Below are 57177 nucleotides of genomic sequence, written 5' to 3' on the forward strand. Positions count from 1 at the left end.
CGTTGCGCAGCACGGGCAGCAGGTGGTCCAGATTGTGGCCGTCGATCGGGCCCAGGTAGTAGAAGCCCAGTTCCTCGAACAGCGTGCCGCCGGTGAGGATGCCGCGGGCATATTCCTCGGCCCGCTTGGCGGTCTTGGCCATGCTGGACGGGAAGCGCTTGGCCATGCGGGCGGCCAGGTCGCGCAGGTTCAGGAACGAGTTGGAGCTGAGCAGCCGGGTCAGATAGGCGCTCATGGCGCCGACGGGCGGGGCGATCGACATCTCGTTGTCGTTCAGCACCACGACCAAGCGGGCCTTCATGGCGCCGGCGTTGTTCATCGCCTCGTAGGCCATGCCGGCGCTCATCGCGCCGTCGCCGATGACGGCGATGACGTTGCGGGGGGCGCCCATCATGTCGGACGCCACCGCCATGCCCAACCCGGCGGAGATCGAGGTGGAGGAGTGGGCGGCGCCGAACGGGTCGTACTCGCTCTCGGACCGGCGGGTGAAGCCGGACAGGCCGCCGGGCTGGCGCAGGGTGCGAATGCGGTCGCGGCGCCCGGTGATGATCTTATGCGGGTAGCATTGGTGCCCGACGTCCCAGATCACGCGATCCTTGGGCGTGTCGAACACGGCGTGCAGGGCGACGGTGAGTTCGACCACGCCTAGGCTGGCGCCGAGATGGCCGCCGGTGGTGCTAACGGCGTCGATCGTCTCGGCCCGCAACTCATCCGCCAGTTGGCGAAGCTGCTCGGCAGAGAAATTGCGCAAATCCGCAGGCACACGCACGCGATCCAACAATGGGGTCGACAGGCGCGGCGGGAGAATCGGGGCGTTCAACTCAATATCCCCGGGAGACGACATAGGCGGCAAGATCCTTCAATCGCGCGGCCCGCGCCCCGAACATATCCAGATGGGAAATCGCTTCGTCGCTGAGTGCCCGGGCCCGCGCCGTGGCGCCCTCCAAGCCCAGCAGCGCAACCAAAGTTGCTTTCCCGGCAGCGGCATCCTTGCCGGCGGTCTTGCCGATCGCCGCGGTGTCGCCCGCGGCGTCCAATACGTCATCGGCGATCTGGAATGCAGTGCCCAAATCCCGCCCATACGCTGCAATCTTGGACCGAGCCGACGGGCTGGCGCGACCCAGGATCGCCCCGGCCTCTGCGCTATATTGGATCAACCGACCGGTCTTCAGCGCCTGCAGACGCTCGACCTCGGCCTCGCTCAGTGTCCGGCCTTCAGCCGCCATATCGATCATTTGACCCCCTGCCATTCCGCGGGCGCCACTGGCGGCGCCCAGCGCCGCGACCAGCTCGCAGCGCGCCAGCGGGTCGGGGTGCGTACCCTCCGCCGCCAGCACTTCGAACGCGCGGGCCTGCAGAGCGTCGCCTGCCAAAATAGCGGTGGCTTCGTCGAACGCCATGTGTGTGCTTGGCTTGCCACGACGCAGATCGTCGTCGTCCATCGCCGGAAGGTCGTCGTGCACCAGCGAGTAGGCGTGCAGCATTTCCACCGACGCGGCGACGCGGGCAGCCCTGGGACGCGGCACGTCGAACAGGCTGGCGATTTCCAGCACCAGGAAGCCGCGCAGGCGCTTGCCGCCGTTCAGGCTCGCATAGCGCATGGATTCGATGAGCCTGCCTTCCGCACCCTCCGGCTGGCCGAGCAATTCGTCGAGCGCTGCTTCGGTAACGATGACGGCGTCCGCCATCGCGGCCCCAAGTGCATCGGCGTTGTCACGCAAGAGCGAATCAGCCGACATTCATGACCCTGAACACAGACACGCCCTTCCGGAAAGCTTTGCTGGCACCCCGCCAAATTGGCGAGGTCGCGGAGGCATAATCCCTCCAAACAAACACTGCCGACCCGCCCGTTGCAAGATGCAGAGGCTGTTGGGGGCAATTTCGCGACTTTTTGGCAACAGGTTGGACTGCGGATGATGCAGTCGCGCCACGAAGCCGCATTGTAACCTATTGTAGCCCGGTAGGGCCAGTGGCACGATGCGAGGTTGTGGCCGAACAGCACGCTGTCGCAGCGATCATGAAACCTGGCGGTTGTAATCGGCTTACTGGCCTTCAACATGCCAGGCTTGCAGTGCACAATGCCGGGATCGGCGCGTGCAGGCCTTTGCGTTCATAGGCCACCGGCGTGTATGTCGCCGTCCACGATCCGCTGGGGCTCCCGCCCCGGCATAGGAGAATGAGGTAGATGTCGATTCCCGTGCAGCAGGTTCTCCGGGTCGGAGCCTATGTGGTGAAGCAGCATTTGACCGGGCGCAAACGCTACCCGTTGGTCCTGATGCTGGAGCCGTTGTTCCGCTGCAACCTGGCCTGCTCCGGCTGCGGCAAGATCGATTATCCGAACGAGATCCTGAACCAGCGCCTGTCGGTCGCCGACGCGCTGGAGGCTGTGGATGAGTGCGGCGCCCCCGTCGTTGCCATCGCTGGCGGTGAGCCGCTGCTGCATCGTGAGATGCCGGAGATCGTCGCCAAGATCCTGGAGCGGAAGAAGTTCGTCTATCTCTGCACGAACGCCCTGTTGCTCGAGAAGAAGATGGACGACTACAAGCCGAACCCGTTTTTCTCCTGGGACGTCCATTTGGATGGTGACAAGGAGATGCACGACAAGGCCGTGAGCCAGGACGGCGTTTACGAACGTGCCATCTCCGCCATCAAGAAGGCGAAGGAGCGTGGCTTCCGCCTGTCCATCAACTGCACCCTGTTCGACGGCGCACAGGCCGATCGCGTGGCCAAATTTTTTGACGACGTGATGGCGATGGGTATCGACGGGATCATGACGTCCCCTGGTTATGCCTACGAGCGTGCGCCCGACCAGGCCCATTTCCTGTCCCGCCAGAAGACCAAGCAGCTCTTCCGCGACATCCTGACCCGCGGCAAGGGCAAGGGCTGGAAGTTCACCCAGTCCCCGCTCTTCATGAACTTCCTGGCTGGCAACGAGAGCTATCATTGCACGCCATGGGGCAAGCCGACCCGCAACGTATTCGGCTGGCAGCGCCCCTGCTACCTGCTGGGTGAGGGTTACGCCAAGACCTATACCGAGTTGATGGAGACCACGGACTGGGACAAGTACGGCACCGGCAATTACGAGAAATGCGCCGACTGCATGGTCCATTCCGGCTACGAGAGCACCGCCGTGGTCGACGCCGTCAAAAGCCCGATCAAGACCATGATGGTCGCCCTGCGCGGCCCGCGCACCACCGGGCCGATGGCGCCGGAGATCCCATTGGATAAGCAGCGCCCGGCCGAATACACGTTCAGCAAGCACGTGCAGCAGAAGATGGAGCAGATCCGCCACAAGCCGAAGGCGGCCGAGATGTCCGACGCGGACTAGCCGCGCCGTCGTGAGATAGAATAGGGCGGAGGGCGCGGGCTCTCTGCCCTATTTTTTTGCCCGTTGCTTCCGGGCAGCGGCCAGCACGCACAGGATTTCGAACAGCATCGCCGCGCCGTGCATGGCAGTGATGCCGCCGACATCGAACGGGGGTGACACCTCCACCACGTCGCCGCCGACGAAGTTCAGCCCGGTCAGCCCGCGCACCATGCGCAGCGCCTCCAGCATGGTGATGCCGCCGGGTTCGGGCGTGCCGGTGCCGGGGGCGTAGATCGGGTCCAGGCTGTCGATGTCGAACGACAGATATGTCGCGCCGTCGCCCACGACCCGGCGTGCCTCCTCCACCGCCCAGCGCCAGCCGCGATCGGCCAGTTCCTCGATCGGCATGACGCGCATGCCGCTGGATTCGCTGAAGCTCCACAGCCCACCCGCCACATTGCTGTGGCCGCGAATACCGATCTGGATCACCCGCTTCGGGTCCAGCAATCCCTCGTCCACCGCGCGGCGGAACGGCGTGCCGTGGTGGTAGCGGGAGCCCATGTACTCGTCGCCGGTGTCGGCATGCGCGTCGATGTGGACCATTCCGACCGGGCCATTCGCCCCGACCGCGCGCAGGATCGGCAGCGTCATCGAGTGATCGCCCCCGGCCGAGAGCGGCACCACGCCAGCGGAGACAACCTTGCGGTAGAACGCCTCGATCTCGCCCAAGGCGGGTTCGAGGTTGTAGGGCTGCTCGATCCAGGCATCGCCCAAATCGCGCACGCGCAATCCGTCGAAGGGCTGCACGCCGGTGGCGGTGTTGATCCGGCGGGAGAGGCTGGACTGGTTGCGGATCTCGCGCGGGCCGTGCCGGGTGCCTGGCCGATTGGTGACGCCGCCATCGAATGGCACGCCGATCACGCCGATATCGACTTGGGTGAGATCCTGCTCGTAGGGCGCGCGGAAGAATGTCGGGATGCCAGAAAAGCGCGGCTGCACCTGCGGATCCGCCATCTCGTGATAGCGGGTTGTCTGCTTGATCGGTTCCATGGCGGCCTCCCCGAGTGTGCCGACCTAACGTCACGGGGTTGCCCGGTGGTCAACTCACCTTGGGTGACATCACGCAAGTGGCCCGATGGCCGCGACCCGCGCCAGCAACGCCGTGCGGGCGGAGGCGGCTTCCCGCCCGAGCGCGATGAGGCCGGAGATCTGGCCGGGGTGCCGGGCGAGCGAACGCAGCAGCGCGGCCGGCCGGATGCGGCCGTTCGCATCCAGTGCCGTCATCGCGGCGGGCGGCAGGTCGCGATCCGCCGGGTCGCAGATGGCGCGCAGCACGGCGAAGGGCAAGCCGTGTTCCGCCGCGACCCGGGCCACTGCGCCGCTTTCCAGATCGGCGGCCGATGCACCCGTGCGCCGCCAGGCTGCGAATTTATCCTGTCGGGTGCCGATGATCGCGCTGGCCGCCAGCAGCAATCCGCCGGCCACACCCAAGCGCGCTGCCAGTGCCGGGTTGGCGCGCCACAATGTGCCATCCTCCGCCACGACGCCCTCGGGCACGATTACTAGACCGGCGGCCAGTTCGGGCGACAATCCGCCGGCCAGGCCGAAGCTGATGAGACCGGTGACGCCCGACTCGGCCAAGCGGTTTGCTGCCACCGCAGCCCCGGCGGCATCGCCACCGCCGACCGCGACCTCGATCCCAAGGCCGCGGGCTATCCGCGCCTCCGCCACCAGGCCGACGACGACGCCCAGCACGGGCTAGAAGCCGAACGCGACCCGGCGGTCGTTTCCACTGAGCAGGTTCCGATACCGCGCCATCGCCATCAGCGGGAAGAACAGGCGATAACCGTGGTAGCGCAGGTAGAACACGCGCGGGAAACCCACGGCGGTATAGGGCAGTTCGTCCCACTCGCCATCGGTGCGTTGCGTGCGCTGCAGGTATTCGATGCCCTGGGCCACGGCGGGGTGATTGACCTCGCCAGCCGCCATCAGCCCCAGCAGCGCCCATGCGGTTTGCGACGGGGTGCTCTGCTTATACTGCCCGGCGGGGGCGTTGGCGTAGCTCTCCTCGTCTTCGCCCCAGCCGCCATCGCTGCGTTGGCGCGACATCAGCCAGGATGCGGCGCGACGGATCGCCGGGTCGTCATGCGACAGCCCGATCGCGTTCAGCGCGCAGAGTGTGGACCAGGTGCCATAGATGTAATTGGTGCCCCAGCGCCCGAACCAACTGCCATCCGGCTCCTGCTCCCGCCGGATGTAGGCGAGGCCTCGCGCCATGGCCGGGTCCTGCATGGTGTGGCCCAACTGGGCCAGGAACGACATGCAGCGCGCCGTCACGTCGACCGTTGGCGGGTCCAGCAGCGCGCCGTGATCGGCGAACGGGATGTGGTTCAGGAACTGGTAGTCGTTATCGACGTCGAACGCGCCCCAGCCGCCATTACGGCTCTGCATGCCCAAGATCCAGGTGCGTGCCCGCTCGATCGCCGGGGCGTGGCCCGGCTCGCGGCTGCGGTGGAGCAGCATGGCGACCACGGCAGTGTCGTCCACATCCGGGTAATGCGCGTTTTCGTACTGGAACGCCCAGCCGCCCGGTGCCACGTCTGGGACCTTCAGTGCCCAGTCGCCCTTCAGCGTGGTGATCTGCCGGCTTACCAGCCAGTCGCTGGCGGCTTCGACAGATTCGGCATCGCCAGCCTCGGCCAGCGCATGGGCTGCCAGCCCAGTGTCCCAGATCGGCGACAGGCAGGGTTGGCAATAGGCGCGGTCCGGCTTCACCACCAGCAGCTTGCGCACTGCGCCCCAGGCGGTGACGGCGTCGGGATGATCCGCCGGGTAGCCGAGCGCGTCGAACATCATCACGCTGTTGGCCATTGCCGGGTAGATCGCGCCCAGCCCGTCCTCGCCATTCAGTCGCTCGACCGTGAATTGCACCGCAGCTTCGACGGCGCTGCGGCGGGACCGGAGGGGAAAGAACGGCATGATCGGCCGCAGCACCGAATCCAACCTGCGGAATACCGGCCCCCAGGCGGAGCGATACGGGCCGCGGAACCAGTCCTTCACCTGCTCGGGCGGGGTGCAGAACAGTTCCTGCACCGAGATGCCGCGCGGGTTGCGGGCTTGCGGGCGCAGCGCCATCAGCACCAGGAGCGGCACCATCACCGTGCGGGACCAGTATGACACCTTCGACAGGTGGAAGAAGAACCACCGCGGCAGGTGCATGATCTCGACCGGCATCACCGGGGTCGCGCGCCACGGCACCTGGCCGAATAGCGCCAATTGCACCCGGCAGAACACGTTGCTCCGCTCGGCCCCGCCCATGCGCAGGATGCACTCGCGCGCCCGCACCATGTGCGGCGCGTCCGCGGAGTCACCGATCGCCTTAAGGGCGAAGTAAGCCTTGACCGTTACGGATAGGTCGGGCGCGCCATCGTAGAACAGCGGCCAACCGCCTTCGCGGCCCTGGATGCCCCGGAGGTAGACGCCGATCTTGGCTTCCAACTCGGGCTCGATGCGGTCGAGATAGTGCTCCAACAGCACGTATTCGGCCGGGATCGTCGCATCCGCCTCCAACTCGAACAGCCAATGCCCGTCCGCGGCCTGCCGGGAGAGCAGGGCGGCCTTGGCGGCGTCGATCGAGGTCTGGAGAGTGTCGGTTTCGGGGCGGGTAAGCGTTTCGCTTGGCATCATCCATCCGGGCTCAAACGACGGACTCAAGAGCCGCCGCGGCAGTTTGACCTGACCTGATCGCACCCTCAATGGTGGCAGGCAGGCCGGTGTCGGTCCAATCTCCGGCCAGCGCAAGATTTGCAAGGCCGATTCTCGCGCCTGGCCGCTTGCGGTTCTCCGCTGGAGTCGCCGCAAACGTCGCACGCTTCTCCTTTACGACACGCCAGGCCGGCATTGGTTTCGCAATGCCGAGAGCGGCGCACAGTTCCGGCCACACTGTTGCAGCTAAGTCACTAGCTGGACGGTCTATCAGCCTATTCGCCGCGCTGATGGTGACGGAAACCACACCCGGTTTCACAAAAACCCACTCCGCCGTGGTGCCGAGCAGCCCTACGAAGCCGACCGGGCCTGGCGCCATGTCGTGGCGGTAGTGCAAATTAACGATCGACTCGAACGCCTCCGGTGCGGTCAGGCCCGGCAGGAGCGATTGCGCCACCGCCGCCGGCACCGCCAGGACGATGCCGTCGCCGACATCGAGCGTCACTGGCCCGTGGGGCGCGGCGAGAGTGGCGACGCGGCCACCCTCCACCGCCAGGGCCGAGATCCGGCGACCGACATGGATGGTGGCGCCGGCATCACGCAGCACGGCGAGTGCCGGGTCGATGAAGGTGGCGGACAGGCCGTCCTTGGGGAAGGCGGGGATGCAGGCGCTGCCGCCGCGCATCAGGGTCTCGCGCATGACCGCCGCCATCAGCGCGGCGCTGCCGGTGGCGGGCGCGGTGTTCAGCGCGGCGATCACCAGTGGCTCGATCAACCGGTCGTTCAGCGCGCCATGCGGCATGACGTCGGCGACGGTGGCGTCTGGACCAGCCCGCAGCAGGGCCAGCAACCCGGCATATTCGCGCAATCGTGCCCCCGGCACGCGACGCCGGGGCGCCAGCACCCACCAGGGAATCGGTCCGGCATTGGGCTCCACCGTCCAGTGCTCGCCCGTCGCCGCGTCGTAGAACGGGAACATCGAGCGTGCCGGCCCGGCCAGCGTCCCCTCCGACCCGACGCGGCGCAGGAAGCCCGCGATGGCCCGGTTGCCGGACAGCCAGAGGTGGTTGCCGTTATCGATGCGGCAGTCCAGTTCCTTGTCGTGGTAGGACCGGCATCGTCCGCCGGCGGCCGGACCTGCCTCGTACACGATCACGTCGTGTCCGGCGTCCACCAGCGCCAGCGCGGCGGCCAGCCCGGCCATGCCGGCGCCAATCACATGAACCCGGCTCATAGCAAATGGCGTGCAACGATCGCCAGTTTACGCCATTTCGGCACCTTTACGGGCTGGTCCAGCGCCGCCCAGCCGCGCTTCTCCACCATATCCAGAATTGCCGAGTAAGTCGCCCCCATCAGCCGCGCCGGCCGCATCGCCTTCTGGTCGCACTGCGCCATTGCTGTATGCGCCAGCCCAAAACGCCGCCGCGCCTCCGCCAGCATGCGGTCGCACACCACCGGCAAGTGGGGCGAGGCGAGGGCCGCCCGCGGTTCGTGCGGCACGCCCGCATCGTCCAGCCACTCGCGCGGCAGATACAGCCGGTCGCGCCCCGCATCCTCGTCCAGGTCGCGCAGAATGTTGGTCAGTTGCAAGGCGCGGCCGAGCGAGAACGCCACCTCGTCCGCCCGGGCGGACCCGTCGCCGAAGGCGCGCACAGACAGGCGGCCGACCGCGGCGGCCACCCGATCGCAATACAGATCCAGCGTGGCGAAATCCGGCGCGGCGATGACGGTATCGGCGTCCATCTGCATGCCATCGATCACGGCCAGGAAATCCTCCTGCCGTAGCCCGAACGCCTTCACCGCCGCCACCAGCACGCGCGTTACCGCGTCGTGGCCGTGGCCGGCATAGACGTCAGAAATTGCCTGCCGCCATTGCTGCAGCCCGGCGTGTTTCGCCTCGATCGGGGCTTCCTCGTCGGCCACGTCGTCCACCAGGCGGCAGAATGCGTAGATCGCGTACATTGCCATCCGCCGGTCCGGCGGGAGGATGCGCATGCCGCGGTAGAACGACGTGCCGGCGGCCTTCACGATCGCCTCGACCGCGGCCAGATCCTCGGGCGGCGCGCCCAACGGGTTCACCGCAGCCATGGTAATGCCAGCAACACGCTGCCCACCACATCGCCCCGCCGCAGCTTTACCCGGCCGGCCAGCGGGTCTTCCCGGTGTAGCCGTCCAGTCAGCCGCTTCGCCAGCCCGGCGATGACGGCGGTTTCCACGCGCAGCCGCCGGTCCTTCACGCGCCGGGGCAGGGCGGCGCCGGCACGGTTCAGGCCTTGGGTCAGTTCCACCATCTGGTTCAACACCTGCCGAAACCCGGGCGAGGCGGCACTCGCCGTGACGGCGTCGGTGGTCAGCCCCGCCGCCGCCAGCATGTCCTGCGGGATGTAGCAGCGATCCAGTTCCGCCAGATCCCCGGCGCAATCCTGCATGTGGTTCAGCACCTGCAGCGAGGCACACAGCGCGTCCGATGGCTCATAGGTGTCGGTAGACTCCCCGTGCAGGTCCAGCACGTGCCGCCCCACCGGCATGGCGGAGTAGCGGCAGTACTCGATCAACTCGTCCCATGACGCATAACGCAGCTTCGTCGCGTCCTGCCGGAACGCGCGGAGCAGGTCCAGCGAGTGCTGTGCCGTGACGCCGGTTTCGGCCAGGCTGGCGCGTAGCCGGGTGGCGCTGGGCGAGCCATCCGGCTTGTCGCCCACTAGCACTGCGCCCATCACGTCCAGCCGGGCGACCTTGTCCTCGGAACTCAGCGTCGCACTGTCGGCGATGTCGTCGGCTTGCCGGGCGAAATCGTAAAACGCATGCACGTGCGGGCGCAGCGAGGCACGGATCAGCCGCGAACCAACCGGGAAGTTCTCGTCGCTTTTGCCCTTGCCGGACGGGGCCTCGACAGACGTGCTCATGTTCCGGCCTCGCCATAGGCCCGGTTCTTCCACACCACGCCGCGGCCGCGATGGTGGTCGATCGCCGAGCCGATCGTCGCCGCCATGTAGAAAGCCGCGACGAGCGGCAGCGCCAACGCCCACAGCACCGATTGGCGGAACCGCAGCAGCGTCGGCACGTAGCTGGCGGCCGAGCCGACCCATGCCGCAAGCCCGGCCCAGCGTGTCGGGCCGTGGCCGAAGATCGCCAGCAACGGCGGCGCCAGCCACACCAGTGCCAGGCCCACGATGGTGCCCAGCAGGATCAGCGGCGAGAAACGCAATTGCACATACGCCGTGCGCGCCACCATGCGCCATACATCGACGGCTTCCGGGTAGGGGCGGATGGAGCGTGCCAGTTGGCTATGCCCCAGCCAGATGTGGCCGCCCTGCTTCACCGCGGTTGCCAGCGCCACGTCGTCGATCAATTTGCCCCGCACTGCTTCGATTCCACCGATCCGCTCCAGCGCCGCCCGGCGGATCAGGATCGTGCCCCCGGCCGCGGCAGCCGTGCTGTTCGCCGGGTCGTTCACGCGCGCGAAGGGATACAGCAATTGGAAGAAGAACACGAAGGCGGGCACCAAAGCCCGCTCGGCGAAGCTCGTGCAGTTCAGCTCCACCATCTCCGACACCTGGTCCAGCTTGGCGCTCTCCAGCTTGGCGACCAGGGTGGCAACGTGCGCCGGGTCATGCACGATGTCGGCGTCGCATAGCAGCACGACCGGAGCGTCGCCGCGCCGCACGCCCTGCGCCACGGCCCAAAGCTTGCCGCTCCACCCGTCGGGGCGGGGGGCGCCGTCGATCACCACCAGGCGCGGATCGGCCAGGCTGCGCGCGATGGCGCCGGTGCCGTCGCTGCTGCGGTCGTCGACCAGGAAGATGCGCAGCGTGCCCGGATACGCCTGCCCCAGCAGGGAACGGAGGCAGCGTTCGATGCTCTCTGCCTCGTCCCGCGCCGGCACCACGATATCCAGGGCCGGCGCGTCGGTGGGAATGGCGGGCGCCAGTATCGGGCCGGCGGACCAGAATCGGCCGTGCCAGGCCAGCAGATACACCCAGGTGGCCAGGGCCAGCAGGGCGATCGCGATCATGCCGGCAACCGCCCAGCGTCGCGGAACCAGGCGATCGCGTCGGCCACCGCCTCGCGTGCCGGGCGGTAGGTGTAGCCCAGTTCGGCCTGCGCCTTGGCGGACGAGAAGAACATCTTCTTCTTCGCCATCGCCAGAATGTCGCGGGTCACGATCGGCTCGATCCCTGCGACTTTCGCCAGGCCCTCGCTGGCCAGCGCCAACGGATACAGCGCGGCGACCGGCAGCTTCACCCGCGGCGGCTTGCGCCCGACGATGTCGGCCACCATGGCCAGCAGGCTCTGCATGCCCATATCCTCGCCGCCGAGGATGTAGCATTCGCCGACCCGACCCCGCTCCAGCGCCAGCACGTGGCCCTGCGCCACATCGTCCACATGCACGACGTTCAGCCCGGTATCGACATAGGCCGGCATGCGCCCGGCGGCGGTGTCGGTGATCATCTTGCCGGTGGGCGTCGGCTTGATGTCGCGCGGGCCGATCGGGGCGCTGGGGTTCACGATGACGACCGGCACGCCATCCCGCGCCAGCGCCAGCACGGCCTGTTCGGCCAGGTATTTGGACTTCTTGTAGACGCCGATGACCTTTTCCAGCGAGTTCGGCGTCGTCTCGGTCCCTGGCGTGCCGTCGCCGACCAGGCCCAGCGCCGCGACGCTGCTGCAATACACCATGCGCTGCGCCCCGGCCGCCTGCGCCGCCAAAAACAGTGCCCGGCTGCCATCGACGTTGGCGCGGTTCATCGCCTCCGGATCCGGGACCCATAGCCGGTAATCCGCCGCCACGTGCACCACGTAGCGGCAGCCCACCGCCGCTCGCTCCAGCGATGCCGGCTCCTTCAGGTCGCCCACGGCCAGTTCGGCGGGCAGCCCGGCGATGTTGCTGCGGTCGCTCCCCTCCCGCACCAGCAGGCGAATGGCGTGGCCACGCGCCAGTAGCGCACGCGCCACGGCCGAGCCGACAAACCCGGTAGAGCCGGTGACGAGGGTAAGACCTGTATCAAGCACGCGCGCTGGCTACAGCAGGCGGGCGCGCCGGTCCAGATCGGGGGCTTGGACCAGCGCGCGGCGGCTCAGGCCTTTTGCAGGTTCCAGAACACCGGGACGGGCGCCTTGAGCTGCCCGGTGATCCGCTTGTTCCAGGCCGTGCTCTGGAAATACTGGCCCATCGGCGCATACAGCGCTTCCTCGAACACGGCCGCCTGCATCTCCGTCGCCAGGCGCTTGCGCTCCCCGACGTCGTTGCTCTCCAGCCAGGCGTCGCGGGCGGACTCCACCTTGGCGGCGGTGGGCCAGCCATACCAGGCGCCGGCGCCATTGCCGCGCAACGCCGGGGCGCCCAGCGGGTCCACGTAGTCCAGCGCCGGGAAGGAGGACGAGAACATCGACCAACCGCCCTTGTCCAACGGCTCCTTGCTGGCGCGGCGTTGCACGACGGTGCCGAAATCCATCGCCGCATCCGTGACCGCGATGCCAACCCGTTTGCAGGTCGCCAGCGTCACCTGGGCCATCGCGTCGTAATAGGGCTGGTCGGTCGGGTGCAGCAGGATGACCGGCGAGCCGTCGTATTTCGCGTCATCCAGCATCTTCTTGATCTCCGCCACCGTGCGTTTGCCGCCCAGCCGGTCCATGCCGGCGTCGTTGGCGGACTCGGTGCCGGGCAGGAAGCAGCCGATCGGGGCGTGGTAGGCGGAGGCATCGTCGCCCATCACCGCCTGCATCACTTCGATCGGGTTCAGCGCGGCCAGCAGCGCCTGGCGCACACCCTTATTGGCGGTCGGGCCCTGTAGGCTGTTGAACCGCAGCACCGGGTACAGGCCGAATGGGTCCAGCCGGTCCACCCGCAGCGAGGCGTCGTTGCGCAGTTGCGGGATCAGGTCGGTCAGCGGCTGCTCCACCCAATCGACCTCGCCAGCGCGCAACGCGGCAGCAGCGGTCGCGGCTTCTGGGATGATCCGCCACTCGACCCGGTCCACCAGCGGGCGCTTGGCCCCGGCGGTGGCACTCGGCGCCTCGTCGCGGGGCACGTAGCCATCGAACTTGGCGAAGATGGCGCGGCTGCCCGAGATGTATTCGTTCGTCACGAAGCGGAACGGGCCGCTGCCCACGACCTCCGTCACGGCCTTGAACGCGTCCGTGTTGGCCAGCCGCTCCGGCATGATGACCGGCGGGCTCGGCTGGGACTTGCCCAGCGCCCAGGCCAGCGAGGCGAACGGCTTGTTCAGGCGGAACACCAGCGTGGTGTCATTCGGCGTCTCGATCGCGTCCAGACGGCTGGCGACGGTCTGGCCCAGCGAATCGCGCTTCATCCAGCGCTTGATCGACGCGGCGCAGTCGACCGCGCGGACCGGGCTGCCATCGTGGAATTTCAAGTTCGGCCGCAGCGTGATCGTCCAACGCTTGCCGTCATCCTCGATCGTGTGGCCCTGCGCCATTTGCGGCTGCGGCTGCAGTTTTTCGTCCACGCCGTAGAGTGTGTCGTAGACCAGATAGGCGAAATTGCGCGTCACCGTTGCGGTGGTCCACACCGGGTCCAGGCTGGTTAGATTGGCTTGCGGCACGAAAATCAGCGTGCGCGACCCGGCAGACTGCGCCAGGGAGGGACGCGGCAAAGCAGCGGCGGCACTCGCCATCGTTAATGCGGTAATAAACCCTCGTCTTTGCATCGTTTCACTCCCGTATATTGTTGTGACCGACCATAAGTTGGGCGGATTGACCTGCAAAGCCCCTTGGCAGGGTTAAGGGTTAGGTTACCGTTCCCTAACACGTCCGCAATGGTCCCGGATCCAATGGCACGCATTAATGGCACGCAGTGATCCGCAGTCTCCGCTGACGATGGTTCCTGGAGACCAGGCGGAGCAAGATAGGCTGAGCCTAATTCAGAAGTCCGGCTTGTTTGAGGGAGAGTGGTTTCTCGCGCGCAACCCGGATCTGGGCGATAACGGCCCACGCGCGATGGTCCACTGGCATCGCTATGGCTGGCGGGAGAATCGCTGGCCCAATCAATACTTCGATCCGGATTATTATCGCGCCCGCAACCCGGATTGCATGGCCGATCCGCTGCTGCACTACATCCAGGTCGGCGAGGCGGCTGGCCGGCGGCCGGTGCCGTATTTCGACCCGGTTTGGTATCGCGCCCAACACGCGGTGCCCGCTGATGAGTTGTGCCTGACGCATTTCCTGCGCCACCGCCAGAGCGGCAATTTCAGCCCGATCGCCGAGTTCGATAGCGCGCATTACCTGAAGAACAACGAGGACGTCGCCTCCGCCGGGATGGACCCGATGGAGCATTATCTGGTGCGCGGGTTCAGCGAGGGCCGCTCACCGTCCCCGGGTTTCGATCCGCGCCGCTGGCCCGGCGCGGCGCTGGATCCCAACCCGCTGCTGGGCCTGCTGCGCTGGCGCGAACAATCGCGGCTGGACGCCAGCGTGCCCAACATCGCCGACGAGGTGCGCAAGAACACCCGCCCGAATGCCGGGTTCGAGGAAGTGGCGCCCTTGCCGCCCGGTCTTCCGGCGCAGGCCAAGCTGCTGGCGTATTACCTGCCGCAATATCATCCGGTGCCGGAAAACGAGGCCTGGTGGGGCAAGGGCTTTACCGAATGGACCAATCTGGGCCGCGCCCTGCCGCGTTTCGCCGGGCATTATCAGCCGCGCATCCCGCGCGATCTAGGCCATTACCGCCTGGACAGCACCGACACGCTGCACCGCCAGATCGCGATGGCGAAGGGCGCCGGGCTGCACGGCTTCGTCGTCTATTTCTACTGGTTCAACGGTCGCCGCCTGCTGGAGGGGCCGCTGGAGGCCTTGCTTGCCGATCCAACCCTGGACATGCCGTTCTGCCTGATGTGGGCGAATGAGAATTGGACGCGGCGTTGGGATGGCTCGGAACACGAGATCCTGCTGAGCCAGGATTACCATTCCCGCGACGAGCGCGCCTTGGTGGACGAGTTCGCCCGGCATTTCGCCGACCCGCGATATATCCGCATCGGTGGCCGGCCGGTGCTGATGGTGTATCGCCCGCGGTTGATCCCCGACACCGCCGCCACGGTGGCGCGGTGGCGGCGATTGTTCCAGGCGGCGCATGGCGAAGACCCGATCTTCATCATGGGCCAAAGCTTCGGCGATACCGACCCGCGGGAGTTCGGCATGGATGCCGCAGTGGAGTTTCCGCCGCATAAGCTGACGTCGCAGGTGCCGATGATCACCGACCAGTTGCATGTGCTGGACCCTGCGTTCGATGCCCAGGTCTACGACTACGCCGCCATCGCCCGCGCCTCGGTGGACGAAGCCGCGCCGCCATACCCGTTGATCAAGACCGTCGTGCCCGGCTGGGATAACGACCCGCGCCGCCAGGGCGCGGGCACCGTGCTGCATGGCGCCACCCCGGCGCTGTATCAGGCCTGGTTGGAGGACCTGATCCGCTACGCCAGGCGCAACCGGATCGAGGGGGAGGCGATCGTCTGCATCAATGCCTGGAACGAGTGGGCCGAGGGCGCGACGCTGGAGCCGGACGTGCATTGGGGCGGGGCATTCCTGAACGCCACCGCCCGCGCCGTGAGCGGCCTGCCGGCGGTGGAATCCCGCACCCGGGTGCTGCTGATCGGCCATGATGCGCTGGCGCATGGCGCGCAGACCCTGCTGTTGCGCATCGGCCGGGCGCTTCGGGCCGGCCACGGGGTCGATATCGCGTTCCTGCTGCTGGGCGGTGGCGTGATGGAGGCGGATTATCGCAGCGTGGCGCCAACCACCGTGGCAGGCGGGCTCGACCAACTGGATGGGCTGCTGCAAGCCGCCCGCGCTGGCGGGTGCAACGCCGCTATCGTCAACAGCGCCGCCAGTGCCGGGGTGGTGCCGCTGCTGCAACGCCATGGCATCCAGTCCGTGCTGTTGGTTCATGAATTGCCGCGGTTGCTGCAGGAAAAGGGCCTGCAGGAGCCATTGCGGCAGGCGTTGGCCGTGGTCGATACGGTGGTATTCCCGGCCGAATTGGTGCGCGAGCGGTGCTACGAAGCGCTGGCGGCCACGCCACGCCATGCTGTGGTCCTGCCGCAGGGCATCGATCTGCCAGACACGCCGGCCCCGCCCGTTCTGGCGGCGGTGCGGGCCGAATTGCGGGTGCCCGTTGGTGGCCTTCTAGCCCTGGGCATGGGCTACGCGGATTTGCGCAAAGGCTTCGACCTGTTCCTCCAGGCCTGGCGGGTCACGCGGGATGTCCAGCCACCCATGTGTTTCGCCTGGGCTGGCGGAATCGACCCAACCACCAAGGCCTATCTCGGCACCGAGATCGCCGCGGCGGAGGCGACCAACACATTCCGGTTCCTGGGTCCGCGGCCGGATCCGGCCGCCCTGTTGGCCGCGGCCGACGTGTTTCTGTTGACCTCGCGGGAAGATCCGTTGCCCTCCGTGGCGCTGGAGGCGATGGCGGTCGGCACGCCCGTCGTCGCGTTCCAGGAAACGGGCGGCATCCCCGACCTGCTCACCTATTACGGCGGCGGCCGCTCCGTGCCGCTGGGTGACGTTGCCGCCATGGTCGATGGCGCGTTGCAGGAGGCGTTGGGCGCCACTTCGGCGCGCCGGGCCAGATTGTCGGCTACCGGTCGCGCCGCCTTCCGGTTCGAGGATTACACCGCCCGGCTGCTGTCCCTGGCGCGCCCGGCCATGCTGCCGATCTCGGTCGTGGTGCCGAATTGCGACTATGGCCGCTATCTGGAGGAGCGACTGGCCTCGATCTTCGCGCAGTCCTACCCCGTGACCGAGATCATCGTGATCGATGACGCCTCCACCGACGACAGTGTCACGGTGATCGAGCGGACGGCGCAGGCGTGGAACCGGCGTATCCGCCTGGTACGGCAGGACCGCCGCTCCGGCTCGGTTTTCGCGCAATGGCGCCGCGCGGCCGAGTTGGCGACCGGCGAGTGGTTGTGGATCGCCGAGGCCGACGATGGGGCGGAACCGAGCATGTTGGCCGCCCTGGCCGCCGCGGCGGCCAGGGCGCGGGACCCGGCGTTCGCCTTCTGCGATAGCCGCGCCATCGACCCGGCCGGCGCGACGATGTGGCCCGACCACAAGACCTATTACGGCCCCAGCGTGCTGGCGACGGACGCCGTGTTCGAGGGCGCCGCCTTCCTGCGCAGCCACCTGGCCGAGCGCAACCTGATCATGAATGCCAGCGCCGTCTTGTGGCACCGGGAGGAATTGCTGGCCGCCCTACGCCGCTGCGAGGCCGAATTGCGCGAGTTCAGGGTCGCTGGGGATTGGCGCCTGTATGCGGAGGTGCTGGCGCGGGAAGGCGCGCAGGTCGCCTATGTGTCCAAGCCGCTGAACCACCATCGCCGCCATGCCGCCAGCGTCACCGCCCGCATCGGGGCGGCGGCCCATTCAGCGGAGATCGCCCGGATCCATGATGTCGTGGCCAAACTGGTGGGGCCGGATGCGGCACTGCGCCGGCGGCAGCGGCGTTACCGCAAAACCCTGCTGAGTGGCTCGGCCTAGGCGGAATCACTGCCTTGGTTGCTGCGGTGGCGGCTGGATGGCAGATTGAGACGGTTACAAGAACAGGTTTCAAAATGCGACTGCTGCTCACCGGTGGCTGCGGCTTCATTGGCTCGGCCGTTGTGCGGTATTTGATCCGGCACCGCGACGCCACGATCATCAATGTCGACAAGATGTCCTATGCCGCCTCGGAAGATGCGCTGGAGGAGGCGCGGGGCCATGCCCGGCACGTCCTGATCCACGCCGACATCACGGATGCCGCGGCCATGCAGCAGGTGTTCGCCACCCACCAGCCGGACGCGGTGATGCACCTGGCGGCCGAAACCCATGTCGACCGCTCGATCGACGGGCCGGGGCCGTTCGTGCAGACCAACGTCGTCGGCACCTTCGTCCTGCTGGAGGCCGCGCGGGCCTACTGGGCGGGGCTCGACCCGGCCCGGCGTGCCGCCTTCCGCTTCCATCACGTGTCCACCGACGAGGTGTTCGGCGCGCTGGAGGTGAACGACCCGCCCTTTACCGAGACCACACCCTACGACCCGCGCAGCCCATATTCCGCCAGCAAGGCCGCGTCCGACCACCTGGTCCGCGCGTGGTGGCACACGTATGGCCTGCCGACCTTCGTCACCAACACCACGAACAATTACGGCCCCTGGCAATTCCCGGAGAAGCTGATCCCCCTGGTGACGCTGAACGCGCTGGAGGGCAAATCCCTGCCGGTCTATGGCGACGGGTCCAACCAGCGGGACTGGCTGTTCGTCGACGACCATGCCGAGGCACTGGTGCTGGCGCTGGAGCGGGCCGAACCCGGCGCCACCCTGGCGATCGGCGCCCAGCAACCGCGCAGTAACCTGCAGGTGGTGAAATCCATCTGCGCCGCGCTGGACCGCCTGCAGCCCGACCCGGCCGGCCCGCGCGAGCGGCTGATCCACTTCGTCACCGACCGCCCCGGCCACGATTTCCGCTACGAGATCGACCCGGCGCGGGCCCACTCCGCCCTGGATTGGCGCGCCCCGCATGATTTCGACCGCGGGCTGCAGCGCACGGTGGAGTGGTATGTGAACAATCGCGCCTGGTGGGACCGCATCCGTGCCGGGCGCTACGCCGGGCAGCGTTTGGGGACGGCAGCGCCGCTTCAGCCGGTCGCGGCAGCGTGAAGGGCATTCTCCTCGCCGGTGGCTCTGGCACGCGGCTGCATCCGATGACGCTGGCGGCCAGCAAGCAATTGCTGCCGGTCTACGACAAGCCGATGGTCTACTACCCGCTGTCGATCCTGATGCTGTCGGGAATCCGCGACATCCTCATCATCTCCACCCCGGTGGATCTGCCGATGTTCCGGCGGTTGCTGGGCGATGGCTCCCAGCTTGGCTGCCGCTTCACCTATGCCGAACAGCCCTCGCCGGACGGGTTGGCCCAGGCTTTCCTGATCGGCGCCGACTGGTTGGGCGGGGAGGCGTGCGCCCTGGTGCTGGGCGACAACATGATCTTCGGCGACCACCTCAGCCTCACCCTGCAGGCCACCGCCCAGCGCACCGAGGGCGCCACCGTCTTCGCCTACCAGGTGCGCGACCCGGAGCGGTATGGCGTGGTGTCGTTCGACGCCGCCGGGCGCGCCACCAGCATCGTGGAAAAGCCCACGACGCCGCTGTCCAACTGGGCGGTGATCGGGCTGTATTTCTACGATCACCGGGTGAGCGAGCTTGCCCGGCAGGTGAAACCCTCGCCGCGTGGCGAGTTGGAGATCACCGACCTGAACCGCCTCTATATGGAGGCGGGGTCGCTGACGGTGGAACGGCTGGGCCGCGGTTGCGCCTGGCTGGATGCGGGCACGCCGGACAGTCTGTTGCAGGCGTCGACCTTCGTGCAGACCATCCAGTCCCGCCAAGGCATGCTGGTCGGCTGCCCGGAGGAGGTCGCATTCCGCATGGGCTTCATCGATGCCGCCACCCTGCGAACCCGGGCCCTGGCGCTGAGCAAGACGGAACTGGGCCGGCTGCTGCTGGAACTTGCCGACGGAGTGCATGCATGAAGTTCGAACGCCTCGCCATTCCCGAACTGCTGTTGTTCACCCCGGCGCGGTTCGGTGACGCGCGCGGCTTCTTCTCCGAAACGTGGAAGGCGCGGGACATGCAGGATGCCGGGATCGACCTGCCTTTCGTCCAGGATAATCACAGCATGTCGCAGGCCCGTGGCGTGCTGCGCGGGTTGCACTGCCAGTTGGACCCGCATGCCCAGGGCAAGCTGGTGCGGGTGGTGCGCGGTTCGATCTGGGACGTGGCGGTGGATGCCCGCCGCGGCTCCCGCACGTTTGGCCGCCATGTGGGCGTGGAGCTGAGTGCCGCCAATTGGCAGCAGCTCTGGGTCCCGCCCGGCTTCCTGCACGGCTTCTGCACGATGGAGCCGGATACCGAGGTGGTCTACAAAACCACCGATTATTACGATAAGGCGTCCGAGCGGGCGGTGCTGTGGAACGACCCGGACCTGGCAATCTCGTGGCCGATCCCGGCGGCGGAGATCCAACTGTCCGAGAAGGACAAGGTGGCGTCGAGTTGGGCCGATATGCCGGTCTGGTTCCGGGTATGATCCTGGTCACCGGCGGGGCTGGCCAGGTTGCCACCGAACTGGCGGCCCGATCGGCCCAGGTGAGCCGGGTCGGCCGGCCCGAGTTCGACTTCGACCGGCCCGAAACCATCGCCGCCAGTTTCGACCAGGTGCAACCCAGCCTCGTGGTGAACGCTGCCGCCTGGACCGCCGTCGATGCCGCGGAAGCGGAGGAGGCAGCCGCGTTACGCGCCAACCGCGACGGCCCGGCCGAATTGGCCCGGCTCTGCGCCGCGGCCGGCATCCCGCTGGTCCATATTTCCACCGATTACGTGTTCGACGGTCGCAAGGGCGCGCCTTATGTCGAGACGGACCCGACCTGCCCCACCGGTGTCTACGGCAGCAGCAAACTGGCCGGTGAGCAGGCGGTGTTGTCGTACGACCGCGCCATCGTGCTGCGGACCTCCTGGGTCTACGCCGCCATCGGCAAGAACTTCGTCCGCACCATGCTGGGCGCCGCGCAGAAGACCAAGACGCTCAAAGTGGTGGCCGACCAGCATGGATGCCCGACCAATGCCGGGGACCTGGCCGACGCCATCCTCGCCATTGCCGCCCGCGTCGCGGATGGTTGGCGCCCGGACTACGCCGGCATCTTCAACGCCGCCGGCACGGGCAGCACCACCTGGCACGGCCTGGCGCTGGCCACGTTCGAGGAAGCCGCCCGCCATGGCCGCGCGATGCCGACGGTAAACCCCATCGCCACCGCCGACTGGCCAACCCCGGCCAAGCGCCCGCCGGACTCCCGCCTGGACTGCAGCAAGCTCGCCCGGGTGTTCGACGTCCACCTGCCGGCCTGGCGCCCGAGCCTGGCCCACACGGTGGACGTGATCATTACGGTTTAAACCCGCAGGCCACCAGCGCGTCCAGCATGTGCGGCGGCGGCGGTGCGATCGCTTCCAATACCGGGTCCAGCGGTAGGCGAATGGCGCGTGCCAGCAGATGCAGTTTGCCGGCGCCATCACCATAAACCGGGTCCCCGAGCACCGGGCAGCCCAGCAGCGCGCAATGCACCCGCACCTGGTGCGTGCGCCCGGTGCGGGGGCGCAGTTCCAACCAGCTCATCCCGTCCACCCGGCCGCGCACCTGCCAGTCCGTCACCGCTGGCGGGGCGGAGCCGTCCTGCACCATGCGCCAGCCGGCTGGGCTGGTGCGCTTGGCCAACGGCGCATCGATGCTGCCGGACTCGGCGGTGGGGCCGCCCTTCACCACCGCCCAATAGGTCTTCTGCGCCTGCCCGGCCGCGAACACCGCCTGCGCCGCCAGCAACGGAGTCTTGCGCAGCGCCACCACCAGGCAGCCGGCCGTATCCGTGTCCAGCCGATGCACCAGCCACGGCCCGTCCTTGCGGCGTGACAGGGCGGCAAACCAATCCTCCACACTGGGGGTGGCGCGCGGGCCCGGATGCACTGCCAGGCCGGCCGGCTTGTTCAGCACGACGAAATGGGTGTCCTGGAACAGGATTGGCGGCGGGCTAGTGTCCAGCATGATCGGCCAACCCATTCACCCGCGCCACCAGCCGGTCGCGTGCCGCAGGCAGCGGGCGGTGCTGGGTGCCGAACGCGTCGCGGCCCAGGAAATGACCGGTCATCGCCAAGCCCTGCGCCCATTGTGCAGCATCCGCCACCGCGTCATTGGCGCCGGGTCGCAGGAAGGCGGGCAGGGGCAGCAGCCGTTCCTTCCACGGCCCGGCCGCCGCATCGCTCACCGCGCGACCGGTCCGCGGAGACACCCAAATCAGCCCGTCCGTCTCCCCGCTCAGCACGCATTGGGTGAGGTCCAGGCCGTATCCAAGCTCGGCTAGCAGCGCCATTTCCCACCGCACCAGATCGGCCAACACCGCCGGTCCGACCGGCAACCGAGTGATCAGCGCCAGCAGCCCGGCGAACACTAGCGGGTGCGGCTCCCGCTCAGTCAGCGCGCCCTCCGCCACGGCGCACGCGCTGGACAGCACGGACAGCGCCAGCGCGTCGTCCATCGCCAACGCCGCGCCGGGATGCACCAATTCGGCCGTGAACGAGCCGAGTTGGTCCGACAAGCGGGCCACCCAGCGCACCTCCAGCAGATTGCCGGGTTGCCAGATTCCCGCCTTGGACCGCGACGCACCACCGCGGGCCAAGCCGCGATGCGCGCCGAACTCCTCCGTCAGCACGGTCGCCAGCGCATCGCCCTCGCCATACGGGCGGGCATCCAACACGATGGCGGGCGCTTCCCACTCCATCGCGGCTCGTTAGCCGGGGTCTTCCAGGCCGATGGCGCGCAGCCTTGCGCCTTCCTCGTCCCAGCCAGCGCGTTCCTTCACGTTCAGGAACAGGTGCACCGGACGCTCCAGCAGGGAGGAAAGCTGCTTGCGAGCCTGGGCGCCGATTTCCTTCACCCGCGCGCCGCGGCCGCCGATCAGGATCGCCTTGTGGCCCGGCCGGGTCACATACACCGTCACGTCGATCCGGACGGAGCCATCCTTGCGCTCGGTATAGCTCTCGGTCTCGACCGTGGTGGCGTAGGGCACTTCCTCGTGCGTCTGCAGGAACACCTGCTCGCGCACCAACTCGGCGGCCAGCAGGCGGTCCGGCAGATCGGTCAGATCGTCGGGCGGATACAGGTATGGACTGGCAGGCATGGTTTCGGCCAGGCGGTCCATCAGCACGTCCGCCCCGTCGCCGGTGGCGGCGCTGACCATGAACGTCTCTTCGAACGTCGCCAGGTCGTTCAGCGTCGCGATCAGCGGCAGCAGCGCCTGCGGCTCGACCAGGTCGACCTTGTTCAGCACCAGCCAGGTACGGCCGCCGCGTTGCGCCAGGCGGACGGCGATGTCGCGCACCGACTCGCGCGCGCCGGCCTTGGCATCCACCAGCAACAGGGTGACGTCCGCCTCCTCCGCACCGGTCCAGGCGGCGTTCACCATCGCCCGGTCCAGCTTGCGCTTCGGCGTGAAAATGCCCGGCGTGTCCACCAGCAGGATCTGCGTCTCCGCCCGCATCAGGATGCCCAAGACGCGAAACCGCGTCGTCTGCGCCTTGGGGCTGACGATGGACAGTTTTGCGCCGGTCATCCGGTTCAGCAGGGTGGATTTTCCGGCATTCGGCGCGCCGACCAGGGCGGCGAACCCGCATCTCGTGGTCATGTTTGCAATTGCCTCAATAAATCTGCCGCCGCGTCGCGCTCAGCCATTTGCTTCGTGCTGGCGACGCCCGTCCCGGTTCGCCCCATGGCGGTGACCGTCACCGTGAATTCAAAGGCATGTGCCGGGCCGGTGCGCGACATCTCCATGAATTGCGGCAGCGCCACGCCCCGTGCCTCCAGCCATTCCTTCAGGTCCGACTTGGGGTGCTTCGGCGGGTTTTCCTGTGCGTCCACCGCCTCGCCCCAGGCGGTGCGCACCATGAGCCGTGCTGCCTCCAGTCCGCCATCCTGGTAGACTGCGCCCAACACAGCCTCCACCGCGTCCGCGACCACGGCGGCGCCGCGGCCGACGCCGGCGCGGGCTTCGTTGGGGGCGACGATCAGCATGTCGGACACGCCAAGCCGCGCGCCAATGGCAGCCAATTGCGGCTCGGCCACCAGATCGGCGTGGCGCCGGGCCAGCAGCCCCTCCGCCTCATCCGGGAAACGCTCGGCCAGCCATTCGGCGACCAGCAGGCCCAGTACACGGTCGCCGACGAATTCCAGCCGCTCGTTAGATCGTATCTTCGCCGCACGGCTGGGGTTGCGGGGGACGGCGGAGCGGTGTGTCAGTGCCTCACGCAGCAGTTCGGGGCGGCGAAACCGATGACCGAACGCAGTGTCGATCACCGAATGCCGGTCAGAATGCGGCTCCAGCGGATTTCGAGCGGCCATTCCCATATCTGCCACCATGGCGCGGATGCGTCGATGGAGAAGAAGATGAATTCGGCCCGGCCGACGAGGTTCTCAACCGGCAGGAAGCCGACGCCGCGGCCATCCATGAACCGGCTGTCCAGGCTGTTGTCGCGGTTGTCGCCCATGGCGAACAGATTTCCCTCGGGCACCACGAATTCCTGCGTGTTATTCTGGAACCCGTCATCGCCCATTTTCGCGATCAGATGCGACACGTTGCCGGGCAACGTCTCCGTATACTGCTTCTCCGCGATGGAGGCGCCGTTTTCGTCCGTTGCCAGGATATCGCCCATCGGGCGCCGCGGGGCCGGCTGGCCATTCACGTACAGCACGCCCGCCTTGACCTGAATATGGTCGCCCGGCAGGCCGACGATGCGCTTGATGTAGTCGGCGTAGTCGTCGTGCATGTTCTTGAACACGGCCACGTCGCCACGCTTCGGCAGGCTGCCGAAGATCCGGCCGGAGAACAGGTTCGGCGAGAACGGCATCGAATACCGCGAGTAGCCGTAGCTGAACTTCGACACGAACAGATAGTCGCCCACCAGCAGCGTCGGGATCATCGATCCGGACGGAATGTTGAACGGCTCGAACGCGACGGTGCGGATGACGACGGCGATGAGCCCGGCGTACACGATAGTCTTGATGTTATCGAGCCAGCCGCCCGATTTCGCTTTAGCCATGAAGGTGCGGCGGTCCGGTGAAATGCGGACGGATGAAGCCGATGGGGCGGGGGTCTGTCAAGGAAGCTGCCGCGATTGACAGCGCTGCGTAGACGGGCATGAAGGCCGGGCGAATCGATTCAGGAATAATCCCATGCGTCTCCAACCGCTCTGCCTGCGCCTGCTGCTGTGTGGGACCACGCTTGTTTTTGGGCTCGCCGCCACCGTGACGGCGCACGCGCAGCTTGGCAGCGTGAACAACCCGCCGCCGCAGCATCTGTTCAATTTCGATGGCACGCCGAAGCCGCTGAATAACGGGCTGGGCACCATGGCCGAGCGTCGCCGCGCCCTGGCCCGCAGCAAGGTGCGCCGTCCGGTGCATCGCCACCCCACGAAGTAGGGCGCTACAGCCGGGTCAGCACCACCGGGATTTCTTCCTTGCCGTCCCAGTGCGGCACCGCGGCAATTAGCGTGTCCGGCCATTGCCAGGCCGCGCCAAACAGCGTGCGCATCTCGTCGGGCGGGCAGTCGAAGGGCGGCCCATCCGGTTTGCCGGTCTGCATGAGCAGCAGGAACAACCGGCCACCCGGTCGCAGCCAGCGGTGTAATTGCGCAACATAGCTGGGCCAAACCGGTGGTGGCAGGGCGCACAGGCAGGTCTGGTCGTATACCGCGTCGAACGGCGCATCGGCTGTCCATTCCAGCAGATCCGCCGCTTCGATCCGGCCGGGCAGGCTGAAGGACTGGAACCGCGCCTGCTGCACGGCAACGGCGGTCGCCGCGGCGTCAACGATGGTCACGTCGAAACCGTCCTGGGCCAGGGCCCGCGGCTCGGCACTGCGGCCGGCACCCGGCAGCATGATACGGCATGGCGCCAACGCCCCGCTGGCGCGCCAGGTGGTGAAGGCCGGATGCAGCGACGGGCGTTCCCACGGCGTGCGTTCGGCCTTGAACCGGGCCTCCCAGTCCAGGGCGAACGTCTTCCCGCTCATGCCGGGTCGCCGGAGATCGTCACCTGGGCGAAGGCATAGGGATGTTCGTCGGTGAGGGTCAGATGGATCGTCGCGACCTGGCCGTTGGGCGTGATTTCCCGCAGCCTGGCGAGTGCCCCGCCGGTCAGCTTCAGCGTCGGCTGGCCGCTGGGCAGGTTGACCACCCCCATGTCGGAGTGGAACACGCCGCGGCGAAACCCGGTGCCCAGCGCCTTGGCACAGGCCTCCTTGGCGGCGAACCGCTTGGCGTAGGTGCCGGGCTGGATGCGCACGTGCCGCCGCGCCGCGCGGGCCCGCTCCGCCTCGGTGAAGACGCGGTGCAGGAACCGGTCGCCGAAGCGGTGCATCACCCGTTCGATCCGCCGGATGTCGCACAGGTCGGAGCCGACGCCGATGATCATGCCCGCGCCCGTTCGACCTGAGTGATCCCGTTGGCGGCCCGCAACCCGGCGATGACTGTCGACAGGTGCCGCAAATCCCGGACCTCCACGTCGATCAGGATCTCGAAGAAATCCTGCTGGCGGTTCACGATCTTCAGGTTGGTGACCGCCCCGTCGTGCTTGGAGATCGCGTTGGTGAGATTGGCCAGCACACTGGGTTCGTTGGCGGCGATGACGCTGATCCGGCCGGTATGGACGCCGCCGGCCAGTCCGTCGCCCTCCCAGCCGATGTCGATGAACCGTTCCGGCGTGGCGGCGAAGCTTTCCAGCGTTTGGCAGCCCTTGGCGTGCACCGTGACGCCCTTGCCCGTGGTGACGATGCCGACGATCGGGTCGCCCGGCAGCGGATGGCAGCACCCGGCATAGTTCACCACCATGCTCGGCAGCAGGCCGGTGATGGCCATGCTGCCCCCGGCCGGACGGCTGGGCGCCCGGCTGGGCATATGCGGGATCATCCGCGGCGCCCGCGGCGCCTGCCGCAACTCCGGATAGGCGGCGTGGACCACGTCCTTCGGCCCGGTATTGCCGTTGCCGACCGCGACGTACAGATCGTCCAGCGAGGCGGCCTTCAGCGTCTTCAGCGCCGCTTCCAGCACCTTTTCCGACCCGTCCACGCCATCCTGCCGGAACGCCTTGGCCAGCGCCGCCCGCCCGGCATCCACGTGCTGCTGGCGCTGCTGCAGGGCGATGTAGCGCCGGATGCGCGCCCGCGCCTTGCCAGTGACGGCAAACCGCTCCCACGCTGGGGAGGGGGAGCCGCCGCGCGCGGTCATGATCTCCACCTGGTCGCCGTTCTGCAGTTCGGTCCGCAGCGGCAGCAGGCGGCCATTCACCTTGGCGCCGACGCAGGTATCGCCCACCTGGCTATGCACGGCGTAGGCGAAGTCGATCGGGGTCGCGCCACGCGGCAACTGGATCAGCTGCCCCTTCGGCGTGAAGCAGAACACCTTGTCCTGGTATAGCTCCAGCTTGGTGTTTTCGAGGAAGTCCTCGCCCGTGGTGGAGTTGTCCAGAATTTCCAGCAGGTCACGGACCCAGGGGAAATCCTGCGCGTCCGCCGGGCTGCCGACGCCCTGTTTGTAGCCCCAATGGGCGGCGACGCCGTTATCGGCCACACGCTGCATATCGGCGGTGCGGATCTGCACCTCGATCTTCTGGTTGCGCGGATGCGGCAGCGTCACGCCGGTATGCAGGCTTTGGTAGCCGTTGGATTTCGGGGTCGAGATGTAGTCCTTGAACCGCCCGGGGATGACCGGGTAGTTCGCGTGCACCGCGCCCAGCGCGATGTAGCAATCTGCCCGTGTCGGTACGACGACGCGGAAGGCCATGATGTCGGACAACTGTTCGAACGCGATATTGCGCCGCTGCATCTTCTCCCAGATGGAGAACGGGCTCTTCTCCCGCCCGCTCACGTCCACTGCCTCCACACCAGCCGCATGGCACAGCCGGGCGAGTTCGGTGCGCACTTCCTCGATGATGTCGGCGCCCTGGCCGCGCAGGAAGTTCAGCCGGGCCTGGATGGTGTCGAATGCCTCCTTCTCCAACTGGGCGAAGGCGAGGTTCTGAAGTTCGGTCTTGACCGCGTCCATGCCGATGCGTTCGGCGAGCGGGGCGTAGATCTCCATCGTCTCACGCGCGATGCGCTGCCGCCGCTCGGTCGAGGTGACGAAGTGCAGCGTGCGCATGTTGTGCAGCCGGTCCGCCAGCTTGACCAGCAGCACGCGGATGTCCTGGCTCATCGCCAGCACCAGCTTGCGGAAATTCTCCGCCTGCTTGTCGCGCCCGGTCTTCAGTTCCAGCTTGGTGAGTTTGGTGACGCCATCCACCAGCCCGGCGATCGGCTTGCCGAACCGTGCCTCGATGTCGGCGAGCTTGACCCCGGTATCCTCCACCGTGTCGTGCAGCAGGGCGGTGATGATGCTGCCGGTGTCCAGCCTATACCCGGCCAGGATATCGGCGACCGCGACCGGATGGGTGATGTAGGGGTCGCCATTGTCGCGCCGCTGGTCGCCATGCGCCTGCATGGCCATGACGTAGGCGGCGTCGATCAGGCTGGTATCGGCCTTGGGGTCGTATGAGAGGACCCGTTCCGTCAGTTCGAACTGACGGATGATCTTCGCCTGCGAGCGTGCAGTTTGTGGCCCTGCAGCTTGCGGTCGTGCAGTCTCTAACCCGTCCGGTGCATGGACAGTCTGGCTAGGCGCGGGGTGGTATGCCCTATGCTTGTCCATGCACCCCTGTGGTCCAGTCCGCGGTCAGCGGCGGCGGCCGCCGAGTTCGGCCTCGATCGCCGCCTCCAGATCCTCGGGCGACATATCTTCGACGGGAAGGCTCTGCGCCTCCTCCTCGGCCGACACGTCCTGCAGCCCGAAGATGTTCTGGTCGGTCGGGATAAGGTCGAGCACCTCTTCGTCCGCAGGCTCCGGCTCCGGCGCGCGGGAGAGCGACTTGATCAGATCCTGCTCCAGCTTCTGCAGGCCGATCGTCTCCTCGGCGATCTCGCGCAGGGCTACGACCGGGTTCTTGTCGTCGTCGCGATCGACCGTCAATTCTTCACCACGGCTGAGGTTGCGCGCGCGCTGGGCAGCGAACAGAACCAGCTCGAAACGGTTGGGAACGCGCTGGACGCAATCCTCGACAGTGACGCGTGCCATCGGGCAGTCTCCAAAGTACAAATGGGGTTGGACACACCTAGATAGTCTTCGGGCCGTCGTCTCGCAAGTGCGAAGACGTCAGCGGTCGTGCGCCCTGGTCCTCCAGCGCGTCCAGCAGGGCACGCGCGGACTGATTCAAGACCGGATGGCGCCAGTTCGGTGCCACGTCCAGCAGGGGAGCCAGCACGAACGCCCGCTCGTGCATGCGGGGGTGCGGGATTGTTGGATCCGGGGCGGTGCGCACCAGGTCGCCCATGGCGATGATGTCCAGGTCCAGGGTTCGGGCCGCGTTCGGGGTGCTGCGCTGGCGACCATGCGCCAGTTCCACTGCCTGGAGCGCCGCGAGCAAGACCGCCGGGTCAACCATCCCCTCCAGCCGTGCGACACCATTGATATAGGGCGGCTGGCCGGATGGCGGCATCGGCTGGGTCGCGAACCAGCGGGAGAGGGCGACGCAGCGAAGACCCACCAAACCATCCAGGGCGGCAGCGGCCCGGCGGCAGGTCTCCAGCGGTGCAATGCCCGATTGCGTTGGCAGGTTGGCGCCTAGTGCAACCAGTATCATCGGGTTCGGCCTTTCTGCACAGGTGAGCACGTCTTATGGTTGAATTTCGCCCATGGTATCGCGCCCCTGTCTCAGCGCAGTCGCTTAAGGAATATGAACTCGTGCTTTTTCTGCCGAATGATCGCACTGCTCTTTTTATCGATGGCGCGAACCTCTATTCCGCTTCTAGAAATCTTGGTTTTGACGTCGATTACCGGAACATGCTCGAATTCTTTCGCGCAAAAACAAACGTGATCCGGGCCTATTATTATTCTGCAATTTTGGAAACCGAGGAATACTCGCCATTGAAGCCGCTGACCGATTGGTTGGCCTATAACGGCTATGCGCTAATCACAAAGCCGGCCCGCGAATTTACCGATGCTGCGGGTCGTCGCCGGGTCAAAGGCAACATGGATGTCGAACTCGCGGTGGACATGATGGAGCTAGCACCGAAGCTGGACCACGCTGTCCTGTTCAGCGGCGACAGCGATTTTCGCCGGCTGGTGGAGGCCGTGCAGCGCATGGGGGTGCGCGTGTCCGTCATCTCCACCGTGCGCAGCAGCCCGCCCATGGTGGGGGACGAATTGCGTCGCCAGGCCGACCATTTCATCGAACTCGCCGACATCGCCACCGGCTTCACCCGCCGCCAGACCGAGCCGCGGGCACGCCCCGCCCGGTCCAGCGACTATGTCGAGCCGACCGACGCTTGAGCACGATGCCGGCCAGCCCCTCGCTCGATTGCCCGCTTTGCCCGCGCCTGGTCGAATACCGTGTTGCCAACCGGGCCGAGCATCCGGAGTGGTTCAACGCGCCCGTGCCGAGCTTCGGCCAGACGGATGCGCAGTTTCTGGTCGTTGGCATGGCGCCCGGGGTGCGAGGGGCCAACCGCACCGGCCGGCCGTTCACCGGCGACCATGCCGGGATCCTGCTCTACCAGACGCTGTTGCGGTATGGATTCGCCACCGGGCAATACGCGGCCGACCCGGCGGATGGGCTGGTGTTGCAGGACACCCGCATCGTCAACGCCGTGCGCTGCGTGCCGCCGGCCAATCTGCCTGTCCCGGCGGAGGTGAAGACCTGCAATCAGTTCCTCACCGCCGAATTGGCCGCGATGCCACGGCTGAAGATCGTGTTGGTGCTGGGATTGCTGGCCCATGCCGCTGTGCTGCGGTCCATGGGCATCCGCCAGGCGCTGCATAAGTTTCGCCATGGTGAGTTTCATGCTCTGGCGAATGGCCTGGTGCTGGCCAACAGCTATCATGTGTCCCGCTACAACACGAACACCGGACGCCTGACCGAGCCGATGTTCCAGTCCGTCATCGCCGAAACCCGGCAACGCCTCGGCGCCGCCTGATGGAGGAAGACCGCATCTGTGGCGCCAACGCGGTTGCCGCAGTGTTTGCCAAACGGCCGGAGGCGGTGAAGCGCCTGTTCTACACCGAGGACATGAAGGAGAAGGTCGGGCCGTTCTGCGCTGCGCTGGCCGCGAAGCGCCGGCCATATCGCCTGCTGGACGAGGCGGACATCGCCAAGACCGCCGGGTCGATCCACCATGGCGGCGTCGTTGCCATCGCCGAGACGCGCTATGTCGGCATCATCGACTTCGTCCGGCCGCCGCGCATGCAACTGCTGGTAATCCTGGACGGCGTCAGCAATCCGCATAACCTTGGCGCCATCGCCCGCAGCGCGGCGTTCTTCGGCGCCGGCGGGCTGCTGTTTCATGAAATTCCAGGGCAGGCCATGCCGTCCGACGCTGCGTATCGCACGGCAGAGGGCGGGCTGGAGTATCTGGAACTGCACAAGACCCGTAACATCCGCAAGGCGCTGCTGGCGCTGGAGCCGCATTACCGCACCGTCGCGACCGCCTTCACGCCGGACGCGATGCCGCTGCAAACGCTCCCGCGGGATCGCCCGATCGCCCTGGTGCTGGGCAATGAGGAGCGGGGTGTTTCCTGGGACACGCTGGAAACCTGCCGCCGCCGGGTGCGCATTCTGGGGCCGGGCAAGGTGCAGAGCCTGAACGTCGCCCAGGCCGCCGCCGTGCTGCTGGCCAACCTGACCGACCCGATGGCACAGCCGGGCTAGACGCCGACGCGGCGCCGGGCGATCAGCGCATCCAGGCTGAAGGCGCCGCCGCCGAATGCCACGACGTACACCATGCCGCCGGCGATACCGACGTTCTTGAGAAAATGGATTTCCATGTTCAGGTCGGCGAAGTTGGAGTGGAATTGGATCGCGGTCACGATGCACCACACGGCCAAGACCAGCCCGGATAGCCGGGTGAACAAGCCGAGCACGAGCGCCAGTCCCACCCCCAGTTCGATGAACACGGCGAGCGCGTAGGCGGCCTCCGGCATCGGCAGGCCGGATTTGGCGATGTAGGCCTGCGTGGCGGCGGCCGTCATCAGCTTGCCCCAGCCACCCCACACGAACAGGACACTGAGCAGGATACGGCCAATGAGAGCCAAGATGTCGGACATGCGCACAAAGCCTCGTTTCGGTTAGGAACGCCGGTACAGGTCGATCACGGTGGCGCAAACCGCGCCCAGCAGCATCGCCAGCGCCATGGGGCCCGCCGTGCCGTCGGCCAGCACGCCCATCAGCGACCCGCTGATCGCGGCAAGGATGAACTGGATCGTGCCCATGAGGGCCGACGCGCTGCCGGCCCGGGTCGGGTGCGGCGAGAGCGCGCCGACCGCGGTGTTGGGCTGGATGAAGCCCAGCGTGCACATGCCCAGGAAGATCGGCACAAACACGCTGAGCACGCCGAACGGTCCGGCAAAGGCGCAGATTACCAGCGCGATGGTGGATGCCAGGAACAGCCGTACCGCCACCCGCAATACCCGGCTGGCCCCGAACCGCCTGAGGAAGAACGGATTGATCTGCGCGCCCAGGATGTAGCCGGCGGCACAGATGCCGAACAGCATGCCGTATACCGGCGGCGACAGGTCGAACAACTGGATGTAGACCGGCGGCGAGCCGCTGAGATAGGCGAACATGCTGAACATGACGCAAGCGCCGATCGACATGTACAGGAAGAACGTCCGCTCCCGCAGGATGGTGCCGTAGCGGGAGACCAGGCCGACCAGCCCCAGCTTGACCCGACGCTCCGCCGGCAGCGTTTCTGGCAGCACGAAGATGACGATCAGGAGGGAGATGGCGCCATGCACCGTGGCGAACCAGAAGATCACCTGCCAATTCGCCACCGCCAGTAGGAATCCACCCAGCGTGGGCGCCAGGATCGGGGCCACCCCCATCACCAGCATCAGTTGCGACATCAGCCGCGCCGCTGCATGGCCATCCGCCAAGTCACGCACCATGGCGCGCGGTAATACCAGGCTAGCCGAGCCGCCAAACGCGCCGATCGCTCGCAGGATGGTGAGCGCCGTCAGGCTCGGCGCCAGGGCGCAGCCGGCGGAGGCTAGGGTGTAGATCACCAGCCCGGCGATTAGCGGCGCGCGCCGCCCGAAGCGGTCGGACAGCGTGCCCTGAGTGATCTGCCCCACCGCCAGGCCGGCGAACCAGCTGGCCAGGGTGATCTGCGCCGTGCCCTCCGGCGCGCCGTAGCTCGCCTCGATCGCGGGGAACGCCGGGAGGTACATGTCGGTCGACAGCGGACCCACCGCTGTCAGAAACCCGAGCAGCGGGGGCAGCAACCGGGACGTGGATTTCATCGGACTAAGGTGCTTGCGTGCTAACCGCTTGCGTAGTGCGGATCGGGTTGGGGGTCGGCCCGTTGATCCAGACGGAGGGCGGCTGCGCCTGCGCGCCACCGTAGATCGAGCAGAAGGCGACGTCGGCCGCATCCCGCCCGGCACCGATACGCACCAGCCCGTCCAGCGCCGCCATGCGCGTCGGGTCGAACAGATACCAGGCGCCGCCGCCGGGCCCATGCAAGAAAGCTTCGAACACGGCGTGGAAGTCCGGCGGGGAAAGCTGCCAGGCGTAGGCGCTGATGTAGCGCGCGGGAATGCCCACGGCGCGGCATAGCGTGATCGCCAGGTGCGCAAAATCGCGGCACACGCCGGCGCGGTCGCCCAGCGTGTCGTACGCGCTGGTCAGCGCGTCGGAGGTGCCGGCCTGGTAATCGACGTTGTCGCGGATCCAGTTGCAGATTGCCGTCACCCGCTGGTGGCCGGTGGGGCCGCCGCCGCCGAATTGCCGGTTGGCGAACCGGTTCAACCGGTCGGACTGGCAATAGCGGCTGGCGTTCAGATAGGTCAGAACCTCCATCGGCAGGGAGCCGCCGGGGATCTCGGTCACGCCCGTCGGGTCCAACATCAACGGGTCCAGCGCGATCTGTGCCCGGTAGTCGATCTGGAATTCCCCGGCCGGCACGACGTAGCGGATGAAGCGGTTGCCGCTTTCGGGCGCATCGAACCGGTCCGGCTGGCCCAGATCGGGGCTGGTGGTCAGCGTTTCGGACACGATGCGCTGCCGGGGCAGGCGCGCGGCCTCCAGGTTGAAGACGAAGGGGGTTGGGGCCTCCACCTGGTAGCGCAGCGTGCAGCCGATGGTGAAGTCCATAGGATCAGTCCTCGTCGTGGGTTCGGCGCACCAGGATCTCGCGTTTGCCGACGTGGTTCGCGGGGCTGATGATCCCCTCTTTCTCCATCTGCTCTATCAGCTTGGCCGCGCGATTGTAACCGATGGACAAATGGCGCTGGATGAACGACGTACTCGCCTTGCCCTCGCGCGCCACCACCGCCACGGCCTGGTCGAACAGCGACTTCTCCCCGTCGCTGCCGCCGGCGATGCCGCTCATGGCGCTGCCGCCTTCGTCCTCGTCCGGCGCCTCGGTCACTTCGTCCAGATAGGATGGCTCGCCCTGGGCACGCAGGAAGGCAACGACGTCCTCCACCTCCCGGTCGCTGACGAACGGGCCGTGCACGCGGCCGATGCGCCCGCCACCCTGCATGTACAACATGTCGCCCTGGCCCAGCAGTTGCTCCGACCCCTGCTCACCCAGGATGGTGCGGCTGTCGAATTTGCTGATCACGGTGAAGGAAATCCGGGTCGGGAAGTTCGCCTTGATCGTGCCGGTGATCACGTCGACCGACGGGCGCTGCGTTGCCATCACCACGTGGATGCCGGCGGCCCGGGCCATCTGGGCCAGGCGCTGCACCGCGGCCTCGATCTCCTTGCCGGCGACCATCATCAGGTCCGCCATTTCGTCGATCACCACCACCAGGAAGGGCAGCTTCTCCAGCGCCAGCGGATGCTCCTCGAAGATCGGCTTGCCCGTCTCTGCATCGAACCCGGTCTGCACGCGCCGGGTCACGACCTCGCCGCGGGCGCTCGCTTCCTCGACCCGCTCGTTATAGCCGCCGACATTGCGCACGCCGAGCTGGCTCATCGCCCGATAGCGCCGTTCCATCTCGCGCACGGTCCATTTCAGCGCCGTCACCGCCTTGGCCGGCTCGGTCACGACGGGGGCCATCAAGTGGGGAATGCCGTCATAGACCGACAATTCGAGCATCTTCGGGTCGATCAGGATCAGCCGGCACTGATCGGGGCTCAGGCGATAGAGCAGGCTCAGGATCATCGCGTTGATCCCGACGGACTTGCCCGAGCCGGTGGTCCCGGCCACCAGCAAATGCGGCATCCGCGCCAGGTCGGCCAGGATCGGCTCGCCACCGATATCCTTGCCCAGCGCCAGCGCCAACCGCCCGGGATGTTTTTCCCACGCGTCGGAGCCGAGCAGTTCGGAGAGGTACACCGTCTCCCGCTTGGCGTTCGGCACCTCGATGCCGATGACGTTGCGGCCGGGCACGGTGGCGATGCGCACCGCGGTGACGGACATGGACCGCGCCACGTCGTCCGCCAGCCCGATCACCCGGGCAGAGCGGATGCCCGGCGCTGGCTCCAGCTCGTACAGCGTGACCACCGGACCGGGGCGGATTTCCCGGATGGTGCCCTGCACGCCGTACTCGTCCAGCACCGATTCCAGCAGCCGGGCGTTGGCCTGTAACGCCTCTTCGCTGGGGCCGGTGTTGGCGCGGACGGGCGCCGCCTTCAGCAACGACAGCGGCGGCATGCGCCAGTTGCCGGGTGCGGCCTCCGGCAGCGGCAGGCTCGGCTGATGCGTGGGCGCCGTCTTGCGGGTCGGCAGGCTGATGCGGGTGCGGGGGGCCGGGGCCGCGACGGCCATTTGAGTCCGGGGGAGGGTGGTCTCCTCCTCCTCGACTTGCTCGGCCTCGTGCTCGTCGTGTCGCTCCGCCTCCTCCTGTCTCTCCCCCTGGAACTCCCTTTGGGGCTCGCCCATCGGCGGCGGGTTGGCACGGCGCGCGGGTGCGGGGCGAGAGGCGGCGCGCAGCATCGGTTCCAGCGGGCGCAGTGGCTCCGGCTCGCGCCGGCGGAGCAGGCGAAGTGGCGCCATCAGCAGCGGGAGAAGCCCGACGGCGCCGCGTCCAACCTTGTGCCCGCGCGCGAGCGAGCCGCCCGCCACGCGCCCGGCCGCCCGCCATTCCCCGGCGGATAAGCCCAAAGCGGCCCAGAACAGCACGACGCCCAGTACGCCGCCGACCGCCAGGGCGATCATGACGCCAAGCGGGCCGAGCAGGCCGTGCGCATAGGACGTCACCGACTGCGCGATCACCCGCCCGATCGCACCACCCGGCCCGGCGTCGGACGGCCAGGCCGCCTGGGTGGGCAGGGCGGCGGCCAGTGCGGCCAGCACCGGCAGCGCCGCGAGCGTGCTGGCCAACCGGGCGGCGAAACTGCCGAGCCCGCGATGCGAGGCTATGCGCCAGGCCCAGGCCAACGCCACCACGCCGGGCAGCACCGCGGCGACACCCAGGCTTTGCAGCAGCAGATCTGCCGCCATCGCGCCCGCTGGCCCGGCCAGGTTGGTCGGCGGACGGGACGTCGCGGTGTTCATCGATGGGTCGAGCGGGTTGTAGCAGGCCAGCGCCACCAGCAGCGCGACGCCGCCCAGGCCTAGAACGATCCCGCCCAATTCGGACAGGCGCCGGCTGATCAGCGTGCGAATGGCAGGGGAAGCAAGGCGGCGTGCCGGGACAGCAGCGGACATGCGTGACGGTGCCTCTAGTTCATCCGAGATCGCAGCTATAGCCGGGAACTCGCGCATCCAGAATGCAAAAAGGGGTGCGACCTTTCGGCCGCACCCCTTTGCGTTGCGGATCTGCCGCGCTTACCCGATGGATTCGCCGTGCAGGACGATGTCCAGCCCCTCCATTTCCTGGTCGCGGGTGACGCGCAGGCCGATGGTGGCGTCGATGATCTTCAGCAGGATGAACGAGATCACGCCGCTCCAGACCAGGGTCACGACCACGGCCTCGGCCTGCTTGATCAACTGTTCCATCCCGCCGACCACGCCGGCCGCATTGGCGTCCGTGGCCGAGAGCGGACCGTAGGCGAATACGCCCGTCAGCAGCGCGCCGACGATGCCGCCAATGCCGTGGACGCCCCAGGTGTCCAGGCTGTCGTCGTAGCCCAGCATGTGCTTCAGCCCGGTCGCCGACCAGAAGCACACCACGCCCGCCACCAGGCCGATGATCAGACCCGGGCCAGGCAGCACGAAGCCGCTGGCCGGGGTGATCGCCACCAGGCCCGCCACCGCGCCGGAGATGATCCCCAGCACCGACGGCTTGCCCTTGGTCACCCACTCCGCAAACATCCAGCCCAAGGCCGCCGCCGCCGTCGCGATCTGCGTCACCGCCATCGCCATGCCGGCACGCCCGTTCGCACCCACCGCCGACCCGGCGTTGAACCCGAACCAGCCGACCCATAGCAGCGAGGCCCCGATCAGCGCGTAGGTCAGGTTGAACGGGGACATGTTGTCGTGCCCGTAGCCCACCCGCTTGCCCAACACGATCGCGCAGACCAGGCCGGCCACGCCGGCGTTGATGTGCACCACCGTGCCGCCCGCGAAGTCGATTGCACCGATCGTGACACCCACGATCCCGGTCGGCGACCACACCATGTGCGCGATCGGGCAGTAGACCAGCAGCGACCAGAACACCATGAAGACGCACATCGCGCTGAACTTCATCCGGTCCGCGAAGGCGCCGGCGATCAGGGCGGGGGTGATGATGGCGAAGGTCATCTGATACATCATGAAGACCGTCTCGGGGATGGTCATCGCCGTCTCGTTGCCCGAGCCCACGCCCATCGTGAAGGGCACGTCGCCGCCCTTGGTGATGTGGTCGGCGATGCCGCCCAGGAACAGCCGCGACAGGTCACCGATATAGGGTGCAGTGGCGCCGGTGCCGTTGGTGAAGGTCAGGCTGTAGCCGGCGACCATCCAGACGATGGTGATGAGGCAGCACACGGCGAAGGACTGCATCAGCGTGGCCAGCACGTTCTTCTTGCGCACCATGCCGGCGTAGAACAGCGCCAGGCCGGGCACCGTCATCATCAGCACCAGCGCGGTGCTGGTGAGCATCCAGGCGGTGTCGCCGGTGTCGATCTTGGCGGCCTCGGCCGCCACGGCCGCCGCCGCCGGGGCGGTGGCCGTGCCGGGTGCGGCGGTTTGGGCGAAGGCGGCCCCCGCGAGGAGGAGGATGGACAGCCCGGTAGCTGGTGCGAGGGCTGGGGCGAGCAGACGCTTCATTATCGTAGAATCCTTCATAGTGCCTCGGCATCCACCTCGCCGGTGCGGATTCGCACCGCGCGTTCCAGGTCCAGAACGAAGATCTTGCCGTCGCCGATCTTGCCCGTCTGTCCAGCCTTCATGATCGCCTCGACCACCTGCTCGGCCAGATCGGAGGCGACTGCGACCTCGATCTTCACCTTGGGCAGGAAATTCACGTGGTATTCCGCCCCGCGGTAGATTTCGGTCTGGCCCTTTTGCCGGCCGAAGCCTTTGACCTCGGACACGGTCAAACCCTGCACCCCGAGCGGCGTGAGCGCCTCGCGCACGTCGTCCAGCTTGAAGGGTTTGATGATCGCCATAATGAGCTTCATGTCTTCACCTCCCAGCACTCCCAAAATCTTCTCTGCTCGACAGAACGCGCTTCATTTCGGTCCGTCAAGAACCATGCCAGAACATTCTGCTGCGTCCCAAGCCGCAAATCGAGCGGAAATCGCCGCGAATGCCCAACAAATAGGCTATTGCAACGAATTTCTCGCGAAAGGTTTGCGGATTAGGCACACCCTGCAGGTTTCGGAGGATATATCCGCGCCAAGTGTTGCAGTATTCCGCCAGCATAACGTATCCCGGTTCTCCAAGGTTACAAAATGCCACGCAGCCGATTGCATTACTTCGCGTGCGAGTGAAAGGAAGCGCCTAAACCATGAAACGAGCCACCTGGTCACCCTTGTCCGCCAAATCAGCCCGCGGACCATTAACGATGATCTGTGGCACTGTCTTTCTTGGTATTATGGCTGGACAAGCCGCCGCCCAACCCGTGGCAACTGCCCCCGCACCAGCGACAGAAAAGGCGTGGGCTCCGCCGACAAGCTTTTCCGACTGGGCTAGCAGCATCAAGTTTTGGGGCCAGGTTGAGGCGGGGATCGTCGGCAACACCCAGGACCCGAATAACGGCGCCAATTACGGCGCGCTGTTCACCGACAAGGCCAACCGGCCGATCCTGAACCAACTGATGCTCACGCTCGAACGGGACATCGATCCTAAGGCGACGTCCTACGATTTCGGCTTCAAGCTGCAGGGCATGTATGGTTCCGACGCTCGGATTATCCACTCACTGGGCTTGTTCGACCACGCGATCCACGACCGTAATCAGTTGGACATCGTCGAGGCAAACGTCACCGCACATACGCCGTGGCTATTCGAAGGTGGTATCGACTTCAAGGGCGGCCTGTATCCAACGCCGCTTGGGTTCGAAGTCATCGACCCGAAGGCCAATCCTTTCTACACCCACTCCTACATCTTCAACTATGGCCTACCCTATAAGCATCTCGGCTTGTTGAGCACGGCGCACGTGACGAGCGTGCTGGACCTGTATCTCGGCATCGACACCGGCACCAACGTCACGATTTTCGACGGCGACGACAACCGCCGACCCGGCGGCATCGCTGGGTTCGGGCTAAACCTGTTGGATGGCAAGCTGACCCTGCTGGCGCTGACCCATATCGGGCCAGAGAATTCCAAGCGGAACACGCCCTTCGCAAATTCCGCCATGCGGTACTACAACGACGTCACCATCACCTATAAGGCAACGGATGCGCTAAGCTTCACAACCGAGCTCAACTACATCAAGGATGATGGTTTCCGCGCCGAGGGCTATGGTGCGGCGCAATATATCTCCTACGCGCTGACCGATACGTTGACCTTGAACGGCCGGGCCGAAATCTGGCGGGACAATTCGAATTTCTTTGTCAGCACGCCAGTCAATAATCTGGACTTCGTAAACTTCGAGCGTGGCTATTCCCCGGCCAATTTCTACACGGCGGTGCGCCCAACCACCTATTCCGCTCTGACGGCGGGGGTCACCTACAAGCCGGCGGGGATCCCGGCGCCGATCAACAACCTCATGGTACGGCCGGAACTTCGCTACGACCGCTCGCTCTCGGGGTCGAAGCCCTATGGCGACGGGAATGACAAGGGCGTTTTTACGATCTCAGCGGACGTGATCCTCGGCTTCTAGGCTAGGCGGGTCACGCCCGGCACGGCAAACTGGCGGCTCACGAAAAGGGGGCCGCCACGATGCGTGTCTCGCTCGCTGTTTTCTGCGCCTGCGCCCCCTGGCTGCTGATGGCGGCGGCGCCATGCCGGGTCGACCTGCGGGCAAGTGTCGCGGTGACGCAGGCGGGGGGCGTCCTGCTGGTGCCGGTTACGCTCAATGGCAGCACGGTGGATTTCGTGCTGGACACGGGGGCGGAGCGTACCGCGGTCGGCACCGCGGCCGCCGAGCGATTGCACATCGCGCGGGATGAATGGGTCAGCACCGATATCCAGGGTGCTGGCGGTCGCGACCAGCAGCGGCTGGGCAGGCCCACATCCCTGTCGTTTGGCGGCATCGCGCTGAAGCGGCGTACGGTGGCGGCCGATACCTCCGTGGTCATTGGGCCGGTGCCGGATTCCGTGGGTGGTCGGTCCATCGCCGGGCTGCTGGGGCAGGATTTTCTGTCGGCCTTCGACCTGGATTTGGACGTCGCTGGCGGCGTGCTGAAGCTCTATGACGTGTCCGGCTGTCGCGGGCGGTTCCTGCCGTGGACGGGCCCATACGGCGCCATCCCCGCGTGGCGACCGGTGCGCAATGTGCTCGCACTGCCGATGCGCGTCGGCAGCACGGCGATCCAGGCGGAGTTGGATAGTGGCGCCGGGAGCACCGTCATCACCCTGCCGGGCATGCTGGCGTTGGGGCTGGCCTCCGGCGGAGCCGATATGGTGCGCGGTTTCGGCAAGGGCAGCCTGGCGGCGCGGACACAGCATTTTCCAGCTGTCCAGATCGGCGGCTTGCGACCGGAGCCGGCGGATCTGGTCATCGCGCCCATTCGCACGCTGCGCAGTATCGGTGCGCTATTGGGAGCGGATTGGGTGGTTGCCCGGCATGTGTGGATCTCCTGGGCGACCGACCAGGTATTCGTGGGTGCGACTAGCGCGCGATAGCCGTCGCGGACAGCCGTCGCCGGTCTAACCGCCGTGGCCACCGCGCGCAGCCAGGTCAGCACGGTGGATTCGCGCGATATGCTCGCCATCGCTGGGGGCGGCGCGACGACGACCGGCGGTGCCACGATTTCGGCACCCGGCGGTGGTGCAACGCTGGCGGTTGTTCCGTCCGGTCCGAACGTCCTGCCGCGCCGCCTTGTCCAGGGTCCAGGCGACGATCTGCAGCAGGTTGGCCGGGCGGTGATCGGCCTCCTCCAGCAAGAGCCTCATCCGTGGCGGCGTCTACGGGGCGCGCATGATTGCGGGTCGATGACATGCGGCGGCTCCTGCCAAGTGCGGTGGCGACCGCACCCGGTGGCTGAACCGCGCCACATGATGCGTGGCGGCATTATCTCTGCGCGGCCTGTGCGGCGCTTGTCCGCAGGGCACGCGGCTTGAACCGGGTCCACATGAAGTGACCGTATTGGCCGATCCGAACGGCCTCATCTTGGCGGGTGCCAGGCAAGGACCTATGTTGCGGGCATCGGCAGGCGCCGACCGCCTGCGGCTTGCTGGCCTGTTCGGGCGGCGTCGGCGACGATCAAAGGGCAACAAGCAATGAGTCAATCCGACACCACCAGCGCGGTGGGGGCCGGCCTCGGGCCTGGGCTGACGCTCGCCATGGCCGTTGCCGTCGGCGTCGCCGTCGCGAACATCTATTACAACCAACCGCTACTGGGCATTATCGAGCGTGAATTTCCGGGTGCGGCAGCCGGCTTCATTCCAACCGCGACCCAACTGGGCTACGCGGCCGGGTTGTTTCTGCTGGTACCGCTCGGCGATCTGATGGACCGGCGGCGGCTGATCCTGGCGCAATTCGTTGTGCTGGCGGTGGCAGCGGCCGCCGCAGCGATGGCGCCGACTGTGGGCACGCTGATCGTTGCCTCCCTGCTGGTAGGTGCCAGCGCGACCGTGGCGCAGCAAATCGTGCCCTTCGCGGCCGCGCTGGCGCGACCGGAGCGGCGGGGGCGGACGATCGGCACGGTGATGGCGGGGTTGTTGTGCGGCATCTTGTTCAGCCGAACCTTGGCCGGCTTCGTCGGTACCCATGCTGGTTGGCGGGAGATGTTTTGGCTGAGCGTGCCGTTGGCCCTCATCATGGCCGCCATGATGGCAGCGCTGCTGCCACGCAACCAGCCTTACGAGAAGCTCGGCTACGGGGCTGCATTGGCCTCCGTGGCGCGGCTGTGGCGGGAGGAGCCGACGCTGCGCCGCGCGACGATCGTGCAGGCGGCCTTATTCGCACAGTTCAGCGTGTTTTGGACCATATTGGCGCTTCACCTGCAGGAGCCTCGCTTCGCCCTGGGCGCGGACGTGGCCGGGCTGTTCGGTGTCGTCGGCGCGGTGGGCGTGCTGGCCGCACCCCTGGCCGGGCGCGTTGCGGACCGGCGAGGCCCGGCGATGGTCATTGCGTGCGGAGCGACGCTGGCGCTGCTGGCTTGGCTGCTATTCGGATTCTGGAACAGCGTGCCCGGCCTCATCATCGGCGTCATCGTGTTGGATTTTGGGGTGCAGAGTTCGCTGGTGAGCAACCAGCACGTCGTGTTCGCGCTGAACCCCAGCGCCAGAAACCGGCTGAACACCGTGTTCGTCACCGGTCTGTTCATCGGCGGGGCGATCGGGTCCGCCGGCGCCATGCTCGCCTGGACCTATGCCGGGTGGCCGGGCGTGTGCAGTTTCGGTGGACTACTGGCCGCGGTGGCGCTGGCGGTGGAACTCGGGGGGCGCCACACGGCACGTCCCCAATTGGCCGAATAGGCGGCCTGTTTGCTGCGCACGTGCCCGCTTTGTGGTCACATGCGCGGCGCTACAGGCGCGAGGAGCCCCGGGCCCGCCTGGCATGCGCCTTGCGGACAGCCTGGCGGTCCAGACGAGGTGCGATATGGAAGTCGGCGTTTTCATTCCAATCGGCAATAATGGCTGGCTGATTTCCAGCACGTCGCCGCAATACAAGCCGAGTTTCGACCTCAACCGCCAAGTCGTGCAGACGGCGGAGCGGCATGGGCTGGATTTCGTGTTGTCGATGATCAAGCTGCGCGGCTTCGGTGGCCCGACCGAGTTTTGGGACCACAATCTGGATTCGTTGACGCTGATGGCCGGACTGGCGGCCGTGACGTCGCGCATCCGCCTGTTCGCCACCGTGCCGACGCTGGCCGTGCCGCCGGCGATTGCGGCGCGCATGGCCGTCACGATCGACAGCATCTCCCAAGGACGATTCGGACTTAACGTCATCACGGGGTGGCAGCGGCCGGAATACTCCCAGATGGGGATCTGGCCCGGCGACCATTATTTCGGCCGCCGCTACGACTATGCATCCGAATACGTGCGGGTGATGCGGGAGTTGTGGGAGACGGGGGTCTCGGACTTCCGCGGCGAGTTCTTCCAGATGGAGGATTGCCGACTGAGCCCCCGCCCCTCGGTGCCGATGAAACTGATCTGCGCCGGGCAAAGTGCGGCGGGCATGGCGTTTACGGCAGAATGGGCGGACTACAATTTCTGTCTGGGCATAGGGTTCAACACCCCCACCGCCTGTGCCCCAACGATTGCGCGGATGCAGGAGGCGGCGGCGAAAACGGGGCGGGCGATTTCGTGCTTCGTGCTGCTGATGGTGATCACCGGCGAGACCGATGCCGAGGCGCATGCGAAGTGGGAGCATTATCGCGGTGGCGCGGATTTGGAGGCGGTGTCGTGGATGATGGACCAGGCAGCCGCGGACACACGGCCGAATGCCGATACCAATGTGCGCCAACTGACCGAGGCCGACCGGGCGTTCAATTTCAACATGGGCGCGCTGGTTGGGTCCTACGCCACGGTGGCGGGGATGCTGGACGAGATGGACGCCATTCCGGGCCTGGGTGGCGTGATGCTGACCTTCGATGAGTTCATTAGCGGCACGGACATCTTCGGCACCTGCATCCAGCCGCTAATGCAGTCGCGGCGCCACATCCAGCCGTTTGCCGAGGCCGCGGAATGAGCGAGCCTGCTGGATACCTGCCCCCAAACGATCCGCAACTGCGCATTTTGGCGGCGGAGCCCGAGGCGCTGACATTTCGGGCGGATCAGTCAGCGTTGATCGTGGTGGATATGCAGAACGCCTATGCCTCCCCTGGCGGGTATCTGGACCTGGCCGGGTTCGATATTTCCGGTGCCGCAGCGGCGATCGACAAGGTGGCGGCGGCGATCATCGCGGCCCGAGACACCGGCATGACGATCGTGTTCTTCCAGAACGGGTGGGACCCGGCGTATCTGGAGGCGGGCGGCCCCGGCTCCCCCAACTGGCATAAATCCAACGCGATGAAGACGATGCGGGCGCGGCCGGAATTGCAGGGGCAGTTGCTGGCGAAGGGGGGTTGGGATTACGCGCTGGTGGATGCGCTGCAGCCGCAGCCCGGCGATATCGTGATCCCCAAGCCGCGATACAGCGCGTTCTACAATACTAATTTGGATAGCATGCTGCGGGCGCGCGGCATTCGCACATTGGTCTTCACCGGCATCGCCACCAATGTCTGCGTCGAGTCGACGTTGCGGGACGGCTTCTTCCTGGAATATTTCGGCGTGGTGCTGCACGACGCGACGCACCAGGCGGGGCCACCCGCGATCCAGGATGCGGCGCTATTCAACATCAAGACGTTCTTCGGCTGGGTAACCAGCGTCGAGGCGTTCCGGGCGTCGTTGCAGGCCGATGCGACACCGGCCTGGCGTATGGAGGGCGACGCCTAACTCGGTTGGATCAAGGGCGCGTGCCGGTCCATCAGGGTGGCGCTGCTGGTGTTGAGGCCGATGAGGTCGACCTGGATACCATGCCGGCGCATTTTCGTCACCACGCCCTCCAGCGCGCCGACGGCGGTGACATCCCATAGATGCGCCGCCGTCAGGTCGATACGCACGACCGAGGCGGTGTCCCGCAGGTCGAATTGGTCGGCGAAGATGTCGGCGCTGGCGAAGAAGATCTGCCCCGCGACGCGGTAGATGCGGGTGTTCGTCGCCGCATCATACTCGCTGCGCACGTCCATCAGCCGCATGACCTTGAAGGCGAAAAATACGCCGCTGAGTAGCACGCCGACGGTGACGCCGGCGGCCAAATTGCTGGTTGCGACCGTCACGGCGACGGTGGCGAGCATGACGATGCTGGACACTTTGGGGTGCCGGGCGAGGTCACGCACGGAGGTCCAGGAGAAGGTGCTGATCGACACCATGATCATGATCGCGACGAGCGCTGCGACCGGCACCTGCGCCACGAAGGGTCGCAGCAACACCACCAGCACGAACAGGAAGAACCCAGCCACGAACGTGGAGAGCCGGCGTGCGCCGCCGTAGCGGACGTTGCTGACCGTCTGGCCGATCATGCCGCAGCCAGCGATGCCGCCGAACAGGCCTGCCGCTAGATTGGCCAGGCCCAGCCCGGTGCATTCCCGCGCCTTTGAACTGGTCGTGTCCGTCAGGTCGTCCACCACGGTAGCGGTCATCATCGATTCGAGCAGGCCGACCACGGCCATCGCCATCGCGTAGGGCGCCACGGTGTGGAGCGTCTCGAAGGTAAATGGCACATGCGGCAGCATTAAGGATGGCAGGCCCTGCGGCAGGCGGCCCAGATCCGCCACGGTGTGGATCGGCATCGGAACGAGCATGCTAAAAGGGGTGAGCACCAGGATACAGACCAGCGGCGACGGGATTGCCGTGGTCAGCCTGGGCAGCAGGTAGATGATGACCAAACCCGCCGCGATCATGGCGTAGGTGTGCCATTCCACCCCTAGCATCTGCGGCACCTGCGCGGAGAAGATAAGGATGGCAAGCGCGTTGACGAAGCCCGTTCGTACCGAGCGAGAGACGAAGCGCATCAGGACGTCGAGCCGCAGCAGGCCGAATACGATCTGGATCCCCCCTGCCAGGATCGTCGCGGCCAGCAGGTATTGCAGCCCGTGGCCCCGCACCAGAAAGGCCGCCACCAGCGCCACCGACCCAGCGGCGCCCGAAATCATCGCCGGGCGACCACCGGTGAAGGCGATGATTGTGCCGATGAGGAAGGAGGCGAACAGCCCTACCTCGGGATCCACCCCGGCGACGAAGGAGAAGGCGATCACCTCGGGGATGAGCGCGAAGGTGGCGACCATGCCAGCCAGCACGTCCCGGCGTGCATCCTGCATGCTGCCGAACCATTCGGTCCGATAGCGGGAGAGGACTGATGGAGTCATCGGTGCAAATGTCCGAAAACAGCGCAGGCAGGTGGCCGGGTCAAACGAGCGGGCGTCCGCATGCGCAAGCGTTGTCCGGCGGATTAGCGGCCGGAAGAGCCACCCGGAGTCACACCGGGTCCAGGACGAATGGAGTAAACTAACCGGCCTGCTGCTGCGATGCAACAAATCCCGGCGGTGTTTACCAGATTGAAGCCTGGCGGTTGAGGGTTCGCTCTGGCGCTACACCGCAAGCGGCTTGCGATTGCGCCGGCGCTTGGCGTGGTCCGTGGGGGCAACCGCTGGTTCGGCTGGCGTGGGCCGCGGCGGATCTGGCTCCTCCGTGCTGCGGGCCTGCTCCGCTGTCTTACCCGCCGCGTTCTCATCCTGCAGCACGGCTGCGACCGGTGCTTCTTCAATAAGGAGATCGGTGGCATCCGCGGCCGCCCGAATAGCGGCTATGTCCGCCTGCGCCACTTCTAAAGCGATCTCCCGCAGTGCAAACGATAGGATTCGGTCGTCTGCAGCGTCGCCGATATCCATCGGGCTGACGGCCTTGCCGCTCACGATCGTCAGCAGGAGATATTCGCCGGCAGTCATAATTTGTTGCGCCGACAGGGTCAGCGTTTCGCGACGCCAGCTGTCGTCGGCCCGAATCGTCCGGGCGATCTCGTCCCCGTCCAGCAAGAAGCGGAGATCCACTGGGCCATCTGACAACGCACCTCGATACAGCATCATGTCGATGTGGAGGTGAACCGGTGCCCCCCTGTCCGAGAGCAGCCGGAGGCTCAGCGTGGCTTCGCCACCATTCGCCCACACCATGGAGGCTTCGGGTGCGTGCCAGTCTTCCCATAGCGCATCGCGGATGTTGCCGCCCTCGGCGAATGAAACGGGCGTGCCAGGTAACAACGTTAGAAACGACGGCGCCTCCATTGGCGGTAGAGCCGCCATCGCCGGTAGCGGGGCTGTAGCCCCTACCTGTTCCATCCGTTCCATTTCCGCAGTTGCAACTGTCCTGATCTCGATCGAGAAAATCCGGAAGGATAGTCGACGCTGGTCCCCGCCTTCGGCCACCATGATCGGGGCGATGCCCGGTGGACCCGAGAAGGTCACACGCATGATATTCAGCGCATCGATCGCCAAGTCTGTCTCAACTTCGATCGTTTCTGTCGAGACGCTCAACGCGTTCGCCGGCAGCATGCTCACTTGGGCTCGTCCGACGATGACTGTCATGGCCGCATCCTCACCAGCCAGCCAATCATACGACACATACCGGATGGTCAGGCGCAGTTTGTCCTGTAAATCGCCGCGCAGCCGCATATGGGCCGTGCTTGGCCGCCCATCGGACCAGGTACCATCCGACTCCGGTGGATGCCAGCCACCTGCAAGCCCTGTGGTCAATCGCGACGTCGTATTGAATTCAAGCAGCGTGTTCAAATCAACCATCGGAGCGGGTACGCCGGCTTCCTGGCGGCGGGGCGCCGCCATCACCACGACCGTTTCGGTCTGCAGCGACTGGATGATTTCTCTGGGAACGCGATCGAAAAACCCAACCCGGCGTACAGTGACACGTCCGAAGCCTTCGCTTCGCACGCCCAGCATACAATGCTCCAACGACCCATTCTCAGACGACATCAGCTTGATCGCGCGGAGTTCGTGCTCCTGGCCAGTGAAGATAAGGCGGCCGACCGATATGCCGTCGAGCGTAATCGCGGCCTGGCACGGGCCATCCACCAGGACGTCGAGGCCGAGGTAGACGGGGGCGTTACCCTGTGCCGGGCGACGCATCGGGATACCATTGTCGTGCTTGAGAACATCTGACCAGATGTTGAGCTTGGTGTGGAAGATCGGCTCCAGCGTCATGTCGAGCACGCGGAGCCCGAGCAAGCGGCCGTCAGTCGTTTCGCTGTATTTCGCTGGAGCGCGCGGGTCTTCAATCTCCAAGGCGACGATTAGATCCTTCGTGTCGCCCAGGAGTTCGCGGTAAATCGGTATATGCAGTTGCTGGGCTTGCGAGCCGACGATCAAGTTGGTGACGACCGTGTTATTGATCGTGCAGCGGACGCGCTGGGGTTGCGTGTCGCCCGGCATGAACGCACGGGCGCGGATCACCAATGCCACACCAACGCTGGCTGGAGCGTCGAGTCGCATCCCCAGTGATGCGACGCTGCCGATCGTCCAGCACCCATCCCGTTCGATGCCGGACCAGCCGCCAAGCTGATACTCCGCGCCGGGCGAGCGGGTACCGCCCTCGACCAGTCCGAACGTAATCGACTCGCCCATGGCGAGCGGCGTCAGCGCCTCGGGTGCCAAGTCATGGGCCAGCGCGTCTGCCACGGTGGACGCGGATTCCGCCCAGCTATAGGGCTCGTAGGTCTTGGCCTTCGTGGTGCGGGCGGCGAGGTAGGCTGGCGTGAAGCAGTAGCTCTGCAACGCCTCGTACCAGCCCTTGAAGTCCATCGGGTCCAGCAACTCCACCAATTCGGGGGCGATCTCCGGCAGCGACCCAGCGTTGGAAGAGAGGCAGAACTTGCCATATCGCAGGCTTTCCGCGACGGGCAGGCCCCAGCCCTCGTACAGGGAGGGATAGACGGTGAACATGCAATTCACGTACAGCCAGTTCAACGTCATGTCGTTGATGCCGTGCAGGATGTGAACGCGGGTGGATGCGATGCCGTCCGTCGCCAGTTGCTTGACGATGTCCTCCGCGCCCCAGCCCTTGCTGCCCACCATGATCAGGTGGGGTGCGCGCTCACCGTAATCGGACACCAAGCGCCGCCACAGCGAAAACAGGAGCGTGTGGTTCTTGCGCACGTCCAGGGCGCTGACATACAGCACGAAGCGGCTGTCGCGGAAACGGCTGACCACATCAACGTCAAGCTCCGCGGCCGGGTCGATACTGGCGGCGGTATCGCCGAGGCGGAAGACGTCGATTGGCGGCAGGGGCGCGCGCACTGCCAATGCGAACTCCCGGATGTCGTCGGCGCTGCATTGCGAGCAGGTGAGGATCCGGTCCGAATACTCCAGTACACGGGCGCAATTGTTGGAAAAGTCTTCGCCGACGCCTTCAGGGAACCACTTCTCAAATTTCCACTGGATGACATCGTAGATGGTGGAGATGAGTCCGACCTTCATCGCGCGCTTCGTGGTCAGCAGGTCCTGCAAATAGGCTCCGTTGCGGATCCACGCGCCGCCAAATAGGACGATGACGTCCCCAGGCGAAAACGGGATTTGGGCGTAGGGTAGTTTATTGTTCCAGTCGGTCATGAATGGCTCGGCCGCCGAAGACCGCAGGTTCTTGTATGCGCCATTCTCCAGCCAGGCGCGGCTGATCGGCAGAAAGCGACGGAAATGCGAGTTCCACAGGATGAACTGCACACGGCTGCCGAGACTATCGGATAGTTCTATCGCCAGCCGGTCCTCGGTCCGGGCGATGCCAGAGGGTGGGCCATCACGGTGAGCCGACGTGGTGAGATCGACAAACAAGGTCTTTGCGCGGTCAAGCGGTAGACTCTCGATTTGGGCGTGGTTGGCCACGGCGGATCGGTACGCGTCCAGCGTACGTTGGGCGTGGATTTCCCAGCTATGCTCGCGGCTGACCAAATCGATCAGGGCCGCGGATTTCTCGTAGACGCGACCCTCCCCATAGGCAGCCAGCACCGCCTCTCGCACACTCGCCAGATCCGCCGGATCGCAGTAGCGGGCCAAGTCGCCGAAATACTCCCGCTCAGACGAGCGGTCACTGAGAACCATGTTGCAGCCAGCCGCCGCGGCCTCCAATGCCACCAGCGGCGCGCCCTCCGACCAACTCGGCAGGCAGAATACTTTTGCACCTGCATAGGCAGAGGCCAGCATCTGGCTGCCCGGCGGCAGGCGACCGATGAAATGAACGTTCGGTGCGTCGATTTTACTGAGCAGCGAAACGTAGGGCGTGGTCTGCTGCTCACCCACGAACACCAGCGGAATGTCCGTGTCGCGCAAAGCCTCAATCAGGGCGAGTTGGTTCTTCCGCGCTTCGACCCGGCCCACACAGAGTACGTAATCGGAGATTCCGAATTCTTCGGCGAACATCGCCGGGTCCGCCCCGGTGTACAACTCAAGGGCAACGGGGTTTGGCACGATCGACGTGGATGGATGTTCGATCCCCTGCTCCCGCAGCAGGGATTCCTCATGGCGACTTAGGAAAATCAGATGGTCCGCGCGGGATAGGAGTTTGCTGACCATGCGGATATAATCGGGGATCGGTTCGTATTGCTTGGCGTCGGGCAGTTGGGCCGCTGCCAGGCGGTCCCGTGCGGCGCTGTAGGCGAATTCCACGCCGACGCTGTCGGTGCCGACTTTGGGCAGTAAATGGAGCGGCGTCTCGTAAGCCTGCTTTTCACGCAGATCGAGGTAGATCGGTGAAATCACCAGGGGACGGTTGGATTTCTGCACCTGACGAAGCAGCAATTCACACTCGGCCGGGTGCCAAATGTTCAGCACGTGCACGACGTCGAATTGTTCGGCGGAGAAATCGCGTCCGGCGATGAATTTGGCATCGACCCCAAGCCGCCGCAGCATGACGGCGGTCCGCGGCGCGCGCGTGGTCGGTCCACCTTTGGACCCAACTTCGCTGCCGTGCACGACGATCGCGGACGAATGCGGCGGCTCGGGCAGTACTTGGACGATGGGGCCGGCAGTCTCGCGCAGGTTCTCGCCCAAGATTTCGCCAAACAGCGTGTTATGGTTTTCGGCCCAGGCGGTCCAGCTATAAGCGGCAACGCTGCTGGCCAGATCCTGCTTTTCCTGTAGCGCCTGCAGCAACACACGGCGCAGATCATTGGCGTCGCCGTTGCGAAACTCCCGGTGAGGAAACTCGGGCACCCACCCGACATTGGACGAGATGATCGGGCAGCCGCAGGCCAGCGCCTCTAGCGCGCACATGGGGCCGCCCTCGACCAACGCTGGTATCAGCACGTAATCGAGCGTGCGGTAGAAGTTGGGAAGCTCTGCCTCCGGCACGAATTGCGATGCGCCGGGCCAGCCGTCACCGGTAAAATGCCAGTCGATATCGGGGATATCCATCACCGACTGCACCAGGGCCTCGCCTTTGCGGCCGGTGTGATAGGTACGACCGACGACGCCGATCTTCAGCCGCGGCCGAAACCGCGTGTGGTCAACGCCGGGGGAAATGGTGCGGACGTTTTGGTGCCCGGCGGCACGCAGGATCTCCTCGGTCGCACGGGATTGGGCGACGGAATAATCCACCGCACCGGCCACTGCGAAGAAACGATCCGCAGCATCCTGCCTCTGCTCCAGATGGGTAAACAGGGCCAACTCGTGCTGGGAAACACGGGCCTGCCGCGAGCCATAGGTGATGTAATATTGAATGTCGGCCGCCGGGTCTGGCACGGTATCGAAGCCCACATAATCCAGCCGGCTCGCGATTTCGTGAGCAAGCCGCTCCAAGATCCAGCCATTGTCGGATATGACGATATGAACCCGCTTGAGGCCGCGTGACATATTAACAGACTACTCCACTGCCAGATGCGCCGGCACATTCGCTACATCCGGCTATCATATCATCACGCTTATCACCAATTGAACGAGGTCGTTTTAACAACGCACTGTTATTTGCTTCCCTTCGGCTGCAGGTGCGCCACATCCGACGATCTAGCCTATTGCCGTTCCTTGGCTCTGAGCGCCGAACGAGCAAGAACAGATGAGCTGTTTTCTGACACAGGGCGAGCCTGATGCAAAGCGCCACATACGGCGCTGTGTCATCGTTAACGGTAGGTCTGCCCCGATGCGGACCTGTCTTCGTGTTCACCAATGCGCCACGGCAACGTTCACGTCAGGCCGTTACATAGGGTGGCATCGGTGCTTCGGCGCCTTAGTGAGCGAGGATGCTGCAGATTATGCATAAGAATGTTCTGAAGATCGGCCGTGGGTCGCGGACGGCACTAGCCGCCGTTCTTTTGGCCGGCACGGCGCTGGGTGGGTTTGCCGCCGGACACGTGGCCCTAGCGGATACGGCGCCGGCAACCACCTCCGTCACCACCGCAGCGTCCGGCGCAATCCAGCCGACGGCAACGGCGCATCTGTTGCCGGACTTCTCGGACCTGGTCACCCAGGTTCGCCCGGCCGTGGTGTCGATCACCACGAAGTTGCGCGCGCAGCCGGATGACGAAGACTCGGGCATGCCGAACTTCCCCGGTATGCGTCACCCCGAGCAGGGCCGCGGCCATGCCATCGAGGCTCGCGGGTCGGGCTTCATCATCGATGCCGATGGCACGATCGTGACGAACAACCACGTTGTGAAGGACGCGCAATCCGTGTCGGTGACGATGGATGATGGCACGCAGCTTCCGGCGAAGATCATCGGGCGTGACCCCCGGTCCGATTTGGCCGTGTTGCGGGTCGATGCCGGGCACAAGCTGCAGTTCATCCAGCTTGGCGATTCGAACAACGTGAAGCCGGGCCAGTGGGTCGTGGCGGTGGGCAACCCGTTCGGGCTGGGCGGCACCGTGACCTCCGGCATCGTGTCGGCCCGCGGACGCGACATCGGGTCGGGACCGTATGACTCGTTTATTCAGGTCGATGCGGCCATCAACCAGGGCAACTCCGGAGGCCCGCTGTTTACCCAGGACGGCAAGGTGATTGGCGTGAACACCGCCATTCTGTCCCCATCGGGCGGCAGCGTCGGCATCGGCTTCGCCATCCCGTCCGACACGGTGCGCAGCGTGGTGGCCGAGTTGGAGAAGAGCGGCCACGTCACACGCGGCTACATCGGCGTGCAGGCCCAGCAGGTAAGCACCCAAATGTCGGCAGCCCTGCACCTGCCCTCCGCCAACGGTGCATTGGTAGCCAGTGTCGAGCCGGACAGCCCGGCATCGAAGGCGGGCCTGCAACCTGGTGACGTGATCCAGACGGTGAACGGAACCAAGATCGCCAACCCGCGCGACCTGGCGGTTGACGTTGCTGCGGTGACGCCGGGCGAAGACGCCAAGCTGGAGTTGCTGCGCGATGGCGACAACAAGTCCGTCTCCATCACGGTTGCATCGCTGCCGAGCGACACGCAGGACGGGACCGACGCGGCCTCGGCACCACGAGGAATCGGCGTCGCCCTGGCGCCGCTATCACCCGATATGCGCAATCGCTTCAACGTGCCGGGGCGCACCCAGGGCGCGATGATCGCAGAGATAATGCCGGGCTCGGCGGCCGAGCAGGCTGGGCTGCAGCCTGGTGACGTGGTGGTGGGTGTCGGCAACAAGCCGGTCAACTCGCCGGCTGATGCGGTGTCGGCGATCCGGGCGGCGACGTCCGGCGGCAAGACGGCAGCGCTGCGCATCATGCGGGACGGCAACATGGCATTCGTGGCGGTTGCCGCAACCACGAGCGGCGACAAGTCCGACCAAGGCTGAGGCCATGGCGCCCGGGGGTTAGATCCCCTGGCGCCACGGCAAAAAATGGGGCGGTCCGGTAACCCACCGGGCCGCCCCATTTTGCGTTTGGCGCGCTCTACTCGGCCGCGTGCGCCAAAGAGGCGATACCATCGCGCGCGGCCACCAGTTTGCGGACCCGCGGCAGCAACTCGCGGCCATACTGGATCGCGTCGACCAGCGGGTCGAAACCGCGGATCAGGAAGGTAGTGATACCCAGATCGTAGTAGTCGAGCATCGACTCCGCGACCTGGTCCGGCGTTCCGACAAGGCCGGTCGAGTTACCTTGCGCCCCAGTGAGTGCGGCGATACCGGTCCAGAGCCGCTTGTCGACGCGCGCACCCTGGGCGGCTGCGGCCAGAAGGCGGCGGGAGCCCTCGTTGGCCGGCTGCTGCGTCACTTCCCGTGCATTGTTGGGCGAGCGGCCGCTGCCGCCGCTGGCGCGCAGTGCCTTGGCCTGTGCCAGAATGTCATCGGCCTTGGCCCACGCCTTATCCTCGGTATCCGCCAGCACTGGGCGTAGCGACAGGCTGAACCGAGGCTGGCGACCAAACGGAGCGGCAGCAGCCCGGATCTGGGCGACGAGGCTGCGCACCTGGTCGTAGGTTTCGCCCCACAATGCGTAGACGTCGGCATGTTTGCCGGCGACGGCGATCGCGCCCTCGGACGCGCCGCCGAAATAGACTGGGATGCCGGAAGGGTTGTACGGCTTCAGGTCGCCGAACCCGCGCTCCACCTGGTAGTATTTGCCGGCATAGTCGAAGGGGGTTGTGGACGTCCATTCCTGGCGCACGATGTCCAGGTATTCACCAGTGCGGGCATAGCGCTCGCTCTTGGTCAGGTGGTCGCCATCTTGCGCCAGTTCGACGTCATTGCCGCCTGTGATGATGTGCACGGCGGCGCGGCCCTGGGAAAGATGGTCCAGCGTGGCGAGTTGCCGGGCGGCCAAAGTGGGAGCGGTGAAGCCGGGGCGGTGGGCGATCATCAGGCCCAGCCGTTCAGTCACGGAGGCGATGTGCTGGCCGACCAGGATGCTCTCGGCCGAGGTCGAGTTGAAGGCGATGAGCACGCGGTCGAAATCGACGTGCTCGTGCGCCTTAGCGACGGTGGCGATGTAGCCCGGGTCGATCGCGAGCCCGGTGCGACGCATGGTTTCGGATGAGTTGAAGTGGCCGACATAGCCGATGAATTCGACGCTCATGGTGGAAGCTCCCGTCTTCGTGGCCTAGCCGGCCAGGGTTTCGTTGAACGATGCGTCGAACGCCTTGCGGGCGTCGACGCGGGTGCGGATGATCTTGGCGGCCAGATAGAGGTCCGCCGTCTTCTGTTCGTCCGCGATGACGCCGTCATCGATCGCAACCGGCTTGGTCGCATCGGTGTCGATGGTGAGGCGGGCGACCGGCTCGGTCACACCGATCTCCGTGGCCAGGACGCGAGCGTAGTCCGCCGGATGGCTGAGCGCCCAGCGCCGGGCAATGGCAAGGCGGTGGGTGAAGTCGACGATTTGCGGCCGGTAGGTGGCAATGGCCAAATCCGTCGCGGTAAGGAACGACAGCCCCGTCATGAGGCCGTTGCGCCCGTCCACGATGACCCGGGCTTGATCCACCAGCTTGGCCTGCGCCACGTAGACGCCCCAGGAGCACCAGGCATCGACCGACCCGGCACTGAGTGCAGTCTTGGCCTCCGCCGGTAGGAGGTTGACGACCGTGTAGTCGGAAGGCGACCATTTCTGCTGCGCCGCCACTGCCAGCACCAGCAAATGGCCGATGGAGCCGCGGTTGACTGCGATGCTGCGGCCCTTCAGGTCCGCTACAGCGCGGATTGGCGAGTCTTTGCCGACCATGATCGCGGTGCCGCCCGCGGTCGTGCGAACGGGGGCGATGATGCGCCCGCGCAGCCCAGCAGCCAGCCCGAAGGTCGTTGGGGCATCGCCGGCGAACCCGAGGTCAACCGCCTCGGCGTTCAATGCCTCCAGCACGGGAGCGGCAGCGGGAAACTGACTCCACTCTAGGCGGTATGGCAGGTTGTCCAGCACGCCGGCAGCCTTCATGACGGATTGAGTGCCCCCCTTCTGGTCGCCGGCGCGCAACACCGGGTCTGCGGCAAAGGCAGCGTGCCGAATGGCCAGGGCCGGCGCTGCCAGCAGCATGGCGCGGCGGGATAGTTGGAATTCAGACACGAAACCTCTCTCTCCGCGCAACGGGATCGCAGCGGCGTTATTCGTCAGTCAGGTGCAAACGAGCCGGCCGGAAAATGCTACTCGCGCAACGCCCGGCCGCGACATCGGACGGCGCGTGACCGCCGGATGATCTGGCTCTGACATGGTGCGATGCACGGTTGCATAGGGTGAAGGTCAGATCGCCGGGGCCAAGTGTCAAAGACTAAACAGTGGACTGGTTGCAAAAAGGATAGGCTTGCTCCACCAGAGCCACCGCGCAGTAACGTTCATCGCTTTAAGGCAGCGGATTGAGAACCTTATCTGCTGACGACCGCGTGATTACAGCGTCGACGTGGCCAGCGAGACCCGGGTCGGCAGGGCGGCGAGCAGGCCTGCGAGGTGAGTTGCCAAATTTACGGCCTGTCGGCGCAGGTCCGGCACGGCAGTCATCTCCCAGAACATGCCGCGCGTCAGTGGCCCGATGCCGAAGATCTGCCGCGAGATGCCGCCTTCGCCATCGCGAAGGGCGCAAGTACCGGTCACGTCTAGCCCCAGATGCAGCGTGTCGGGGCGGGCCATGCCGGTATCCAGCAGGGATCGCAGCAGCGGATCGTCGGTGCGGGCGTAGTCGTAGGATGGGCCGGAGCAATTGATCACCCGGGCAGCCAGCAAATGGCCCTCGCCACCCCCGTCGCGCGGGTGGATGCGAAATCCGACTTCGACCCGGTCGCTGCCCACCGCCTCATACGTCTCGATACGGCCGCGGCGAACGCGCAATTGGAAGGCGGCTCGGGCAGCGGCAATCCTGTCGGCCAGTTGCGGCGCCAGGCGGTGTCGATGGACGTCCCACCACGGGCGTAGGTGTCGGAGAAACGCCTTGCGCCCAAGTGTCGGCATGGATTGCCACAGATCCTGCGTGAAGGGGCGGATCGAGTCGACGGCGGCCTGCCAATTGCTGCCGCGGGAGGCGGCGTCTTCCGCCTCCCGCCGCAAGGCGGCCAGCAAACCCACCGGGTTGCTCGGCAGCGGCGGCAGGGGGCGGGGCAGTAGGGCAGTAGGGGGCACATGCGTCCGGGGAAGCAAGCCGCGGCGCGACATGGCGGTGATGGGGCCGGTATGGCCGCGGTCCAGCAGGGACAGGATGGTGTCGATGGCGGTGAGGCCGGTGCCGATGAGGAAGACTGGCTCGGTCTGTTCCAGCCCGTCCAACGCGTCAGGCCGCCATGGGTCGGCGTGATAGAACGGGCTATCGTAGAAGCTGGGGTCGGCGATGCGAGGGGCGGCCGGGGGGAAGTTACCGATGGCCAACACGGCAAGGTCGGCGGTCAACGCGCGGTCGCCGTCCAGATGCAGCCGCAGGGCCGACCCGGCGGGCACGATCGACTGCACGTTGCCGCGCATCATCGTCAGGCGGCCTTGGATTTCTGGCCGCCGCAGCTCCGTCTGCAGTGCATGGCGCAGATAGGCGCCGTAGGCCTGGCGGGGGACGAAGCCAGGGCTGTCGGCGCTTTGCCACTTTGGATGGGATTGCAGCCAGTCGACGAAGTCACTGGGCTGGTCCGGAAAGGCAGTCATCCGGGCGGCTGGGACGTTCAGCAAGT

49 protein-coding genes and 1 other annotated feature (1 of these 50 running past the window's edge) are annotated in these 57177 nt (G+C 66.3%); of the genes, 16 read left to right on the forward strand and 33 right to left on the reverse strand.

The genetic code is table 11. From position 1 onward, the window contains the following. Both GSQ76_RS31330 and GSQ76_RS21295 read right to left on the reverse strand, forming a co-directional pair. On the reverse strand, nt 1-844 hold an 844-nt coding region (locus tag GSQ76_RS31330), incomplete at its 3' end, for a 1-deoxy-D-xylulose-5-phosphate synthase N-terminal domain-containing protein (RefSeq protein WP_254070547.1). Beyond that, a complete protein-coding gene (locus GSQ76_RS21295) occupies nt 822-1739 on the reverse strand; it encodes a polyprenyl synthetase family protein (protein ID WP_408837019.1) in 918 nt (305 codons plus the stop codon). The genes GSQ76_RS31330 and GSQ76_RS21295, both read right to left, overlap by 23 nt. A gap of 446 nt (nt 1740-2185) precedes the next feature. Between GSQ76_RS21295 and hpnH the strand changes: the two genes are divergently transcribed. Beyond that, entirely contained in the window at nt 2186-3328 is a 1143-nt protein-coding gene (gene hpnH, locus GSQ76_RS21300; RefSeq protein ID WP_158746107.1) for an adenosyl-hopene transferase HpnH, read from the forward strand. A 48-nt stretch (nt 3329-3376) separates the two neighbouring features. Here hpnH and GSQ76_RS21305 read toward each other — a convergent pair whose 3' ends face one another. The 9 genes from GSQ76_RS21305 to GSQ76_RS21345 form a co-directional block, all read right to left on the reverse strand. After that, complete coding sequence (locus GSQ76_RS21305; protein WP_254070548.1) at nt 3377-4357, reverse strand: agmatinase; 981 nt, start codon at nt 4355-4357, stop codon at nt 3377-3379. Between the two features lie 69 nt (nt 4358-4426). After that, nucleotides 4427-5062 (reverse strand): hypothetical protein, encoded by a 636-nt coding sequence (locus tag GSQ76_RS21310; RefSeq protein ID WP_158746108.1) that lies wholly within the window; start codon nt 5060-5062, stop codon nt 4427-4429. A gap of 3 nt (nt 5063-5065) precedes the next feature. Then, nucleotides 5066-6991 (reverse strand): squalene--hopene cyclase, encoded by a 1926-nt coding sequence (gene shc / locus GSQ76_RS21315; protein ID WP_158746109.1) that lies wholly within the window; start codon nt 6989-6991, stop codon nt 5066-5068. 13 nt (nt 6992-7004) lie between these two features. Then, a complete protein-coding gene (hpnE, locus tag GSQ76_RS21320; protein WP_158746110.1) occupies nt 7005-8246 on the reverse strand; it encodes a hydroxysqualene dehydroxylase HpnE in 1242 nt (413 codons plus the stop codon). After that, entirely contained in the window at nt 8243-9100 is an 858-nt protein-coding gene (gene hpnD / locus GSQ76_RS21325) for a presqualene diphosphate synthase HpnD (protein WP_158746111.1), read from the reverse strand. Before hpnD ends, hpnE begins: the two co-directional genes overlap by 4 nt. After that, nucleotides 9088-9918, reverse strand: coding sequence for a squalene synthase HpnC (gene hpnC, locus GSQ76_RS21330; protein WP_158746112.1), 831 nt, complete (start codon nt 9916-9918; stop codon nt 9088-9090). The genes hpnD and hpnC overlap by 13 nt, the downstream gene beginning before the upstream one ends. Beyond that, on the reverse strand, nt 9915-11027 hold the full coding sequence (locus GSQ76_RS21335) for a glycosyltransferase (RefSeq protein WP_158746113.1): 1113 nt from the start codon (nt 11025-11027) through the stop codon (nt 9915-9917). Before GSQ76_RS21335 ends, hpnC begins: the two co-directional genes overlap by 4 nt. Then, a complete protein-coding gene (gene hpnA / locus GSQ76_RS21340) occupies nt 11024-12025 on the reverse strand; it encodes a hopanoid-associated sugar epimerase (protein ID WP_158746114.1) in 1002 nt (333 codons plus the stop codon). Before hpnA ends, GSQ76_RS21335 begins: the two co-directional genes overlap by 4 nt. Before the next feature lie 65 nt (nt 12026-12090). Beyond that, nucleotides 12091-13683: an ABC transporter substrate-binding protein gene (locus GSQ76_RS21345; protein ID WP_216851196.1), complete on the reverse strand. Its 1593-nt coding sequence runs from the start codon at nt 13681-13683 to the stop codon at nt 12091-12093. Nucleotides 13684-13819: 136 nt separating this feature from the next. On the opposite strand from GSQ76_RS21345, the gene GSQ76_RS21350 reads away from it, so the two are divergent. The 5 genes from GSQ76_RS21350 (at nt 13820) to rfbD (ending at nt 20952) form a co-directional block, all read left to right on the forward strand. Beyond that, nucleotides 13820-17512 (forward strand): glycoside hydrolase family 99-like domain-containing protein, encoded by a 3693-nt coding sequence (locus GSQ76_RS21350; protein WP_216851197.1) that lies wholly within the window; start codon nt 13820-13822, stop codon nt 17510-17512. Nucleotides 17513-17586: 74 nt separating this feature from the next. Continuing rightward, nucleotides 17587-18666: a dTDP-glucose 4,6-dehydratase gene (gene rfbB / locus GSQ76_RS21355; RefSeq protein WP_158746116.1), complete on the forward strand. Its 1080-nt coding sequence runs from the start codon at nt 17587-17589 to the stop codon at nt 18664-18666. Next, on the forward strand, nt 18663-19538 hold the full coding sequence (gene rfbA, locus GSQ76_RS21360; protein WP_158746117.1) for a glucose-1-phosphate thymidylyltransferase RfbA: 876 nt from the start codon (nt 18663-18665) through the stop codon (nt 19536-19538). Before rfbB ends, rfbA begins: the two co-directional genes overlap by 4 nt. Further along, nucleotides 19535-20092 (forward strand): dTDP-4-dehydrorhamnose 3,5-epimerase, encoded by a 558-nt coding sequence (gene rfbC / locus GSQ76_RS21365; RefSeq protein ID WP_158746118.1) that lies wholly within the window; start codon nt 19535-19537, stop codon nt 20090-20092. The genes rfbA and rfbC overlap by 4 nt, the downstream gene beginning before the upstream one ends. Then, nucleotides 20089-20952: a dTDP-4-dehydrorhamnose reductase gene (gene rfbD / locus GSQ76_RS21370; RefSeq protein WP_174247377.1), complete on the forward strand. Its 864-nt coding sequence runs from the start codon at nt 20089-20091 to the stop codon at nt 20950-20952. Before rfbC ends, rfbD begins: the two co-directional genes overlap by 4 nt. On the opposite strand, the gene GSQ76_RS21375 is transcribed toward rfbD, so the two are convergent. The 5 genes from GSQ76_RS21375 to lepB are packed head-to-tail and all read right to left on the reverse strand — an operon-like array spanning nt 20942 to nt 24642. Continuing rightward, nucleotides 20942-21595: an RluA family pseudouridine synthase gene (locus tag GSQ76_RS21375; protein WP_174247378.1), complete on the reverse strand. Its 654-nt coding sequence runs from the start codon at nt 21593-21595 to the stop codon at nt 20942-20944. The genes rfbD and GSQ76_RS21375 overlap by 11 nt on opposite strands. Then, complete coding sequence (recO, locus tag GSQ76_RS21380) at nt 21582-22328, reverse strand: DNA repair protein RecO (protein ID WP_158746120.1); 747 nt, start codon at nt 22326-22328, stop codon at nt 21582-21584. Before recO ends, GSQ76_RS21375 begins: the two co-directional genes overlap by 14 nt. 9 nt (nt 22329-22337) lie before the next feature. Beyond that, nucleotides 22338-23240 (reverse strand): GTPase Era, encoded by a 903-nt coding sequence (era, locus tag GSQ76_RS21385; protein ID WP_408837041.1) that lies wholly within the window; start codon nt 23238-23240, stop codon nt 22338-22340. Further along, nucleotides 23228-23899 (reverse strand): ribonuclease III, encoded by a 672-nt coding sequence (gene rnc / locus GSQ76_RS21390; protein ID WP_254070549.1) that lies wholly within the window; start codon nt 23897-23899, stop codon nt 23228-23230. Before rnc ends, era begins: the two co-directional genes overlap by 13 nt. Next, nucleotides 23896-24642: a signal peptidase I gene (lepB, locus tag GSQ76_RS21395; RefSeq protein WP_158746123.1), complete on the reverse strand. Its 747-nt coding sequence runs from the start codon at nt 24640-24642 to the stop codon at nt 23896-23898. The genes rnc and lepB overlap by 4 nt, the downstream gene beginning before the upstream one ends. A gap of 133 nt (nt 24643-24775) precedes the next feature. On the opposite strand from lepB, the gene GSQ76_RS21400 reads away from it, so the two are divergent. Next, nucleotides 24776-25021, forward strand: a complete 246-nt coding sequence (locus tag GSQ76_RS21400) for a hypothetical protein (protein WP_158746124.1) — start codon at nt 24776-24778, stop codon at nt 25019-25021. Nucleotides 25022-25025: 4 nt separating this feature from the next. Here GSQ76_RS21400 and GSQ76_RS21405 read toward each other — a convergent pair whose 3' ends face one another. The 5 genes from GSQ76_RS21405 to folK are packed head-to-tail and all read right to left on the reverse strand — an operon-like array spanning nt 25026 to nt 29272. Further along, nucleotides 25026-25613, reverse strand: a complete 588-nt coding sequence (locus tag GSQ76_RS21405) for a methyltransferase domain-containing protein (RefSeq protein ID WP_158746125.1) — start codon at nt 25611-25613, stop codon at nt 25026-25028. Beyond that, entirely contained in the window at nt 25610-26014 is a 405-nt protein-coding gene (gene acpS, locus GSQ76_RS21410; protein WP_158746126.1) for a holo-ACP synthase, read from the reverse strand. The genes GSQ76_RS21405 and acpS overlap by 4 nt, the downstream gene beginning before the upstream one ends. Further along, nucleotides 26011-28284 carry a bifunctional (p)ppGpp synthetase/guanosine-3',5'-bis(diphosphate) 3'-pyrophosphohydrolase gene (locus GSQ76_RS21415; protein ID WP_158746127.1) on the reverse strand — a complete coding sequence of 758 codons (2274 nt, stop codon included), beginning with the start codon at nt 28282-28284 and terminating at the stop codon, nt 26011-26013. The genes acpS and GSQ76_RS21415 overlap by 4 nt, the downstream gene beginning before the upstream one ends. Nucleotides 28285-28308: 24 nt before the next feature. Further along, nucleotides 28309-28707 carry a DNA-directed RNA polymerase subunit omega gene (gene rpoZ, locus GSQ76_RS21420; protein ID WP_158746128.1) on the reverse strand — a complete coding sequence of 133 codons (399 nt, stop codon included), beginning with the start codon at nt 28705-28707 and terminating at the stop codon, nt 28309-28311. 37 nt (nt 28708-28744) lie between these two features. Beyond that, the gene (gene folK / locus GSQ76_RS21425; RefSeq protein ID WP_158746129.1) at nt 28745-29272 is read right to left on the reverse strand and encodes a 2-amino-4-hydroxy-6-hydroxymethyldihydropteridine diphosphokinase; all 528 of its coding nucleotides are present in this window, start codon (nt 29270-29272) and stop codon (nt 28745-28747) included. Between the two features lie 101 nt (nt 29273-29373). On the opposite strand from folK, the gene GSQ76_RS21430 reads away from it, so the two are divergent. Genes GSQ76_RS21430 through GSQ76_RS21440 form a run of 3 tightly spaced genes read left to right on the forward strand, consistent with a single transcriptional unit; the run spans nt 29374 to nt 31336 of the window. Further along, complete coding sequence (locus GSQ76_RS21430) at nt 29374-29961, forward strand: NYN domain-containing protein (protein ID WP_158746130.1); 588 nt, start codon at nt 29374-29376, stop codon at nt 29959-29961. Between the two features lie 5 nt (nt 29962-29966). Continuing rightward, nucleotides 29967-30605: a uracil-DNA glycosylase gene (locus GSQ76_RS21435; protein ID WP_158746186.1), complete on the forward strand. Its 639-nt coding sequence runs from the start codon at nt 29967-29969 to the stop codon at nt 30603-30605. Beyond that, complete coding sequence (locus GSQ76_RS21440; RefSeq protein ID WP_158746131.1) at nt 30605-31336, forward strand: RNA methyltransferase; 732 nt, start codon at nt 30605-30607, stop codon at nt 31334-31336. The genes GSQ76_RS21435 and GSQ76_RS21440 overlap by 1 nt, the downstream gene beginning before the upstream one ends. On the opposite strand, the gene GSQ76_RS21445 is transcribed toward GSQ76_RS21440, so the two are convergent. From GSQ76_RS21445 to GSQ76_RS21470, 6 genes are all read right to left on the reverse strand, one after another. Beyond that, nucleotides 31333-31731, reverse strand: coding sequence for a DoxX family protein (locus GSQ76_RS21445; RefSeq protein WP_158746132.1), 399 nt, complete (start codon nt 31729-31731; stop codon nt 31333-31335). The two genes, GSQ76_RS21440 and GSQ76_RS21445, sit on opposite strands and share 4 nt — an antisense overlap. Before the next feature lie 21 nt (nt 31732-31752). Then, nucleotides 31753-32925: a multidrug effflux MFS transporter gene (locus tag GSQ76_RS21450; RefSeq protein WP_158746133.1), complete on the reverse strand. Its 1173-nt coding sequence runs from the start codon at nt 32923-32925 to the stop codon at nt 31753-31755. A 4-nt stretch (nt 32926-32929) separates the two neighbouring features. Then, entirely contained in the window at nt 32930-33778 is an 849-nt protein-coding gene (locus tag GSQ76_RS21455) for a transglutaminase family protein (protein ID WP_158746134.1), read from the reverse strand. Between the two features lie 4 nt (nt 33779-33782). Then, entirely contained in the window at nt 33783-36284 is a 2502-nt protein-coding gene (locus GSQ76_RS21460) for a DNA translocase FtsK (protein ID WP_158746135.1), read from the reverse strand. Nucleotides 36285-36404: 120 nt separating this feature from the next. Beyond that, a complete protein-coding gene (locus tag GSQ76_RS21465; RefSeq protein ID WP_158746136.1) occupies nt 36405-37826 on the reverse strand; it encodes an ammonium transporter in 1422 nt (473 codons plus the stop codon). Between the two features lie 14 nt (nt 37827-37840). Beyond that, a complete protein-coding gene (locus tag GSQ76_RS21470; RefSeq protein WP_158746137.1) occupies nt 37841-38179 on the reverse strand; it encodes a P-II family nitrogen regulator in 339 nt (112 codons plus the stop codon). 416 nt (nt 38180-38595) lie between these two features. On the opposite strand from GSQ76_RS21470, the gene GSQ76_RS21475 reads away from it, so the two are divergent. Continuing rightward, nucleotides 38596-39822, forward strand: a complete 1227-nt coding sequence (locus tag GSQ76_RS21475; RefSeq protein WP_216851198.1) for a porin — start codon at nt 38596-38598, stop codon at nt 39820-39822. Between the two features lie 59 nt (nt 39823-39881). Continuing rightward, the gene (locus GSQ76_RS21480; protein WP_158746139.1) at nt 39882-40787 is read left to right on the forward strand and encodes an aspartyl protease family protein; all 906 of its coding nucleotides are present in this window, start codon (nt 39882-39884) and stop codon (nt 40785-40787) included. A gap of 24 nt (nt 40788-40811) precedes the next feature. Here the strand turns inward: GSQ76_RS21480 and GSQ76_RS21485 are convergent, their stop codons facing one another. After that, a complete protein-coding gene (locus GSQ76_RS21485) occupies nt 40812-41057 on the reverse strand; it encodes a hypothetical protein (protein ID WP_158746140.1) in 246 nt (81 codons plus the stop codon). A 327-nt stretch (nt 41058-41384) separates the two neighbouring features. Here GSQ76_RS21485 and GSQ76_RS21490 point away from each other — a divergent pair, with 327 nt between their 5' ends. The 3 genes from GSQ76_RS21490 to rutB all read left to right on the forward strand — a co-directional run bounded on the left by GSQ76_RS21490 (nt 41385) and on the right by rutB (nt 44546). Then, nucleotides 41385-42584, forward strand: a complete 1200-nt coding sequence (locus tag GSQ76_RS21490; protein ID WP_158746141.1) for an MFS transporter — start codon at nt 41385-41387, stop codon at nt 42582-42584. 124 nt (nt 42585-42708) lie between these two features. Beyond that, the gene (rutA, locus tag GSQ76_RS21495; RefSeq protein WP_158746142.1) at nt 42709-43800 is read left to right on the forward strand and encodes a pyrimidine utilization protein A; all 1092 of its coding nucleotides are present in this window, start codon (nt 42709-42711) and stop codon (nt 43798-43800) included. Beyond that, the gene (gene rutB, locus GSQ76_RS21500; protein WP_272482686.1) at nt 43797-44546 is read left to right on the forward strand and encodes a pyrimidine utilization protein B; all 750 of its coding nucleotides are present in this window, start codon (nt 43797-43799) and stop codon (nt 44544-44546) included. The genes rutA and rutB overlap by 4 nt, the downstream gene beginning before the upstream one ends. On the opposite strand, the gene GSQ76_RS21505 is transcribed toward rutB, so the two are convergent. Continuing rightward, nucleotides 44543-45970, reverse strand: a complete 1428-nt coding sequence (locus tag GSQ76_RS21505; protein ID WP_254070558.1) for a SulP family inorganic anion transporter — start codon at nt 45968-45970, stop codon at nt 44543-44545. The two genes, rutB and GSQ76_RS21505, sit on opposite strands and share 4 nt — an antisense overlap. Before the next feature lie 117 nt (nt 45971-46087). Then, nucleotides 46088-46143 (reverse strand) — a sequence feature (sul1 is cis-regulatory element that is thought to sense ions involved in sulfur or methionine metabolism; They are found in Alphaproteobacteria). Nucleotides 46144-46240: 97 nt separating this feature from the next. Next, the gene (locus GSQ76_RS21510) at nt 46241-51499 is read right to left on the reverse strand and encodes a glycosyltransferase (protein WP_158746144.1); all 5259 of its coding nucleotides are present in this window, start codon (nt 51497-51499) and stop codon (nt 46241-46243) included. A 395-nt stretch (nt 51500-51894) separates the two neighbouring features. On the opposite strand from GSQ76_RS21510, the gene GSQ76_RS21515 reads away from it, so the two are divergent. After that, a complete protein-coding gene (locus tag GSQ76_RS21515; protein WP_158746145.1) occupies nt 51895-53400 on the forward strand; it encodes a trypsin-like peptidase domain-containing protein in 1506 nt (501 codons plus the stop codon). A gap of 97 nt (nt 53401-53497) precedes the next feature. On the opposite strand, the gene GSQ76_RS21520 is transcribed toward GSQ76_RS21515, so the two are convergent. The 3 genes from GSQ76_RS21520 to GSQ76_RS21530 form a co-directional block, all read right to left on the reverse strand. Next, complete coding sequence (locus tag GSQ76_RS21520) at nt 53498-54619, reverse strand: LLM class flavin-dependent oxidoreductase (protein ID WP_158746146.1); 1122 nt, start codon at nt 54617-54619, stop codon at nt 53498-53500. 24 nt (nt 54620-54643) lie between these two features. Then, complete coding sequence (locus GSQ76_RS21525; protein WP_158746147.1) at nt 54644-55597, reverse strand: ABC transporter substrate-binding protein; 954 nt, start codon at nt 55595-55597, stop codon at nt 54644-54646. A gap of 318 nt (nt 55598-55915) precedes the next feature. Further along, nucleotides 55916-57177, reverse strand: partial view of an FAD/NAD(P)-binding protein gene (locus GSQ76_RS21530; protein ID WP_158746148.1) — the 3' portion only. Its footprint extends 157 nt past the window's final position; 1262 of the gene's 1419 nt are visible here — the last part of the coding sequence; the start codon falls outside the window, past its right edge; it ends in the stop codon at nt 55916-55918.

The organism is Acidisphaera sp. L21, assembly GCF_009765685.1.
Classification (GTDB): Bacteria; Pseudomonadota; Alphaproteobacteria; order Acetobacterales; family Acetobacteraceae; genus LMUY01.

What these genes read in the sequence shown, in the direction of transcription:
- GSQ76_RS21295 (WP_408837019.1), bottom strand. Translation starts at nt 1,739, where the DNA reads ATGTCGGCTGATTCGCTCTTGCGTGACAACGCCGATGCACTTGGGGCC.
- hpnH (WP_158746107.1), top strand. Translation starts at nt 2,186, where the DNA reads ATGTCGATTCCCGTGCAGCAGGTTCTCCGGGTCGGAGCCTATGTGGTG.
- GSQ76_RS21305 (WP_254070548.1), bottom strand. Translation starts at nt 4,357, where the DNA reads ATGGAACCGATCAAGCAGACAACCCGCTATCACGAGATGGCGGATCCG.
- shc (WP_158746109.1), bottom strand. Translation starts at nt 6,991, where the DNA reads ATGCCAAGCGAAACGCTTACCCGCCCCGAAACCGACACTCTCCAGACC.
- hpnE (WP_158746110.1), bottom strand. Translation starts at nt 8,246, where the DNA reads ATGAGCCGGGTTCATGTGATTGGCGCCGGCATGGCCGGGCTGGCCGCC.
- hpnD (WP_158746111.1), bottom strand. Translation starts at nt 9,100, where the DNA reads ATGGCTGCGGTGAACCCGTTGGGCGCGCCGCCCGAGGATCTGGCCGCG.
- hpnC (WP_158746112.1), bottom strand. Translation starts at nt 9,918, where the DNA reads ATGAGCACGTCTGTCGAGGCCCCGTCCGGCAAGGGCAAAAGCGACGAG.
- GSQ76_RS21335 (WP_158746113.1), bottom strand. Translation starts at nt 11,027, where the DNA reads ATGATCGCGATCGCCCTGCTGGCCCTGGCCACCTGGGTGTATCTGCTG.
- GSQ76_RS21345 (WP_216851196.1), bottom strand. Translation starts at nt 13,683, where the DNA reads ATGCAAAGACGAGGGTTTATTACCGCATTAACGATGGCGAGTGCCGCC.
- GSQ76_RS21350 (WP_216851197.1), top strand. Translation starts at nt 13,820, where the DNA reads ATGGCACGCAGTGATCCGCAGTCTCCGCTGACGATGGTTCCTGGAGAC.
- rfbB (WP_158746116.1), top strand. Translation starts at nt 17,587, where the DNA reads ATGCGACTGCTGCTCACCGGTGGCTGCGGCTTCATTGGCTCGGCCGTT.
- rfbC (WP_158746118.1), top strand. Translation starts at nt 19,535, where the DNA reads ATGAAGTTCGAACGCCTCGCCATTCCCGAACTGCTGTTGTTCACCCCG.
- rfbD (WP_174247377.1), top strand. Translation starts at nt 20,089, where the DNA reads ATGATCCTGGTCACCGGCGGGGCTGGCCAGGTTGCCACCGAACTGGCG.
- GSQ76_RS21375 (WP_174247378.1), bottom strand. Translation starts at nt 21,595, where the DNA reads ATGCTGGACACTAGCCCGCCGCCAATCCTGTTCCAGGACACCCATTTC.
- recO (WP_158746120.1), bottom strand. Translation starts at nt 22,328, where the DNA reads ATGGAGTGGGAAGCGCCCGCCATCGTGTTGGATGCCCGCCCGTATGGC.
- lepB (WP_158746123.1), bottom strand. Translation starts at nt 24,642, where the DNA reads ATGGCTAAAGCGAAATCGGGCGGCTGGCTCGATAACATCAAGACTATC.
- GSQ76_RS21400 (WP_158746124.1), top strand. Translation starts at nt 24,776, where the DNA reads ATGCGTCTCCAACCGCTCTGCCTGCGCCTGCTGCTGTGTGGGACCACG.
- GSQ76_RS21405 (WP_158746125.1), bottom strand. Translation starts at nt 25,613, where the DNA reads ATGAGCGGGAAGACGTTCGCCCTGGACTGGGAGGCCCGGTTCAAGGCC.
- acpS (WP_158746126.1), bottom strand. Translation starts at nt 26,014, where the DNA reads ATGATCATCGGCGTCGGCTCCGACCTGTGCGACATCCGGCGGATCGAA.
- GSQ76_RS21415 (WP_158746127.1), bottom strand. Translation starts at nt 28,284, where the DNA reads ATGGACAAGCATAGGGCATACCACCCCGCGCCTAGCCAGACTGTCCAT.
- rpoZ (WP_158746128.1), bottom strand. Translation starts at nt 28,707, where the DNA reads ATGGCACGCGTCACTGTCGAGGATTGCGTCCAGCGCGTTCCCAACCGT.
- folK (WP_158746129.1), bottom strand. Translation starts at nt 29,272, where the DNA reads ATGATACTGGTTGCACTAGGCGCCAACCTGCCAACGCAATCGGGCATT.
- GSQ76_RS21435 (WP_158746186.1), top strand. Translation starts at nt 29,967, where the DNA reads ATGCCGGCCAGCCCCTCGCTCGATTGCCCGCTTTGCCCGCGCCTGGTC.
- GSQ76_RS21440 (WP_158746131.1), top strand. Translation starts at nt 30,605, where the DNA reads ATGGAGGAAGACCGCATCTGTGGCGCCAACGCGGTTGCCGCAGTGTTT.
- GSQ76_RS21445 (WP_158746132.1), bottom strand. Translation starts at nt 31,731, where the DNA reads ATGTCCGACATCTTGGCTCTCATTGGCCGTATCCTGCTCAGTGTCCTG.
- GSQ76_RS21450 (WP_158746133.1), bottom strand. Translation starts at nt 32,925, where the DNA reads ATGAAATCCACGTCCCGGTTGCTGCCCCCGCTGCTCGGGTTTCTGACA.
- GSQ76_RS21455 (WP_158746134.1), bottom strand. Translation starts at nt 33,778, where the DNA reads ATGGACTTCACCATCGGCTGCACGCTGCGCTACCAGGTGGAGGCCCCA.
- GSQ76_RS21460 (WP_158746135.1), bottom strand. Translation starts at nt 36,284, where the DNA reads ATGTCCGCTGCTGTCCCGGCACGCCGCCTTGCTTCCCCTGCCATTCGC.
- GSQ76_RS21465 (WP_158746136.1), bottom strand. Translation starts at nt 37,826, where the DNA reads ATGAAGCGTCTGCTCGCCCCAGCCCTCGCACCAGCTACCGGGCTGTCC.
- GSQ76_RS21470 (WP_158746137.1), bottom strand. Translation starts at nt 38,179, where the DNA reads ATGAAGCTCATTATGGCGATCATCAAACCCTTCAAGCTGGACGACGTG.
- GSQ76_RS21475 (WP_216851198.1), top strand. Translation starts at nt 38,596, where the DNA reads ATGGCTGGACAAGCCGCCGCCCAACCCGTGGCAACTGCCCCCGCACCA.
- GSQ76_RS21480 (WP_158746139.1), top strand. Translation starts at nt 39,882, where the DNA reads ATGCGTGTCTCGCTCGCTGTTTTCTGCGCCTGCGCCCCCTGGCTGCTG.
- GSQ76_RS21485 (WP_158746140.1), bottom strand. Translation starts at nt 41,057, where the DNA reads ATGAGGCTCTTGCTGGAGGAGGCCGATCACCGCCCGGCCAACCTGCTG.
- GSQ76_RS21490 (WP_158746141.1), top strand. Translation starts at nt 41,385, where the DNA reads ATGAGTCAATCCGACACCACCAGCGCGGTGGGGGCCGGCCTCGGGCCT.
- rutA (WP_158746142.1), top strand. Translation starts at nt 42,709, where the DNA reads ATGGAAGTCGGCGTTTTCATTCCAATCGGCAATAATGGCTGGCTGATT.
- rutB (WP_272482686.1), top strand. Translation starts at nt 43,797, where the DNA reads ATGAGCGAGCCTGCTGGATACCTGCCCCCAAACGATCCGCAACTGCGC.
- GSQ76_RS21505 (WP_254070558.1), bottom strand. Translation starts at nt 45,970, where the DNA reads ATGCAGGATGCACGCCGGGACGTGCTGGCTGGCATGGTCGCCACCTTC.
- GSQ76_RS21510 (WP_158746144.1), bottom strand. Translation starts at nt 51,499, where the DNA reads ATGTCACGCGGCCTCAAGCGGGTTCATATCGTCATATCCGACAATGGC.
- GSQ76_RS21515 (WP_158746145.1), top strand. Translation starts at nt 51,895, where the DNA reads ATGCATAAGAATGTTCTGAAGATCGGCCGTGGGTCGCGGACGGCACTA.
- GSQ76_RS21520 (WP_158746146.1), bottom strand. Translation starts at nt 54,619, where the DNA reads ATGAGCGTCGAATTCATCGGCTATGTCGGCCACTTCAACTCATCCGAA.